Below are 57,509 nucleotides of genomic sequence, written 5' to 3' on the forward strand. Positions count from 1 at the left end.
CTCTATATCCCCAGCAAAATACTGATTTCTCTATTGTATCTAATCCAGTAAATTCGGACCCAAAAATCAACAGCCTGCTAGTAAACCCGAAAACCGGTTTTTATCCACCTTAGGGGGGAAGCGTGGGGTTACCACCGGAAGTAACCTGAATGCCTTGTTTTTTATAAAATTATTTCGGCGATAAAATCGTGATTTTATCGTGATAGGCCGGTGAACTTTGCTATTCATATTTAGAACTAATCTAATTGTTATGTAGAGGATAACCTAATGAAATTAACTGTGTGGAGTGGCCTGCTGGCATTAACGGCGATGTTTTCCGGTTGTGCCCAGTCGGTGACTGAACAGACTGAGCTGCCTGACGAGATGCTGCAGGGACTGTCGGTCGCGACTTTTGCCGGTGGCTGCTTCTGGTGCATCGAGGCGGGTTTTGAAGAGCTGCCAGGTGTCAAAGAGGCTGTTTCTGGCTACAGCGGCGGAAGGGATAAAAACCCGACCTACCGTAAAGTTGCAAGAGGAGGCACCGGGCATACTGAAGCTGTGCAGGTCTATTACGATCCCGAAGTCATCAGCTATTCGGGCTTGATTCAGGGACTGTGGAGGATGATGGATCCCACCGATTCCCGGGGCCAGTTCTATGATCGCGGCAGACAGTACCGCCCGGCCATCTTTTATCACAATCAAAAACAGAAAATGATTGCGGAACGTTCACGCGACGAATTGGCCGCCTCGGGACGCTACAAGAAACCGATTACGATTGAGATTGTTCCGTTCAAATCGTTCTACAAGGCGGAAAAGAAACACCAGAATTACTACAGGAAAAATCCTATCCGATATAATTTCTATACTTTCAACTCAGGCCGCTATCAGTTCGTTGACGAGGTTTGGGGTGAGGAGCGGTTTGTAGATTACACCCAATATCGCGACGAACCAGTTGAGGAGACCGCACCAGCCGGGAAGAATATCCGCTATAGCAAACCAACTGAAGCAATAATCAGGAGTATGCTCACCCCGCTGCAGTACCGCGTGACTCAGGAGAACGATACGGAACAACCGTTCAATAACGCTTACTGGGATGAGAAGCGGGAAGGCATCTACGTCGACGTAGTGACTGGTGAGCCTCTGTTTTCGTCCACCGACAAGTACAGGTCAGGGACCGGTTGGCCCAGTTTCACCAAGCCGATTCAGCCGGAAGTGGTGACGGAGAACGAGGAGCGTTCGCTGTTTGGTGTGCGTACCGAGATCCGCAGCCGTATCGGCGACTCTCATCTCGGCCATCTGTTTGACGATGGTCCGGAGCCGACGGGTCTGCGATATTGCATTAACTCGGCAGCATTGCGATTTGTGCCCAGGGCGCAGATGGAATCGCAAGGCTACTCAGAATACCTGAAGCTGTTTTTTGAAATGATGGCTGAGAGTTCTTGATTCCGGATCAACAACACCCACTCAAGCATGCTTGAAAAAGGAGTTTGAATTTTAAGGAATAAAAAAACGCATATCAGCCGATCATAAAGATCGGCGATATGCGATTATACAAAACTAGTTATTCTAGTTTTTTGTTGCACAACTTTTTTATTTTTCTCACATCTACCCATTACCAATAAGAGACTTTAACAGTGCTGCGTGTCTCTTTACTCTCACTTTCCGTGCTAAGCGCCAGCCGGTTAGTTATATATCATTGATATTATTATTGGTCGTTTCCCGTATTCCCCAATTATTGGCCGGACATGCCTCCCATACCGGACATGCCTCCCATTCCGGACATCCCGCTCATGCCGCCCATACCGGACATCCCGCTCATGCCGCCCATGCCTCCCATACCGGACATGCCTCCCATACCGGACATTCCGCTCATGCCGCCCATGCCGGACATTCCGCTCATGCCGCCCATGCCTGACATTCCAACAGGATAGAGATGAACACCTTTAGGTGTAACCTTATAGGTACCATACATCCCGCTCATACCACTCATGCCGGACATCCCGCTCATGCCGCCCATGCCGCCCATGCCGGACATCCCGCTCATACCGCCCATGCCGGACATTCCGCTCATGCCACCCATGCCGGACATTCCGCTCATGCCACCCATGCCGGACATTCCGCTCATGCCACCCATGCCGGACATCCCGCTCATGCCGCCCATGCCGGACATTCCGCTCATGCCTGACTGCTTATCAGCAAACACGACTGATGCGCTTGAAAGGGCCAAAGAGAGAGTGATGATTGAGGCTAGTTTCTTCATGATTCGATCTCCAAATATAGTAATTTTTAATTTTGTAAACTGTTGTTTTATAGTGCCTAATCGGCAAAAGCTGCGTGCAAAAAACACACCATTAAACGATTCGGTATCCGCGCCGGCAATCTGAAGTGATGATATGCCATTGATTTATAAATAATTTACACAAGAGATTTAGGGTGGAAGATGATTTGTGGCAGGCAACTGTAAAAGGCGTGATTTTTATAAATACTTGACAGATTGGCAGTCTTTACGCTGGATACTGACAATTTGTCATATCGAATGAGCAAGGATCAGAATTCCGCGTCCGGACATTTTTTTCAACATGTGCCTTTCAACATCATACAGCGAGGGGATCAACCTGATCCTCTATTCTATGCGGCATAGATGCACGTTACGGTCATACATCTGTTTTAGTGGCAAAACATGCGCTCTTCTTGGCAATGGCCCATTTCGAGGCAAAGTTATGCAGCAGCCAGGTTGATAGCTGGTTGCATGAGGCCATGGTGGCCCACCACAACATGCCTGCTACTCATTTGGTAGTTCTTGTTCCGACTGAAATCAAGTAAATGAAATCGCCCATTTCCCAGTTGGCGAAATGTTGTACGAGTCATGTACGGCCATCCTACGGTACCTAAAAACCGCCTCCAGTTTTTGATTTTGCCAATGGAGCGGCTGTTACCCGAGAATGATGTTTTGGAATGACAGTCTCTGGCTCGTAATCTTCTTCGTCCCTGTTTGTACAAAGCTTTATTAAGTTATCTAGCCATCTTTTCCAATAATATTGAAACCGTTTATCCCTTTGCCGCGTAAGTGATTGTGACGGGAGTATCTGAAACTTGTAGAGAAGAAGACTCCTGGTTGTAGTTCCTATATTTACAAACTTGTTTAACAACAGAGGAGGGTACTTGAATGAAATCCCTATCATTTGGTTGGATTAAAACGGCGTTGCCACTGGCTGTACTTTTTGCCGTACCGATGTGGGTTCAAGCTGAAATATTTACTGGTAAGATCAATGGCCATGAGTGCGCACACAAAGGCGAAACCTGTCCAGTTGATAGACTTGATCCGCATATCGCGCTCGAGTCCGATTTTGTCTTGATGGTAGGCGAGGGTGATTATCTCTTCATGCCTAACCTGTCAAGAGATATCAAAGTCAGATACGTTCTCGATAACGTTCAGGTCAAAGGTGAAAAACATCCGAGATTCAATTCCATCAAGGTTTCTGAATTCAGCGTGAAGAAGGGTGGTAAGTATGTCACGGTGTGGACGCAGAAACAGGCGGATTTCGAATACGAAGCGCTCTACAGAGATGGTTTGGCCTTTCCTGGACAGAAAGTCAATTGAACCATGGGTTAAGCCAATTTGAAATTGGTGCTGGGTTCAGTTCCCTGCTGAACCCAGGTTATGTATTTTGAGATGAATTTGTATGAAAAGCCCAATGCTGGTTGCACTCTATTTTATACTTGCCTCTACAGCCTCCTGGTCCGCGGGATTGGGCATTCGCACCTACTCGGAACCTAAATTTGCATCAGACTTTTCCCTGCCGGATTTGACAGGACAGATACACGAAGGGTCCGATTACAGAGATCGGGCTTATATCATCAGTTTTTGGGCGACCTGGTGTGTTCCATGCATCAAGGAGCTGCCCGATCTGCAGCGGGCGGCTGAGATCCTCGATGATGAGAATATCACCATTCTTACGGTCAACAGTGGTGAAAGCCGTGAGGTCATCGAACAGTTTTTAGTGCAACGTTCCGTTACACTTCCCGTACTCTTGGACCAGGACTCCAGTATGCTGCGGCAATGGCGGGTGTTGGCACTCCCTACCTCATATATCGTCAATGCGAAGGGGCAGGTTGTCGCACGGGTGGTGGGCGGTATTGACTGGGATGAGCTGTCGATACTGGCGCGTGTGCGATCCTTGGCGGCAGCCAGTCAAAACGATGATTCACATCGTGAATCAAACTGACAAATTGCCCCGAGCCATGATATGGGAACCCATAATCAATGGGGATAGTAGTGAATTTGATTCCTTACTATATTACTGCTTGGGTGGAAAGGCTGGCGCTGCCTGGTATTTGTAGTCACCCTGGTCCGTCATGTAGCCGCGCATATCAATGATGATATTGGTCTTATGACGTCTGCCTTCACGGGCACGAACCGCATCGAAAAAGGTTTTGCGCATTTTCCCGCCGCCTTCCGTATCCTGGTCGATGCTGAAGACGATATGCAGGGGTTCACCCGGTTTCCCCAGGGGGTGGGCGAGGGCATGCACGCGTTCGTTGTGAATGGTGTAGACCAGGATCTCCATCTTATTATGCAGGTATGGAATTCGAATGGAAAAGCCGGAACCCAAAGCGATATAGGCAATCAACAGGAAAAAGAGAGCGCCCAGCATATAACCGCCATAACGGCGACCCGCAGAGATGATTACCAGTACGCCCCAAATTACGATGAGAAAAAGAAACAGGTACTTGGCGGTCAGTGGATCGTTCAACATATGGTTACTTTTCCAGTCTTCTCAATGTGCCGTGGAAGATTTCGAACGGCTCAAAGGATTTACTCTCCTCTATCAGTTGCCGGTCCCGCATCTCGAATGAGATGACGCCTTTCTCCTGACCGGGATATTCCAAAGTCATCCTCTCCTCGTAGACGACATGCATAAGACGTCCTTCCCTATATCGAATGGAAATATTGACATCCACCGGTGTATTGCCCATACCATTGTCGCTGTAGTAAACAATGGAAAAACGATAGCGTCCGTCCGGGATGCCGCGAGAGAAGATGAACTCGTAGTTGAGTCCCGAGAAGTCCACATCGCGACCCAGGTCGTCACGTACCAGGTTGAATATCTCTCCATAGGGCGAGGCATAGCCGACGTTTTCATTTTTTTTGGGGGCGTTGGCCCAGAGGTCGATATCAGCGGGGCTGTCAGATGCCCAGGTGATCTCGGCAATCATGTCACCGGCGGCTTTCTCTATCTCGGTCCGGGTGCTCTCCTGCTGGACCTTGATAAGGGGGATCAGCAACACTACCAGAGTAAGCATCAGCAGTGCCAGCAGAATCAGCAGGTCACGAAAAACAATCGACATGCTGTCTTCGCGTGGTCGAGTCATGATTTACTCTTCCTCAGATACAGGCTCTTCCGATCTGGCGGGGCCGTAGAGCATATCCCGGATCTTGTTCATGGCTTCCATGATCATGGCAGCAGACAAGCCAATCATGGTAGTGTCGATGGCGAAAGAGACAGACTTCAGAAACTGGCCGATCTCAGCGGAGAGGGTGGCGGCATCCTGCAGGTCTCTGACATCGATACCGGCCAGGGCTATGGAAAAGCCCAGTACCGTACCGAGCATACCCAGACCGGTTGTCAACCAGGACCAGAAGTGCGCATCGGTCTTTCTCCCGCTATAGGCGAAGGCTTCCACCAGCAAGACAACAGACAGGATAATGCCAAAAAACCAGAGAGTTAAGGTGTTACCAAGAATACGGTCCAGATAGCCCAGGCTGTAGAGGGTGAAGATCAGAGCCCCGAACGTGAGGAGAATGGCAAGCTCGAACAGTCTTGCCCAGGGTGCTTCAGGTTGTTGTGCGTCCATCGTGGTTACTGCCTACAAATAATACAAGTATCGCACGTGGAACGTTATCTTATCGGGGCCTCGTGCAGCTTTCTATTTGTTTGTGCAGTCCTATCTTGCCATTTGGCTAGGTTACGAGAAATACCCCAAACTGGGCAGTTGATAGGATCTGGATGAGAATCAAAAAATGCCGGGTAAGGAGAATGTACACTGATCCATCAGCAAGATCATGGGTAATAGTTGGCTATACGATAGTCGGTTCGAGATATACCTGTGGTCGGTTACCTGCCGTTCATGGCCAAGCGGGATTCTCAATTGCTTATCGGGGACTAAAGCATGCTGATCGATAATATTATCGGGATATAGGCTTGTAACCGAGATTCAGAACTGATCCTTATGCGTGACGGCCCATACAGCGGCTTCAACGCGGGTTTTTAATCCAAGTTTCTTCAGCAGATGTTTGACGTGGACCTTGACAGTTGATTCTGCAATCGAAAGTGTACGTGCAATTACTTTGTTGCTTTCACCCTCGCTGATATGAATTAGAATTTCACATTCCCTATCTGTGAGATCAAGAGTGGAAGGTGCAGTGTCGCGTGCCCCTTCCGCCTGCATGGCGCGGGCCAGACATTCGGCAACATTGGGCGATAAAGCAACTCGACCTTCAGCGACCTCATGTAGTTTTTGCATGAGTTGTGTTGGTTTCATGTCTTTCAGCAAATAACCGTCAGCACCGGATCGAAGTGCTGCGACAACATCTTCTTCTGCGTTGGATACGGTGAGCATAACGACACGTGAGGTAGATGCACTACTCTTCAGTTGAGTCAAAACTTCCAGTCCATTCATCTCCGGCATATTCAGGTCGAGCAGCACAAGATCGGGTTTCAGCTTGTTTACCATGGCGATGCCTTCTGGACCGCTATCGGCCTCGCCGATGATTTCGATATCCGGACTCAGATCGGCCAGTTGTTGCAGTCCTTTTCTTAACAGTGGATGATCATCAATAACGACAATACGTTGGGCAACCGTTGCGTTCATATTTCTACCGCGTCCTGAGAAAGGTTGGGTTGATCGTTTTTAGGGAGAAATTGCAGACGCACCCGGGTTCCTTTTTCGGAACGGGGCTCAATCTGTATTTTCGCATTAAGAGAGCTTGCCCGTTCACGCATGATAGCAAGCCCGTAGTGGTGTGTTCGGTCTGCCTGGGGTGGTATACCGATGCCGTCGTCTTCAATATCGATAATGACTTTGCCATCTGCATTCTGCGACAGCCGGATCTCCGCTTTCGTGGCCTTAGCGTGGTAGGTGATGTTTGACAATGCTTCACGCACGATCTGTAAAATGTGAATCTCCTCATTGACACTGAGTGGATCGCCGCTGATCCGATTGTCCAGATTGATTGTAAGACTGCTGCGTTCGCGGAATCCTTCAACGGTTTCATTAAGCGCGGCGGTTAAGCCGTTTTCGTCCATCTTCAATCGGAAAGTCGTCAGCAATTCCCGCAGTTGTCGGTATGAGGCGTCAAGTCCCTCCTCAAGTTCGGCTATGACTTCAGCGACCTTTGCGGATACGTCGTCCGGTTTGATCAATATAGAGAGGCGTGCTACCTGGATTTTCAGATAGGAAAGCGATTGCGCCAACGAGTCATGCAGTTCACGAGCGATGACGCTGCGCTCATCAAGCAGTGCCAGTCGGCGACGCTGGTTGACGCGACGGGTGACGCCAATGGCGATACCGATGTGCCTTCCCAGCGTATTAAGCAGATGAGTCTGCCAGGACTCCATGGATTTCCCGATTTCATATTCGATGAGCAACACGCCATATTGTTGTTCCTGGTCGTTAACCGGGATCGATAGGATATTGGAATCCCCGATGATCAATTTGCGTTGTTTACCGTCATCGATACAGATTTCACAATTAGCCGTTTCACACATGGGCGGGATCGTGCCGCTGTTGGCCAGGCGATGGGCATGACGACTGTCATGATCGAGCAGGCAGAGAGTGATGCTCTTCACGTCGACCACTTTGGCGATATCGCTGAGCATCTTGCGATAGATCGGTTCGGAGATCGGGGCTTTGGTCAGTCCGCGGGATATGTCGTAGAGTAGTTCCAGCGAGTTGTTACGTTGAGTGAGTTCCTGCGTTTTCTCTTCAACACGCTGTTCCAAATCCTCATATATTCTTGAGAGCTGAATCGCCATTGTATTGAAAGCTTGGCCAAGACGTCCCAGTTCATCCGGTCCGGTGTGGCCGACACGTACACTGAGGTCGCCCTCGCCCGCCTTCTCCGCTGAACTCAACAGGTCGCGCAATGGGCTGACGATATCGGTCTGCATCAGATAGAGCGTGGCAGCTGCCACCATCAGTGTGAGCAGCAGGCTGATACTCTGCATCAAACCCAATAGGTGTATGCGTGACTCCGCAGTTTCTTCCAACTGATAAACCAGCTTGTCGATATCATTGACAAAGCTCTTGATTAGGGTGTGGAAGTTACGACTGGTTCTGTCGAGACTGGCGGCTGAAGTGCCGGTTTCGATCTCCTGAATGAACGCTTTGATCAGTGGGCTTACCGCCAGACTCCAGCGTGATTCCACCAGGGAGTAAATTCTTTGCAAAGATTGGTTGTTGACCCCGGTAACAGCGCCGGTGAGCAGGGGATCGTTGAAACGGCTTTCGAATTCGTCGCTCAAGTCCTCGATATCTTTGCTGGTTATGAAGTCACCGTTACGCCGTGCTTCCAGCGCAGTGGCAATACGATAGGACTGCATACGCAAACTACCGGCAATATTGACGGCGCTCGCTTCACCATAAGAGATACGCGCGATAAATACGGCGCTGGCCATACCGGCAACTGCCAATACGGTGATGACCCCCATGGCCAATCCGGCCCGTGCGAGTAGTGTATGATTGAAAAAACCGAACAGGGGTTTCACCTCGTAAATAGAGAGAACCGGAGAAAATATACAGGTTATTTAGGATTAATCCCTTTTCCCCATTGGGATCGGAATCCATACAACTGACTTTAGCATGCTACATTTGAATACCATGCTATTCAAAGTGTTATAGGTGGTATGGCCTCTACTACCAAAGTATTAGCTGTACTTTTTTCAGCGGAAACCACTTGATCTAAGTCAATAACCTCCAAGCTCAAAAGAATCTATTTTCACCCTCCACGGTAATTTTGGAGGAGGGTGAATAATGGCGTCACAGAGACAACAACAACTCTCTGTTTTAACGATGAGCACCCTGGCATTTACTGCCTGTTTTGCAGTCTGGGTGATGTTCTCCATCATCGGTATTCCGATCAAGGAGATGCTCTCGTTAAACGAGACCCAGTTCGGTGTATTGATTGCCACACCCATCCTTACCGGCTCGCTGGCACGTCTGCCCGTCGGCATGCTGACCGATAAGTATGGCGGACGCATCGTCTACTTCCTGTTGATGGTCAGCACCATTCTGCCGCTCTATCTGATTGGCGAAGCGAATCAATATTGGCAGTTTCTTGTGCTTGGGCTCTTTGTCGGTGTCGCGGGCGCCTCCTTCGCCGTGGGTATCGCTTACACCGCGCGTTGGTTCAGTAAAGAGAAGCAGGGATTTGCCATGGGGATCTTCGGTGCCGGTAACGCCGGTGCCGCGCTGACCAAGTTTGTCGCTCCCTCCATTGTTGTCGCTTACGGCTGGCAAACGGTGCCGAAGATCTATGCCATCGCCATGTTTGTCGTGGTGGTGGTTTTATGGATGTTTACCTTTTCGGATCCGAAACACAAAGTCGGTTCCCACGTTACGTTGAGGAATCAACTGCAGTTGCTCAAGGATCCCAATATCTGGAAGTACATGCAGTACTACTCGTTGGTGTTCGGTGGTTTTGTCGGACTGTCGTTGTGGATGACGAAGTACTACATCGCCGAGTATGGATTCGACATTACCACCGCCGCGCTCCTGGCCTCGATCTTTGTCTTGCCCTCCGGCGTGATCAGCGCCCTCGGCGGCTGGTTCTCCGATAAGTTCGGCGCCTACAAGGTGACCTGGTGGGTGATGTGGATCTCCGGGGTCTGCCTCTTCATCATGTCCTACCCGCAGACCGAGATGGTGGTGAAGACCATTAACGGCGATGTCAGCATCGGCGTGGGTCTCAATGTCTGGGTATTTACCGCGCTCTTGTTCGTGGTCGGCATCGCCTGGGGTTTCGGCAAGGCCTCGGTGTTCAAGTTTCTCTCCGACGAGTATCCGGACAATATCGGCGTCGCCTCCGGTATCGTCGGTCTCGCCGGCGGCATGGGCGGCTTCCTGCTTCCCATCATGTTCGGCGCCCTTATCGATTTCACCGGCATCAACAGCGTGGTCTTCATGCTGCTCTACGGCGCCACCTGCGTCTCACTGGTCTGGATGCACTACACCTTCGCCAAGGAGCGTCAGGAGGAGGAGAAAAAGGCTGCCCAGCAGCACGCCTACGACGCCTATGTCCGTGCCCATGAGAATCCCGGAGAGTACGCCGCCGCCCGTGCCGCCGTGGAGCAGGCCGATCTGCTCGAACAACTGATGGCCAAGTACGCCGAAGCGCGAAGAGTGGCGGAACTGGAAGCGGAGAAGATCCGCACCGGTCAGCTACGCGTTCAGCCCGCTGACGTTCTCGAATAAACCTAGCCGCAGACACATTTAGCTGGAGGAGCAAACAATGGCAGATATCACGACCTGGAACCCCGAGGACTCCCGATTCTGGGAATCCTCGGGTAAGAGACTCGCCAACCGTAATCTGTGGATATCCATCCCCAGTCTGCTGTGCGGTTTTGCGGTCTGGCTCTACTGGGGCATCATCACGGTGCAGATGCTCAACCTGGGCTTTCCCTTTGCCAAGGCGGAGCTCTTTACCCTTGCGGCCATCGCCGGCCTGACCGGCGCGACCCTGCGTATTCCGTCCAGCTTCTTTATCCGTATCGCGGGTGGCCGGAATACCATTTTCTTCACTACCGCACTGTTGATGCTTCCGGCAGCCGGAACCGGGTTTGCCCTGCAGGACCCGAACACCCCGCTGTGGGTGTTCCAGGTGCTGGCATTCCTGTCCGGTTTTGGTGGCGGTAACTTTGCCTCCTCCATGTCCAACATCAGCTTCTTCTTTCCGAAGCGGATGCAGGGCCTGGCGCTGGGTTTGAATGCGGGACTGGGTAATGCTGGCGTTACTACCATGCAGATCCTGATCCCATTGGTGATGACGTTTGGTATCTTCGGCGGCGAGCCGATGATTCTGCAGAACACCTCCGGCACCTTGATCGGCAAGATCCCGGCCGGTTCTGAAACCTACATCCACAACGCCGGTTTCGTCTGGCTGCTGTTGTTGATTCCGCTGGCCTTCGCCGGCTGGTTCGGCATGAACAATATCCGTACCGACGAGGTATCTCCGCATATAGGCTCCGCCAGCGGTGCCATGTCGAAGATCGCCGGCATGTTGATCATCGGTTTCATCACCGCGGCAGCCGGTCTCTACATCATCCTGCCGGCACCGACCGGCCTGGGTGCGCCGGGCTGGGCCAAGTGGCCGGTTATTGCCGGCATCCTGTTCGCCACGGTCATGCTGATGAAGATGATCCCGGGTGACATCAAGCCGAACCTGCAACGCCAGTTCAAGATCTTCGGCAACAAGCACACCTGGGTCATGAGCATCATCTACACCATGACCTTCGGCAGCTTCATCGGCTATTCCGCTGGTTTTGCCCTGGCTATCAAGGTGGTGTTCGGCTTCTCCCACGTCATGGGACCCGATGGCGTGATGAACCACGACATCGCCAATCCCAACGGTCCGTCCGCATTGATGTACGCCTGGATGGGGCCTTTCATCGGTGCCCTGATACGTCCGGTGGGCGGCTGGATCGCCGACAAGGTGGGTGGTGCAAAGGTAACCCAGTACGTGGCCATCGTAATGATTGCCTCGGCCCTTGGCGTCGCTTACTTCCTGCAACAGGCCTATTCGTCGGCCACCCCGGAAGAGTTTTTCCTGCCCTTCCTGATATTGTTTCTGGTGCTGTTTGCCGCGACCGGCATCGGCAACGGCTCCACTTTCCGAACCATCGCCATGGTGTTCCCCAAGGAACAGGCGGGTCCGGCCCTGGGTTGGACCTCGGCGGTGGCCGCCTACGGCGCCTTCATCATCCCCAAAGTGTTTGGTGAACAGATCAAGCTGGCGACCCCGGAGGTTGCGCTCTACGGCTTTGCCATCTTCTACTTCGTCTGCCTGCTGCTCAACTGGTGGTACTACCTGGGCCCCAAGGCGGAATTTAAAAATCCGTAATCGTTAGCGAATGTGGACGGGCCTGCGTACCCCCCAACCACAAGGTTGAGTCGGAGACTCCCAGGCCTTGGCAGGTCCGTTCCACCCTATTCTGACAGCGGGCGCCGGCAGTAGCGGCGCCCAGAGGAGACACGAATCATGAGTCACTTTCTCGATCGCTTGAAATATTTCAAGAAAGTCGAAGAGACCTTTTCCGGCGGTCACGGCATCGTCACCGCCGAGGACCGACAGTGGGAAGACACCTACCGCAACCGCTGGCGCCACGACAAGGTGGTGCGCTCCACCCATGGTGTCAACTGCACCGGTGGCTGCTCCTGGAAGATCTACGTGAAGAACGGTCTGGTCGCCTACGAGATGCAGCAGACCGACTATCCGGAGACGCGCCCGGATCTGCCCAACCATGAGCCTCGCGGCTGTCAGCGTGGCGCCTCTTTCTCCTGGTATCTCTACAGTCCGCACCGCATCAAATACCCGCTGATTCGCGGCCGACTGCTGGACCTTTATCGTGACGAGCGCAAGAGCGGCAAGGATCCGGTCGAGGCCTGGGCAAGCATCCAGGCCAATCCGGAGAAGCGCAAGAAATACACCTCGGTGCGCGGGCTCGGCGGTTTCGTGCGCAGCACCTGGGACGAGGTTGTGGAGATGATTGCGGCCGCCAACATCCACACCATACAAAAGTGGGGTCCGGACCGTATCTACGGCTTCTCGCCGATACCGGCCATGTCCATGATCTCCTACGCGGCAGGCTCGCGTTATCTGTCGCTGATCGGCGGCGCCTGCGGCTCGTTCTACGACTGGTATTGCGACCTGCCCGCCGCCTCGCCGCAGGTTTGGGGCGAACAGACCGACGTGCCGGAAGCGGCCGACTGGTACAACTCGAAATACATCATCATCTGTGGCGCCAACCTGCCGATGACCCGGACCCCGGACGCCCACTTTGCCATCGAATCGCGCTATAACGGCACCAAGATCGTCTCCATGGCGCCGGACTATGCCGAGTATGTGAAGTTTGCCGACCTCTGGATGCCAGTGCGACAGGGCACCGACTCCGCCGCCTTCATGGCCATGGGACATGTGGCGCTCAATGAGTTCCACATCAAAAAGAAGGACCCCTACTTCCAGGAGTACGCGCGCAAGTATACCGACCTGCCGATGCAGGTGATGCTGAACAAGGACGGCGACCGTTACGTCTCCGGGCGCTTCCTTCGCGCCTCTGATTTCGCCGGCAATATGGGCGAGGAGAACAACCCCGAATGGAAGACCGTGGTCTACGACGCCAAAGGCAAATCCTTCGTGGTGCCCAATGGCTCGGTGGGGTTCCGCTGGGGCGAGGAGGGTAAATGGAATCTTCTGGAGAAGAATGCCAAGGACCAATCTGCAATTGAGGCGGAACTCTCCTGCATCGACAGTCATGATGCGGTGGTTACCGTCGCTTTCCCGCACTTCACCCAGGGAGAGGACTCGGTTCAGCTACGCAACATCCCGGTGCGCAAGCTGAAATTGGCCGACGGCGAAGAGGCCTATGTCTGCTCGGTGTTCGATCTGTTGGTGGCCCAGTACGGCATCGATCGCGGTTTGGGCGACAACCTGGCCACCTCCTATGATGATGCCAATGTGCCCTATACCCCTGCCTGGGCGGAGAAGGTCACTGGCGTAAAACGTGCCGACCTGGAGCGTACCGGTCGCGAGTTTGCGGAGAATGCTTTCAAGACCCAAGGCAAGTCCATGGTCATCATGGGCGCGGCGATCAACCACTGGTACCACAATGACATGGGCTATCGCAGCATCATGAATCTGCTGCACATCTGCGGCTGCGTCGGTCAGACCGGTGGCGGCTGGGCGCATTATGTGGGGCAGGAGAAGCTGCGTCCGCAGGCCGGTTGGGCGCCTATCGCCTTCGGCCTAGACTGGCACCGCCCGCCGCGCCATATGAACTCCACAACCTATTGGTACTTCCACACCGACCAGTGGCGCTACGAAAAGGTGCAGGCCGACAACATCCGCGGCGCTACCGCCAGCGACAGGTACAAGGGCTACCAGATCGGCGACTATAACGTGGTCTCCCAGCGTCTTGGCTGGCTCCCTTCAGCGCCCCATTTCAACAAGAATCCGCTGGAGATCGTCGAGGAGGCTGAGGCCGCCGGTGCCACAGACGAGCAGGGTGTCTCCGACTATCTGGCGGAGTCTCTGAAGAGCGGTAATACCGCCTTCGCCATCGAAGATGTGGATGCGGAGGAGAACCATCCACGCAACCTCTTCGTCTGGCGCGCCAACCTGATCGGCTGCTCCGCCAAGGGCCACGAGTATTTCCTCAAACACCTGCTGGGCGCACAGAACGGCGTCATGCAGGAGGGTGTGGACGGCAAGCAGTGCAAGGAGATCAAGTGGCGCGACAAGTCGCCCGCCGGCAAGCTGGATCTGATGGTGGACATCAACTTCCGCCTCAACTCCACAGGTGCCTACTCCGACATCATCCTGCCCACCGCCACCTGGTATGAGAAGGCCGACCTCAACACCACCGATATGCACCCCTTCGTGCATCCGCTGGGCAAGGCGGTCGACCCGGCCTTCGAATCCAAGTCGGACTGGCAGATCTTCAAGACCATCGCCAAGAAGTTCTCGGAGCTGGCCGAGACCCATCTCGGTGTGCGGAAGGATGTGGTCTCCCTGCCCATGCAACACGACTCCCCCATGGCCATGGCCCAACCCTTCGGTGAGGTCAAGGACTGGAAGCGTGGCGAGTGCGAGCTGATCCCGGGCAAGACGGCCCCCCTGTTCAAGGTGGTGGAACGCGACTACCCCAGTACCTATAAGAAGTTCACCTCGGTGGGTCCGCTGATGAACAAGCTGGGCAACAACGTCAAGGGGCTGGACTGGAACACCGACATGGAGATCGAACAGCTGTGCGATCACAACGGTGTGATTACCGAGGAGGGTGTCTCAAAGGGGCGGCCGTCCCTGATGGAGGATGTACAGGTCTGCGACACGGTGCTGCAGATGGCGCCGGAGACCAACGGCGAGGTGGCGCACAAGTCCTGGTCGGCGCTGTCGAAGAAGACCGGCATCGACCACAGCCATCTCTACGAGGGTCGTCACGAGGAGAAGATCCGCTACAAGGATATCCTGGCGCAGCCGCGCAAGATCATCACCGCGCCCACCTGGTCCGGTATCGAGTCGGAAGAGGTGAGCTACACCGCGGGCTATACCAATATCCACGAGCACATCCCCTTCCGTACGCTCACCGGTCGCGCCTCCTTCTACCTCGACCACGAGTGGATGCGTGACTTCGGCGAAGGCCTCTGCTGCTTCCGGCCGCCTCAGGATCTCGGTGCACACACCAACCTGCCGCAGAACCTGGCGAATAAACTCAAGGGCAAGAAGACCCTGACCCTGAACTGGATCACCCCCCACTCCAAGTGGGGCATCCACTCCTCCTACCAGGACAACCTGCGCATGCTCACCCTGTTCCGCGGCGGTCCCTATTTCTGGGTCAACGAGGACCAGGCCAGGAGTATCGGTCTCAAGGACAACGACTGGGTGGAGGCGGTCAACGCCAACGGCGCCACCGTGGCCCGTGTGGTGGTCTCCCAGCGTGTGCCCGAGGGGATGGCGCTCATGTATCACGCCCAGGAGAAGAACGTGAACGTGCCCGGCTCCAATACCACCGGTAAGCGTGGCGGCATCCTCAACTCGGTGACCAAGGTGGTGATGAAGCCCACCAACATGATTGGCGGTTACGCTCAATTGAGCTACTCGTTCAACTACTACGGCACGGTGGGCAGTCAGCGCGACGAGTACGTCATCGTGCACAAGATCGAGGACCGCGACGTCGATTGGCTGGAACGCCCGCTCACCCCCGAGCGCGAAGCCCAGCTCAACCCGGAAGGCGTCAACAACTGAGCCTGCGTCCAATAAACGAATAGTGAGACGAAACCATGAATATACGCGCACAAATCGCGATGGTGCTGAACCTGGACAAATGTATCGGTTGCCATACCTGTTCGGTCACCTGCAAGAATATCTGGACCAACCGCAAGGGCATGGAGTACGCCTGGTTCAACAATGTCGAGTCCAAGCCCGGGGTCGGCTACCCCAAACAGTGGGAAAACCAGGGTAAGTGGCGCGGCGGCTGGGTGAAGCAGGACGGCAGGCTGGAGCTGCGCGCCGGTGGCCGCACCAGCAAGCTGCTCAACATCTTCGCCAACCCCGACATGCCGGAGATCGACGACTACTACGAGCCATTCGATTACGACTACCCCAAGCTGCAGAACAAGCCGCTCTCCGAGGCCTGCCCGACGGCGCGCCCGGTATCGCAGATCACCGGTCAGCAGATGGAGAAGATCCATTGGGGCCCCAACTGGGAGGACGATCTGGCGGGGGAGTTCGAGAACCGCTCCCAGGACAAGAATTTCGACGGCATCCAGAAGCAGATGTACAAGGATTTCGAAAAGACTTTCCATATGTACCTGCCCAGGCTTTGCAACCACTGCCTCAACCCGGCCTGTGTCGCCAGTTGTCCCTCCGGCGCTATCTATAAACGTGAGGAGGATGGGGCGGTACTGATCGACCAGGACCGCTGTCGCGGCTGGCGGATGTGCGTCAGTGCCTGTCCCTATAAAAAGATCTACTACAACTGGGAGTCAGGCAAGTCGGAGAAGTGCATCCTTTGCTATCCGCGGGTCGAGTCGGGCATGCCCACCGCTTGCGCCGAGTCCTGCGTCGGCCGTATCCGCTACATGGGGGTGGTGCTCTACGATGCCGACAAGATCAGCGATACCGCCGGTACGGATAACGAGGCGCGGCTCTATCGGCAGCAACTCGACATGTTCCTCGATCCCAACGATCCCGAAGTGATCCGCCAGGCGCTGGATGCCGGCATTCCCCAGCAGTGGATCGACGCCGCGCAGAAGTCGCCGGTCTACAAGATGGCGGTGGAGTGGGAGATCGCTTTTCCCATCCATCCCGAGTTCCGCACCCTGCCCATGATGTGGTACGTGCCGCCGCTGTCGCCGGTGCAGACCCAAATAGACCAGGACAACCTGCCCACCGAGGCGGACGGTGTCATTCCCAAGGCGGACGCCCTGCGTTTTCCCGCCCGCTATCTGGCCAACCTGCTGACGGCGGGCGACGAGGCGCCGATCATCAGCGCACTGCACCGCATGGTCGCCATGCGCAGTAATCAGCGCTCCAAAGCGATCGAGGGTCAGCCGAACCATGCGGTGCTGGAGGCCGTGGGTCTGACCGAGGAGCAGGCGGAGGAGATGTACCGGATGCTCGGTATTGCCGACTATGACGACCGCTTCGTCATCCCCACCGCCCATGAGGAGATGGTGCAGGAGGACCCCTACGCCTTCCAGGGGCAGAACGGCTTTGCCGCCGGCAACGTCAGTGCCCAGGGTGGTGGCGGTCAGGGGGTCACCCTGTTCCCGACTCCGCGTAAGCGTACCCATACCCCGCAGGGCATACAGCCCCGCAAGAGAGTTTGAGGAGGCATGTCGATGCAAATCTATAAGTTACTGGCGCGGTTGCTGGAGTACCCGGATACCGAACTGATGGTGCATATGCCTGAGATCATCAAACGGGTGAAGAGCGACCGGGATATCAGCACGCAGGAGCGTGACGATCTGATGCAGTTCATCTCCTGGATGCAGTTGCACGATATGACCGGCATGCAGGCGGACTACGTACAGACCTTTGACATGACGCCGGAGCACGCCCTGCATCTGACCCACCATCTTTTCGGTGACGATCGCGGCCGTGGCCCGGCACTGATCGATCTCATGGAGCACTACCGTGCAGAAGGGTTGGATATCGACCAGCAGGAGATACCCGACTACCTGCCACTGATCCTGGAGTACGCTTCGACCCTGGACGATATGCAGGCAAAGGTCTTTCTGGGCGATGCCCGCAAAGTGATTACCGTGCTGGCGGAAAATCTTGAGAAGGCGAATAGCCCCTATGCGAGGCTGCTGCGGATTATTGAACATCGCGGCCAGTTGGGCCAGGCAGCCTAAGGTGAACCAGGAGGAGAACTTGAATGAGCTTACATGATTTAGTATTCGGGGCTTACCCCTACATCGCCGGCGTGGTTTTCCTGCTCGGTAGTTGGATTCGTTTCGACCGCGAGCAGTACACCTGGAAGGCGGACTCCAGCCAGCTGTTGAGCAACAAAGGGATGCGCCTCGCCTCCAATCTGTTCCACGTCGGTATCCTCGGCATCTTTTTCGGCCACCTGGTGGGCATGCTGTTGCCTCATAGCTGGTTCCAGGCATTGGGCATCTCCGATGTCTCCCATCAGTACATCGCCATCTATGCAGGCGGCATCTTCGGCATCATGTGTCTGGTGGGGGCTGCCTTACTCTTTATTCGCCGCATCAACAACCCACGAGTGAAGGCGGTGAGCCGTACGCGTGATACCTTCGTGATCGGCTGGCTGCTGGTCACTGTCGTTCTCGGTCTGAGTACCATACTGGTCTCTTCCGGTCACGCCGCGCAGGGTGATGTCTCGGAAATGATCGCACTCACCGAGTATGTGAAAAGCATTGCCACCCTGAGCGTGGATCCCAGTCTGATCGCCAATGTATCGCCGATCTTCAAGACTCACATGCTCTTCGGTATGACGGTCTTCCTGATCTTTCCCTTCACCCGCCTGGTGCATGTCTGGAGCGTGCCGTTGACCTATCTGGGTCGCGCCTACCAGATCGTGCGTGTGAAACGGGTCAGTATGAACTGATGGAAACTTCGCTCAGGTCCTCTCTGCTTATGGAGAGAGGGCTTGAGTGGGAAATCGAAACAATATCTTGTTCAGTTGCATGAATGAGGAAGCAGTATGAGCACCAACCCTTACGCTACCCGAATCGAATACCTCGACGTCGACGGCAATCGGATAGCCACCGACCAGGAGGGCTATATCCAGGATATGGACGATTGGACAGAGGGGTATGTCTACGCACTTGCGAAAAAAGAGCGTTTGGAGATTACGCAGGATCACTGGGACGTTATCCGTTATATCCGGGAGTACTACCAGATGCATAGGGTGCAGGCCCAGGTACGGGACATGATCAAACACTTCAAACTGGTGTGGGGCCCGTCACGTGGCAACAATCGTTATCTGCATGACATTTTTCCTCGTGGTGGGCCGCAGAAGCAGGGCAACCGCCTGGCCGGTATCCGCAGGACCAAGGGAGAGCACTAATGAGAGTCGAGCGGGATAAGGTCGTCACCATCGAATATCGCATGATGGACGCCAAAAATGAGCTGGTCGACAGCAGCGACTACAGCGATCCACTCTCCTTCATCCAGGGACGCGAGACGGTTTTTCCCGCCATCGAAAAGCGGATTGAGGGTTGCCAGGTGGGAGACAGACGGGAGTTCGTGCTGGAAGCGGAAGAGGCCTATGGCCCGAGAAACGAAGCGTTAATTCGGGTGATCCCGCGTGACCGTTTTAATTATGATGGCAAGCTGGAAGCGGGTATGACCTTCAGCGCCGGTGCGCCGACAAACCGGAAACCGGTGACTGTGATCGAAGTCGATGAGGATCAAATCACGGTGGATGCCAACCATCCCCTGGCAGGTGAGTCACTAAAAGTCGATCTGATTGTGGTCGATGTGCGCGAAGCTATAGAGAAGGAGCTGGCCGATGGTATGGTGCAGGAGATGACGGATATCTACACTCGCGAGGCGGCAGCCGAAGAGAGAAACTCCACGGCATATTCCGTTTTGGTCAAAGGCCCCGTGTAATCCGGCCCTAGCTTGCCCTTGAAAAACAATTTCAGTTTCAATCGATGTGCGTCGACTACAAAGGTTGCTAGGCGTCGGCGGATGATTGGATCTGATGTCTTTTTTCAGTCAGGGTTATCTGTTGATTTTCAAATCGGGCAGATTGCTGCTGCCGATCACCTGCAATACGATGCCGACGCCCACAAAGAACACAATACTGGCCATCAGACTGGCCGTGACGGGGTCCTGGCTGCCCTCTCCGAAATAGAAGGCAGCCGCCCCGCAGAGGATACCGATGAAATAGCTGATGAATGCAATGGCCATCAGGATTTTCTGTAAAGGTGTGCGCTGTTTCAACTGGTTATCCCGTCTGAGGTAAGAGGTTAGTCTAAGAGCAATTCTAACTGAATAATGGGTCCTTTACCCTCCCTGGCTCTGTCAACACGCTAAGCGTGTGTAGGTTCAGCTTCATTGGTATGTTGATAGGCCCTAGGTCAGATAGCGATATCCAGATCGGTAGTGTCCTTGAGGATACGAATTCGACGCTTTGAATTTACGATATATCCCGCCTTTTCGAGTTTACCCAGCATCCGGCTGATCGATTCCGGTGTGGCGCCCAGGTAGCGAGCGATATCGGTTTTTGTCATGGTCAGTTTGATTTCGTTTGTCTGATTGCCCTGCCGAACCCGGACACGATACTGAAGATCGGTCAGGAACCCCATCAGCCTCTGCGCCAACAGATGGTGGTGTGTGGATAGGGCTTCATGCTCTTTGTGTGCGATCACCCGGCCCAGTTCGGTTATCAACTGGTTCTGAAGGTCGGGATAGTCCTTCGCCAGGATCGCCCATTTGTCGAAGGTCAGCTCACATACCCAGGTTTTTTCGATGGCCAGGGCATCCGTGGCAAATCTCCGTTGGTGGATGCCGTCCGCGCCGAACAGTTCCCCCGCCATGTAGAAACCGCTGATATGCAGGTCTCCGTCGAAAGTGACCGTCTCTGTCTTGACGGTACCGGCATGGACCACATAGAGGGCATTACAGGATTCTCCCGCGCGGTAGATATACTCGCCGGGAAAATAGGGGCCGATATTGGTGGTGGTGGTCTGTCCCGCTTGGTCTATTTGGTCACAATTGAGCCCGACATTGACGAAAAAACGCCGGAAGAGACAGTGGGCGCAGCGATGGTGTTCCTTTACTACACGTAGTTTGGGACTCATGGTTAGCCTGTGAGCGGAATGCAATGAAGCGGGTTGAAATCGGCTTTCATCGGGTATAGGGCTTGGATCGGCCTCATCTGGTTGCCGGGATAGTATACGCGATCATAAGTGTGGAATGTAGAGATATCATTGACAATTATAAATGGCTCAGGAACCTCTTTCATGTAAAGAGTTGTCTTTTTTAGGTGGTCACCGGATTGCATCTGCAGGTTGATTTTTTTGTACAGGCAGAGGGTGGTGATATTGGAGTTGTTACTGATTTCACTTTTGCCATGGCGGGGCTTTGTCCCACTGAAATAGGGTGGAAATCCATAACGGAGGGTCGGGTTGGGACAATTTTACACTGACCGCATTGTTGAGCTATTCTGGCGGCCATTCAAGCAGGCAGCACCGACTTGCGGTTGGCGTCGAAATCTCTCTATCGGCTGGTGGATGAAAGACCGTAAATCAGTAACATCCATTTCAGCCTTATCAGGATAAGCATCATGATAATCAGATCGATACTGCTCCTTATAGTTTTGATAATGCCGCCCACATCAGCTATTGCCGGATTTGAAGAGGGCGAGGCGGCGAATCGCAAGGGTGACCGGGATGCCGCCTTTGCCGAGTATCAGGCAGCGGCGTTGGCCGGTGACAGTCGCGCCTATGGGAAGCTTGGCAGTATGTATCTCTATGGTCTCGGCACCAAGAGGGATTACAGTATGGCCTATGTCTGGTTTGGTTTGAGCAAGGAGTCCGGCGATAAATACGGAGAAGGTTTCCAGCAGACAGCTGCATCTGTGATGTCGGCCGAGGAGGTTCGGCAGGCAGAGATGCTGCTGAATGACTATCGTAAGAAGCTCGCAGGTCCGTAAGAACAGGCCAATTAGCTGATACCAGCCCGCTATTAAAAAAACCATTATCCGCACGCTGACCGGTGCATTCTGCAGAATGCCGGGCCAGCGTAAAATTACTCTGATTTATCCCAACCAAGAGAACTTGATATAGGGTAAGGCGTATTCGGGATTATTTTGATAAAGAGAGAATAGAGCTGTACGAATTGGGAAATAGGGTTGCCTGTTCGCCTGATCTGATGGACGAATAAAAGACGTAAGCTATCAACAAGACAGCTTGGATAGATAATTGCTTAAAGTCACGTCAAGTGGAGAAGTGATTATGAAAGATTTGGTTTGGAACAAAACACTGAGCGTCGAGGTCGATGAGATCGATGAAGATCATCGCAGACTGGTGGATCTTTTCAATATCCTCAATCATGCTGTAGCGGATGGGGATCCAGCGGACTATCAAGAGGCGGTATTGGAAGAACTGATATGTTGCACCGTCTGGCACTTCAGGCATGAAGAGCGTTTGATGCTGAAGTATGCCTATGAAGAATTTGAAGAGCACAAGACGGAACATCGTAATTTAATTGAAAGCGCCAAAGAGCTGCAGCAGAAATTTCTGCAGACAGATAGACGGATCGCGAACAAGGACTTCGAATTTCTGGAGCATTGGCTGACCGAGCATATCCTGGTTGCAGATATGAAGTTGGGCGCTTATCTTGCCGAAGTGATGTAATCGTCGTTTACCAGAGGTTTTTTTGCGACAAAAAGGGTCAGAGGGGAATGACGCTTACTGATACCAAGAACCACCGTCATTCCGGCACAGGCTCTGCGCCGGGATGGCGAAAATCCTGAAATTCATCTTGAGTAATTACCATTCGGGTCGGAGAGCAATTGTCTCTGATTTAATAAACAATTCCTGCTGACTCCGGTTGCATTTTTTGAATGGTAATATTCACCTAACAAAATATTTCTTGCTGTATATAGTGGTTGCATCGGATTTCCGAAAATGCGAACCGGGTGGTGAGTAGTGAATTGTGCCGAGTGATTCATGGCAACCGGCCATTTGGATATGTTTTTGCCGATACATGGACAATAAACTGGTTCGTGCTGTCTGTAAGCTGAACCAGACACCAGCATAAGGAGATATAGAATATGACTTATATTAACCGAGCCGTTTTTTTTACCGGTGCGCTGGCAACATTGATTGTTATATCAAGCGAGACGGCCCTGGCAGCCTGTAACGCAACGGTGAATGGTCGCCCGATGACTCAGCAGGAGTGCGCCTTATCCATGCAGGTCTACGGCTATGTCATTCCGGGAGACTATTTGATGGACGGCTATGGTAACTGGGTCAATGCCAATAATCCCATGCACCGGGGGAACACCTACAGGGATGCACAGAACTCACGCAGCGGTTCCTGGGGTGGCGGATCCTACGTCAGCCCCAGTACTGTGTATGACGCAAGCGGTGGTTGTGAAGGGGGCGACTGCGTGAATATTATCGATTGAATTCACCTCTTTGCTTATCACAGTTGATTACATCTCTATAAGCCTGCTGATTAGGGCCTGTTAACACTAATCCAATACACCCTGCTGGGGCTGTTTTTGTGTCCAGCAAGGCAGAATGAGCGAGGTGTAGTTATGCTACATGAGCGAATGATAACGCCGCTGGGCGCAAAAACAGCCCCAGCCCTTCGGGTTGCGCCCCGAAGGAAGTGCCCTTGGGGTGCGCCTTGATTGGCGCTTTTTCAGGCACAACAGGGCGTATTGGATTAGTGTTAACAGGCCCTAGGGAAGCATCCCTGCCCTGGAACGGTTAAATGGGAGCGGAATCGAGTTGAGTGACTGTCTGTCTGGTCGTTATCGGGATGGTGTCTATTTGAGTAATGGGGTAAAAGCCCGATTCTGGTCAACCGTAGTGAAAGCGTGTTATTTAGGCCGGTTATTTGTCTACCATTCAATCTATGCCGACGCTCTCGTTTACCTCCAATCTCACACGCCACACCCCCTGTCCGGACGCGGCCTTCGAGGCGGCGACGGTGGCCCAGCTCTTCGACCTTTATTTCAGCCAGTGGCCGGATGTGCGGGGTTATGTGCTGGATGATCAGGGGGCGGTGCGCAACCATGTCATCGTGATGGTGGATGGCCGGGGTCTGCATGACCGGCGACGATTGAGCGACGCACTGGAATCGGAAAGTGAGGTCTTCGTCATTCAGGCACTCTCGGGAGGCTAGACCATGGCTGATCGTTTACTGGTGGGAACGCATAAAGGGCTGTTTCGGATAAAACGGGTAGACGAGGGACGCTGGGAGATCGAGCGGAGCTGGTTTTTAGGCGATCCGGTTTCCACGGTTTTGGCGGTGCCGGGTACCGGTCACATCCATGCCGCCCTGGACTTGGGACATTTCGGTGTCAAAATGCAGCATTCCCGGGATGGCGGCGACAACTGGAACGAGGCGCCGGTCCCCGCCTATCCCGACAAGCCGGACGGTCTGGAGGACAAGGATCCTTTCCGCGGCCTTGAGATCCCCTGGAGCACCCAGAAGATCTGGTCTTTGGCGGCCGGTATGCCCGGGGAGCTCTGGTGCGGCGTCATCCCCGGCGGTCTCTTCCGTTCCACCGACGGTGGCGAGAGCTGGGCACTGATGCGGGCCCTGTGGGACGACCCCAGACGCAGGCAGTGGATGGGCGGCGGCTACGACTTCGCCGGCATCCACTCGATCTTGGTCGATCCCCGCGATCCGGCCCATGTCACGGTCGGTGTATCGGTTGGCGGGGTCTGGACCACAATCGACAGCGGGGCCCACTGGGAACTGATCGGCGAGGGTCTGCGCAGCGCCTATATGCCGCCCGACCAGGCAGCCGATCCACTCACCCAGGATCCCCATCGCATCGTGCACTGTCCCGCCTCACCGGACCGCCTCTGGATGCAGCACCATAACGGTATCTTCGTCAGTGACGACGGAGGCAGGCACTGGCGGGAGCTGCACGATGTGTTGCCCTCCGGTTTCGGCTTCGCCGTTGCGGCACACCCCGCCGATCCCGATACCGCCTGGTTCGTTCCCGCGCAAAAGGATGAGCAGCGCATTCCCGTCGATGGGCGGCTGGTGGTCACCCGCACCCGCAACGGTGGCGAACGGTTCGAGATCCTCGCTACCGGCCTGCCGCAGGCCCACGCCTACGACCTGGTCTACCGGCATGCTTTGGCTGTCGACGAGCAGGGTGAACGGCTCGCCTTCGGCAGCACCACCGGCTCACTCTGGGTCAGCGAGGATCAGGGCGACGCCTGGCAGGCCATCAGTCACCATCTGCCGCCAGTCTTGTGTGTTCAGTTCCAGCAGAGCACATCCGATTAGTGTTAACAGGCCCTAGAAAGTTTGCTGGTACTATAATCGCCCCATGTTGTTCAACTATATCGAACCCGTCTTCCGTCCGCCCAGCGAGGCGGAGTCATTGATCCTGCAGGTCACCAATGGCTGTTCCTGGAACAGATGTACCTTCTGTGAGATGTATACGGAACCGCAGAAGCGATTCAAACCCAACCCCATCGAAGTCATCCGTGAAGAGCTGGCGCAATTTGTCGCCATGAATATTCCGGTGCGGCGTGTGTTTCTCGCCGACGGCGATGCGATGACGCTCTCATATCGCCGATTGCATCAGATCATGCAGGCGATTAACGAATATCTGCCAGACATCCAGCGGGTATCGGCTTATTGCCTGCCGCGCAACATCAAGAACAAGTCAGTCGATGAATTACAGGCACTGCGTCAGATGGGCCTGGAGCTGGTCTATGTCGGTTGCGAAACCGGCGATGACCTGGTGCTGGAGCGGGTCGAAAAAGGCGAGACCTGGCAAACCTCACTGGATGCCCTGTTGAAGCTGCAGCAGGCGGGAATCAGACGTTCGGTGATGATTCTGAACGGCCTGGGCGGAATACGTTACAGCGAACAACATGCGCTTAATTCAGCTTCGCTGATGAACGAATCACAACCCGAATATCTCGCCACGCTGGTGGTCAGCTTCCCAAAGGGGCAGCAGCGCCTGGTGCAGGGTTACGCCGGGGAGTTCGAAGCGTTGAATCTGCGTCAGTTGCTCGAGGAGATGGAGATACTGCTATCCGCACTCGAACTCGAAAAAACCATATTCCGCAGCGATCATGCATCGAATTATCTGATACTCAAAGGCGTGCTGAACAAGGACAGGGAGCGGTTATTGAACCAGGTCCGAAGCGCCATCGCACACCCCGAGTCGTCGAAGTTTCGGAAGGAGTGGCAAAGAGGTTTGTAAAACTTTAACCCCAGCGCAGAAATAGGTCCTATCCCTTGAAAATTGCCTGTAACAAATGCATGCAACCTGAAAGGCATGGGGTCACTTGACTGCCAGGGCCTCAACAGATGCAATCATGTAGTCGACTGCCTGGCGAACCTGTTCATCCTTGAGGCGGTCATTGCCGCCCCTGGGTGGCATGCGATACTTACCGTCGTCCCCCTTGATGCCGCTCAACGCACTCCGATAGAGGGCAGGCGCGCCTTTTTCGATCCGTGGTGCCCATGCGGGTCTATCTGTCACAGCCGGCGCGCCTGAGACACCCAGGAGGTGGCAGTTGCGACAGGTTCCCATCCAGACACTGCGTCCCTTTGCGAGGCGTTCTTCCGCGAAGCGCGGCATATCCGGTATTGCCCCGGATTCCGGCGGCTGCTCGCCACAGCCGGCGAGCAGATAGAGACAGATTGTGGTAACCCAGACACGTGACATTGTTGCTCTTGATTTAAACAGGGACATATCAGCAGTAGTATAGCCTGCCCCTTTGGAGTAACGAATAAACCACGTCTATTTACTGCATTGCCCCTTAGTCGCCATCCCCAGTTCCATGATCTCCCTTTTGCCTGTCTCTTTGTCTACCTGTTCCAGGTTGGCGCCGCCGACAAACACGCCTAATTTGATATATTGCTCGATAAAATAATTCTCACCGCTCACGGTGTTGAGAACAAGCTCGTTGGGCGAAAATTCAGACTCCGTTGAAATCGTATGCGATGTGTTGCCTGAGACCTCTTCATAGAAAAAAATCCCTGGAGCAGTCTCGCCAATACACTTCCCGTCGATCCAGACATCTTTTTTAAGAGAGCCTCCGCCTATTGATTTTTTTCGGAAGACATAGATACCCGCTTGCCCATCTGATGGCTTGTTGAAGGCCTTGGCGAGATTTGAAGCTTCCTCATTCGACATCTGTACTGACGCACAGCCGGTAAATAGCAAAGACAATAGTGTAATTAGAGTCATCCCTTTCAACATCAAGCTTCTCCTGTAGTTATGAAATGGTTTGCGATCAGTCTGTTATTTTACGGTAATCCACCACCACCTGATTTCGGCCTTGCTGCTTGGCTTTATAGAGGCATAGATCAGCCCGTTTCATAATGCCCTCCTGGGTGTCGCCTTCAATACCAAACGAAATTCCGAAGCTGGCAGTGACCTGGCCCGCCTCTCCAAAATCGTGCTGCTCGATCGTTGTTCTTAGGCGCTCGGCATTCTTTATTGCCTGATCAAGACCGACATCCGGCATTACGATGATGAACTCTTCACCGCCCCAGCGTCCAATGAAATCCTGCACCCGAGTGCAGTGTTTAAGGATCATGGAGAACTCGCGTAATACATGGTCGCCAGTAAGGTGACCATATCTGTCATTGATGGACTTAAAGTGATCAATATCTGCAATAATAATGACTAGTTGGCTGTTGTTCTCGCTAGAGTCCGTTAATTGCCTGCGCAGGAATTCATCGCTGTGGGTGCGGTTGCTAAGTTGAGTCAACTTGTCGGTAATCGATATTTTTTGGATCTTGGAATAATCGTGTTCCAGGGTATCCGAGAGTTTGTTGAACCAGTGAATCAAATACCCCAATTCATCATTATGTGGGTGCTGAAGGCGACGGCTGAAGTCTGGATTCCCTTCAGCCAGTGCCTTCATTCTATCGATGACCTGGGTAAAACTTCTTTTGGTGGAAAGTGACAGTTGTGTGGTGACGGAAACCATTATCAACAGCAGCAGAATGGCAATTCCCGTGCCCCATGCGAGTAATTGGTTAAGTTTGTGGTTTGAATGTTCGATCGCCTGAGTTAGCCGTATCTTGATCTGTTCCTTTTGATGTTTCAGGTGGCTTGTGGTGAGGTTGCTATATTGCTCCACTGTATGGATCAATTTTTCATGTGTTGAAAATTCACGGTCGTTTTTGAGTAAAACCAGAGAAAGTGTCAGCGCATTGGTGTAATATTGATTAAAGTCATGCCTTAATTGACTGATTAATGCCGATTCCAAAATCTCAGGTGATGCTGCAAGACGGTCAATGTTGGTGTTTATCTGGATTTTGAATTCGTTTGTATTTGTGACCCAATCCCGCTCCCCGGCAAGAACTGCATCCTTGAACTGCACAACAATCTGTTTGAACAAACGCAAGTTCTCGTTGGAAAGATCAAGCAATGTCAGGTACTTCTCGCTTAAACCTTCAATTTCTTTATTATTGTCAGTATACTCTTGCAGTCCAAAAAGAATCAGCCCGGTATAAATCGTAAGACTGAGAAACGGCGTCATCAGCATTTTCTGAAAAATCGTCATCGTATCATTCTTGTTCCTGATATCTTGATCGCACAACTACGCTTCGATACCTGAAAATGTTTCGGAAAACAAATCGTTCAGTATAGTGGGATATAAAAGCTACATAAAGATTGCGCTGTATTTTCTGTTGTCGGTTTTAATTAGCACAAATCTTAGTGCGAATGAAAATCGCTGGCAGGAACTACTCACCATTAATGGTTTTTATACACTGGATCTGACCTATGCCGACGACGCAATCCCCATAATCTCAAATGGCAATATACCACGAGTACTTGATGCGGAGGAGTCCACTTTTAAAAACTCGGTTTTTGGACTCCAGGTCGAATTGGAAATATTCTCTGGACTGAGTGCCTTTTTGCAAGGCTCCGTGTTCTATGACGAGCAAAATGAAAGCGACGAGTCACTGGATTGGGCTTACCTAAGATACGATCCGGGCAATAACTACGATATACGCATAGGCAAATTTTTAGTTCCCTTTCTGCAGGGAACAGAGCTTAAGAGTGTTGGCTATTCACGCCTCTGGGCTCGCCCTCTGGTGCCTGGTTCCGGTGCGGGTGGTTTCATCGAGACCCGGGGTTTAGAGCTTATAAAGCGCATCCCATTGGAAGATTCGTTTCTCAGTCTGCAATTCAGCCTGGGAGAGCCCGAGCATCAACGATGGACAGTAGACGGTCAACGACTGGGCCTGGTTGCGGTAAAGTATGAAAGGAGTGATTTCTGGCTGAGAGCTGCCCTGTTACGCGCAGACTATGAAGTGTTCACCCCGCTGGGTCAGGTTATTGACGATAAAGCCAGGGTGAACATGTTCAGCATAGAAACCGAAATACGGTTTTATGATTTTGTCGTCAATGCCGGGTTAAGCGATTCTGACGCAGATTTCAGCCCAGATGATAAGTTGTCTTATTTATCTGTCGCTTATCCTATCGGGCGGTTTACCCCTTATATTCTCGCGGCACGTACAAGCCGACAATTTGAGGCCTTCACACCCCCGCCGCCACCGGTCTCAGCGCCCCCTCCCCCTGGCGGCAGGCCACCGTCCCAACGGGTAGGCGACAATGACCATGAGACCTTAGCCATCGGGTTCCGCTATGATCTTGGAGGGACCCATGCAATTAAGGCCCAAATTGAACGCATTGATATTGTCGATGAATCCGATCCGCGACGTGGTCGTGTAGATAGTGAGGCAAATGTCTTCACCATTTTGCTGGAAGGGATCTTCTGATGAAACGGTTGATCCTTCTCCTCCTGCTATGCCATGTATCGCTGCTCCACGCCGAGATTGCGGTCGTGGTGCCTGCAGATTCTCCGATCGACTCTCTCAGCAAACAAGAGGTCTCCAACTTGTTTCTATCCAAGACGAATCGCTTAGCCGATGGTAAAAAAGCGATATTGATCGAAGTCCGAGACAATCGATTGCGTGATACGTTCTACCGTCTCATCTCAAATAAAACGCCGACCCAGCTCAAATCCTACTGGACCACACTGATTTTCACCGGCAAGGGTAAACCGCCGAGATCCTTTCCCGGTAAACAGGAAATGATCGAGTACATGAAGCGCCACGCAACTACAATATCGTATTTGGAGAGTAGCGAAATCACCCCGGAGATGAAAATAGTCCTGCGATTCCCTATGCCAGACTGAAGTCATGTCCGGGACGAGTCACTCCAATGGATGCTCCCTGACTGTTACCAGGTCACGATAAGCGTGCCAAGTGCCATGGGCAGCCAGGGGGAATCCGATAATAAAACCGAGAAATGCCGTCATGAAACAGGCATAAATAATAGTGACCAGCATTCCTCCCCATAGCAGCATGGACACCAGGTTGTAGCGAACCGCGGCCAGGCTGGTACGCATGGCGGATATGAAACTGACAGGACGATCCATCAGCATTGGGATGGAAACCGCGCTGAAGGCAAACACCACAATGGCCAGCATTCCACCGACAAAGGTGCCTACGGTGAGTATCTGTAGGCCCTCCCAGGAACCTAGTACCACCGCTATGTATCCCTGCCAATCGGAAGGGATCTGACCGTCATAAAATGAGAAGAATATCAGTCTTGCCAACATATACCAGACAATGAAGCTGACCAGCAATACCAACCCCATACTGAATAACTGAAGGCTGTTTCGTGACCAGGCGAAGCTCGCCACTTTCAGACTGGAATTCTCATTCTGCTCCAGCTGCTGGCTGATTGAGTATGGACCTATACCGATAAATGGCGCGATCAGCAGAAAACCCGCCAGTAACGGTAGCAGCAGGTAAAAGTTACCGGTGACGATGACTCCAACGGAAATCACAATGCTCAGCAGGGTTAAACTGGTGCCGAAGAACAGGCTCTGCCCCGGCGCCTGTTGAATATCTTTCCAAGCCGCGGCGAGCCACTGCCAAACCTGCTCCGTGGGTATCTCATTTATCCCGATATTTTCCTTTGCGTTGATTCTGAGTGTGTAAACTTGTTTCATGGTCAAATCAATAGAGTTTGTTACCGGTAGGAGACCACCAGAGAATAGCAGAAATAGTCGATCGTTGAATACTTACATTTAACCATTCAACGGAGATCTCAGATGTTATTATGCGTTTAACTATGGCCTATTATTTGCCTCGAAAGCAGCTAGTTCTCTGGCCCCGTTTTTTTTGCAAGCAGTTGAGTCAGATAGTGTAGAGAAGGGCTCCGACTCCAATTATCTATGTTTAACTTTGCCAGTATCGGCATACTCCGATCAGCCTGACATGGCAAATGATACCAGGTATATCGAGATAACTGTGAGGGGCAGCAGTGGCACTGCCCCTTTGGTCGCTTTCCCCCAAAAATCCCATTATCATAATTCACCACCACCGATCGGTTGAGTTCAATGGGTCGAGAATTCGGTATGCACCGGTGGCGGTGAACGCAGGGTCTGTAACACGATACAGCTGTATTCTGCTGCGTTGCACAAGCGCTCGACAAGCTCTACAGGCGTGCCTTCTTTGGCCCGCTGATCCACATGGCAACGCAGGGCCTGGAATCCAACCGGAACATCGCGATTGACCAGCATAGTGCCGCGCACGTCCACTTCGGCATCGACAGACACTTCGAGGTGATCGAGTTCCACCCCCAGTAGGTTGGCGATCATGCGTACCGTACTGTCAAGACAGGCCGCCAATGCTGCACACAAGATATCACCTGGCGTGGGCGCATCATGGGGACCGCCTATCGCACGGTGTACACCCACCGGTATGGTGGTACCGATACCCGGCATTGGCTCGACTGTTGTATGAAACGGATCTTGTGCGTCGGCATGCCTGGTTCGGGCATGGTCGATCACCTTGGCGGCACCTGGTTCGGTGGTGTACTTTTGACGTAACGGCTTCTGGGATTCGCGGACTTGTTTCGAATTCATGGCTTATTCTCCTGGTGGTTGGTCGGGCCGCCGGTCAGCAACCTCGTCGAGATCGCTGCCGGTAGCGACCGACAGTCTTGAATAACTGGCCGATGAAACTCTCGGGTGTACAGTTGGCCAGACCGATGACACCGCCGGTTTTACACACCCGTTGCAGCTCGCTTGCGGCTTGTGCCTGGTTCGGCGAGAACATGACACCGAAGGTCGAGGTGACATAGTCAAAACTCGCATCTTCGAACGGCAGCTCTTCGGCATCGGCCTCGCGGTATTCGATTTATACAGAGGTCTAGAGTTGATTACCGATAATTACCTGCCGCTTTAGGGGGTGATCGGCCAGGTGGGTGTATTTAATTTCCATAATTTTTACCCAATAATGTATCAATAAAATGCAATATCAAAACTCAGCACATAACGATAGGCTACTCTGATCATGAAAAACAATGTGTTTTCTCTCTCTTTGATAGTCGCTACATCGTTAATGTTTGCCGCCTGCGGCGATGATATCGATCCGCCTCATCAAAACCCGTCGCAACAACAGGACACCCAACCACTACAAGCCATTTCGCTGCCACTGAAAAATCCGAGCTTCGAGCAATCTGATCAACACCTTAATGGCTGGGGGTTTTCACAGCATGCGGGAGAACAGGCGTACGCGGTATCCGTCGACACAACTGACAGTACCGATGGCAAAAACAGTTACCGTATCGAACGCAAGCTGGTTCAGGCCTGGGGGATGATCAATCAATGGTTACCGCTTGATAATGCCACGGGAAAATCCATCAAACTGACCGCTATGATCAAAAGCGAAAACCTGGGTCCGGATGGATTCGACCTCAATCTGGTGTTTCGAAAAGCCAACCGAAAAGTCATTGGTAAGATCGGTACAGAGGCAATCACAGGCACCAATAATTGGCAACGGATTGTAGCAACAGGCGTTATCCCTGCCGATACGGCTCATTTGCAGATTACAGCAGTGTTGAATGACGCCGGTACTGCTTGGCTGGATGATGTTCGGGTCAGCATCACCGATGAGAATTGATACGCAGCTTGCGTTTATGGTTGCTCACCGGAGTTATAGGGGGCAAGCCTGTAGATTCAATAAATAATCAGAAAAAATACCGAAACTAAAGGTGGTCAGAGCGTAAAGGGGTAAGAGAGGAATGGCACTTACTTAAGCCAAAAACCACCGTCATCCCGGCGCAGGCCGGGATCCAGAATGCTTGATCGTGACGATATTCCTGGATTCCGTTACCTGATCAAGTCCGGTACAGGCTCAGCGCCGGAATGACGAAAATCCTGATATTCGTCTTAGGGCCTGTTAACACTAATCCAATACGCCCTGCTGGGGCTGTTTTTGTGCCCAGCAAGGCAGAATGAGCGTAATGTAGTTATTCTACATGAGCGAATGATAACGCCGCTGGGGGCGAAAACAGCCCCAGCCCTTCGGGTTGCGCCCCGAAGGAAGTGCCCTTGGGGTGCGCCTTGATTGGCGCTTTTTCAGACACAACAGGGCGCATTGGATTAGTGTTAACAGGCCCTAAGTAAGCGCCATTCGGGTCAGAGAGCATTTGTCTCAAATATAAGATGCAGTTTATTGATCATTGTCACTGGAACACTGCCAGCCCCTTGATTCTAATGTCTTAATGAACTCAATCGCTTTTCGCTCACAATAATCATCGTCATTTTCAGCATTCCATAATGTACGCGGCATTACGTTTTCATCCGGCTTGGTATAATAGACTTTGCAGGGTAATGTGGCGGGTTCATTTGGATGGAAGATAAGGACATTTCTTGTCAGTTCCGCATAGTGACAAGTCCATGAATTCGCAAAGCTATCGGATGGCGCTATAAGAATAGTCAGTAGGAGCACCCATGAGTTGTAAGCCAGATACTTCATGGCATCGCTCCAGTTACATGCAAACATAGATCATCTTCCGGGGTTATTAGTGCCTGAGCCTATTTGTGAATTCCAGTGAAGGTTGTCGTCCAACGGAGCGACAGAATTTTGCTGGTCTCTTCGATTATTCATTTTTTATACGGGCAGCATTGCCGTGGTAGAAAAATCAACCGTAGGCTTCGCAGGCCTCGAACAGTCGCTCCATTGTATTGCGGTCTTTGCTGAAACCACAAGAGACTTTCCGGCGATTCTCGAAATAGCGTCCCGTTGTCTCGATCCCGGCGCCGCCAATAGCCAGCCAGACGGGGGTATCCGCTCCTTCCTCAGGACTCTGGTGACCGCCGAAGCCGAGATTGTTGCTTAGGGTCGAGTTTACGTCGCCGGGATGGCAGGCGTTGACACAAACTCGTTGGTCAGCCAGACGTTCAGCAAAGGCGGCGCTCAGGATACGATCGGCCTGCTTGGACTGACGGTAGGCGGTGTCGTTGTTGTAGTGACGTTGGCGAAACTCCAGGTCGTCCAGGTCCAGCCCGCCTGCCCAGTAGCTTGCCACATTCACCACCTGCGCCCCATCAGCTGCGAGCAGGTACGGGGTGAAGGCTCGGATCATGCGAAAATAACCCAACACGTTGGTGGCGAACTGCAGTTCCACCCCCTCCGGGGATTCCTCCCGCCGACGGGGTGTAATGGCTGCGTTGTTGACAAGGATATGCAGTGGTCCGTTCCAACGTGCAGCAAGATCGCGTATCGCATCGCCCCGGGAAAGATCCGCCAACTCAAAACGCACATGGGCATTGCCCGTTTCGCGCCGGATACGCTGCACGGCGCGTTCCGCCTTGTCCTGGTTACGGGTAATCAGCACCACCTCCCGCTCACCATCGGCAGCCAATCCTTTAGCAATGGCCTCGCCAATGGCGCCGGTGGCGCCTGTTACGAGGGCGCAGGTTCGATACGACATCGGATCCTCACTTGTTTGGAATCAAAGGCTCTTGGGTCGAATATAGCAGTATTTACTGACCTGAACGTAAGCAAACTCACTACAGTAGATCAGCATCCAGGACGGTTGAGCAACATTATGGAATTATGCGGGTGTCCCCAAATATCTTCAAATATCTTCTTGCCCCGGAGAGGAAAATAGTTCTGCGATTCCCTATATCGGACTGAAGTCATACGGATTATTGATCATTGTCACTGGAGCACTGCCAGCCCCTCGCTTCTAATGTCTTAATGAAATCAATAGCTTTACGCTCACAATATGTATCATCATTTTCAGCATTCCATAATGTACGCGGCATTACGTTTTCGTCTGGCTTTGTATAATAGACTTTGCAGGGCAATCTGGCGGGTTCATTTGGATAGAAGATAACCACGTTTCTTGTTAATTCCGCATAGTGACAGGTCCATGAACTCGCAAAGCTCTCAGATGGCATCACAAGAAGAGTGAGAAGAAGCACACATGATTTGTAAATCAGATTATTCATATTCCCACCAACGATGGTAAAAACAGAGAAAGGAGGAAGGTTGAGAGCTTGCGCATATCAAGTCCTTTTGTTTGTGTTTGCCGGTTTGAACTTGTGGTTCTAAGTTATTGTAGCGCGTGGGTGGTTCGATTTCATGCGGTAATGAGCTGTACAAGGTGTTTGACCAAAAGGTGGACAATTTACGGGTGTCCACTATTATTTTTTTACGTCTGCTACGTTCGTAAAGCGGAAGTTAAAGGCTGGATTATCCAACTTCAGATGTCGGCCATAAGCGGACGTTAACAATTAAATATTGCTCAGGACGTAATTCGCAGCATCAAGCCTTTTGTTCATTTGGTTGATTAACTTTTTATATAGTTCCATATTCATTGCGATGTATGAAGACATACCATTCATGCTAAGGTTTTGATACGCAGTGTAGTTATTGCTATATAACATCAATTGATCTTTTGCGCTCTCAGCTTCGAATTCAGCCATTCGGCGTTTCTCTTCTCGCCCCACAGGAAGAGTCATAAATATTCTTTCATCATAGCGCCACGGATTTTCTAAAACTTCATACTCCCACATCGTTAGGTAGTCTGTGTCCCTATACACCTTTACAATAGCATCGGAGTACTTAGGGTTGGCCACAACAAACAACGAAAGCTCTTCCATAGACTGAATATCTTTATTCGTAATCCGACGGGCCTCTGACAATATAAAGTTGGTAATTTCAGTTAGCCGCTGTATTGGATTTGGAGCACTCGCAAAGTCCAATTCTTCCTGACTAGCCTCCCTCACCATACCATTTATTTCAGTGAATGCTGGAGAACGATTTATATCTTCTGGAGTACAATACAAACTATTCTCTACTATATGTACTCCGGCATATTCGAAGGATTCCGCTACAAGCCTAGAGCAGAACTGCTTGTTTTCTGGTTTAGATTGATTTCCAGTTTTAGTCCTGATTGCATCTCTAACAGAATATGCTTTTCCAACTTGTGATCGAGCGTACATAACTGCGCTCTTAACACATTTTTTATCGTTGGGGCGGAGAATTTTTACATTGTTCGGCTTCTCAAAAATAAGCCGTTGAATATTGGCAGAATGAACCCCTTGTGAATCCGAGTGTATGTAGCTTCCGTGCCCGATACAAAGAATTGCATGGGAGTACTCGCTATTTGTAAAGTTTCGAACTGCCTTGCTTACGAGCCCACGTTGAGCGGTCAAGAAAACATCACCTTCCTTTAATTTTTGAATGTCTAAGATTAACATGAAACAAACCTTAATGATGGAGTATGGACACACATGTAATCGTTACTAATTTTTGACAACTTAACCTCTATTTTTGTTAGCCTGCTCCAAGCTTTCACGAAAAATTTCGTTTTTTGTGTTTTCTTTCAGTATCTCAACAAGCTTATGCCAATATTTGTCTGATACGGAGTTTGAAATACTTGAGCATATTTCGAGTGCCAACATCCCTTCAAAATTTTGCCATTTTTCACTCATGATGATTTGAGTTCTGGCAGAATTAAGATCCAAATCCATATTTCCACAAATATCAACCACTATAACCATAGGGAATGGCCAATCTAGCTTTACTTGGTTTTTTTGCATTCTCCAAAATTCAGGAAACAACGATGTAGGAACTTCAATTCCGTGCAAGGATAGTCGCGATTTAGATTTGCAGAGATCGTTTTGTGAATCAGATTGGTCAATCGACCCATTTTCGTCAATCGTAATTGATGTCGTAGATTCACATATTTCATTACTGCTCATCCTCAAGCTCTTTTCCAAAGGAAAACTTTCGCCCTCTATATCTATAGATCGAGAAGTCATTTCAATGCTGGAAACTGGAACATTATTGCTCTCCAGAATTGCAACAACGACTGAACCTTTGAACCCTTTTGTTTCATCTTCAAGTTCGATCTTAAACTCCCTAATATTGACATGCTTATCCCATGAGTAATTTTTTAGAGAGTCCGCTTTTATTTCTTCAAATGAGTTCTCATCTCTTACTTTCTCATGAGATTTTGTTTCGACTCTGATTTTGAAGGGTGGATTTGGAATGACATTCTCAACGGATTGAATGAAGTCGTCTTCACTAAGATCATCCCATGGATTGACATTTTTTCTAAGAAACAATTTTGTTGATGTTCCGGGTTTTTTTCTTTCGCCAGGCTTTACCCAAAATATGCTGTCCTGCCCTTCGATAGTCAAATTGATAGGTTCGCTAGAATCATGTGGACCATAAACTCTTCTCGTATCTACTACCAACGTATCCGCGACCATGAAGCAAGATAAAATCCCTATTCCGAACCTTGAAGTTGGATTAAATTCAGCCTTTGATTGGGATTTTAAATCAAAGAAATCTGGTGACTTATAAAACGATGATCCTACCTTGGAATAGTATGTATCAATGATGTACTGATCCATACCAGTACCATTATCTATGATCTCAAGTACGTCGCCCTCATTTTCGGTAGAATATTTTATATGTACCTCCGGTTCGTATAAATTTCCCCAGCTTTTTTCCATAGCGCTTCGTAGTAAGCAGGCATCAATAGAATTTTGCAACAACTCACGAAGAGCCACCTCTGGATCACCATACAATTTTGTACCCATCAGCAGGTCTATAACCTGATTTTTACTTAAGTTGAACTGTGCCTTCTGATAAAGGTATAGCGGCTCTCCACTAATGGTCTTCTTTGTTTCTATTTTTGACCTATCAACATTGAAGGGTATTTCTATCAAGTGTTCTTTCCCTTGGGCTCTATCATAATCATTAATTGATGAAATAATATTGTTACAAGCACTTAGTTCGGCATCAATAACATCACAAAAGTCATGGATAGATGCTTCGATTGCAGGATGTTCACATTTAGCATGAAACTGAATTTTTTCCTTGCTGATAGACCATGATTCGATGGCTCTATGCTTATTCCATTCCTTTATTGATATCGGATGCCGTACAAAAAGATGTGAGAACAGTACAGATGGCGTTCTCTTCGCGTCAAAATCGAGAATATCAGCGAGTCTTAAGATTACAGCTACCAACTGAAAGTTCGCATGAATGCCGTCAGCACAAAGATAATTCCGATCTAATTGCAAGAGAGAAAGAGCATCATCATTATGACTAGAACAAATTTCGGCAAATTCGACTGTTAAATCTACATCTCGGTATTTGATTTTCCCTAGCCAATCACTCTCTATGATATCGCGAGCACGACTGGCATGAGTAACTCGAATGTAATCAGAGACGATGTAGTATTTTAATAAACCGGCATCGCTATTTTTTCCTTGGGAAATATATGATTCCAGTTGCGCATTCAGATCAGGTTTTGATAAATAGAATCTGCAAAATTTGTTGTATTCGATTTCGTCCTCGGCAGATAGAGATGGAGATGTATCCCAGACCTTCTTCCATGCACAGACGTCCTTTTCATCAGCGGCCATTCCAATGTCATGAAAAAATGCGCTTAGCACCAACAACATTAGCTCTGGAATTGAAAGCTCTTCGATCTTTTTAGGAGAAAGCAGTTTCTCCATCAACATCAAAACACGGAACAGATGATCGCCGTCGTGGAGAGTAAATTCTCCCATATGCATAAGAATTGTCTTAGTATTTTGATACGCAAAAAACGTAGCATCATCCACGAGAGATAGAACATGGTTTCCAGCCGGGTCACTATCACATTTATTTTTCAGAACACGGTAAATAGAACTCTTAGGCAACCTATCTTGTGTTTCCGCTTTCCAATCATCATAGTTCATAACAGAATCTTCATATGCTTCTTTCATTTACTGGCAACAATATGTTGAATCGCGGATTCTAAGCCGTCAATTTCTACTTTTTCACCCATATCTACGGTATAGAAGCTGTACTTTGGGCCACTATTTGGGTTCCAATCTTCAAACTGAATAACCTTCATTTTCGACCCATTTGGAGGTAGTAGAAAATCAAGAAGTCGATTTGTTAAGTCCTCGTGATGACTTGTCACAATCACCTGTCGTTTTGAGTCCTCATCATCAGTATATGCAAGTTTTCGTAGTAAAATAGCTGCAGGTATTAACTGGTTCATATCAAGAGAAGTTGTGAAGTCATCAAAGCCAATAACTCTATGACCGAGCTTATTTGAAAGCGCCAAATTCAGGTTAATGGTCCAACATATCGCTAACTGTGATTTTTGCCCGGTCGACAAATCATCGAACTTAATATTAGACTTCGTCTTGAAACCCCATGAAGGTTTCTTCTGTGTCCCGAAATTCTTTATTTCTATAGGTAAAAAATCTTTTGGGAAATGAAAGTTAGCCAATAAAGAATTCATATTTTCAATAAGCAGCTTCAATTCGTTTTTAGGAATTTCTCCTATTAATGAAAGCAGCTGACTTCTTGCTCCAGCCTCCTGCTTGCAAATTGCTGTAGCTCCCTGAATAATTGCTTCAGCTGCATCTATATTCTCAGAGTTAAGCATCTGGGATTCGTCATTCATTTTTTCGAGTTCAAGCTGCGCCCAATTTTCAAAAATTGTCCCCAGATTGTTAAGCAAAGAGGCCTCATCAATAGTTGAGGAGCTGCTTTGTTTAGGATGAACTATATTACTTAAGAAACCTACCAATTCCCCCACTGAAAACTCGTTTTTACTTAAAAGGGGTTCTAATTCACTTGAGTGCCTATCAATTTCCAAGGCTACAGTTTGCGCACGCTTCAAATAATTGATTTTAGAAGCTAGTTCCTGACCTCTATTTTCTATAACCTTTATTTGCTCAGATAGCTCACGAAATCTCTTTTCTGAGAAGTCGCGAAACGTACTAATATTTTTTCCTAGCTTACCTTTTAATTCTATCAAAGTAGCTTCGTCGGGATGTTTTTCCCATGCGCGCAACCAGATATCAATATTGTCTTTAAACGCATTAAGCCAATTTTTTAGAGATGCCCCTTCTCCTGAAGTATCCTCTAATTTACCTGATAAATTGTGATATTCACTTCTTAGATTTTCTTGCTCTAATTCCAGTTTACCAATCGCTTCAGAATAAACATGCCCTTTAGTCGTAATATAGAGGTAATTTGAAAGGTCCACTGAAGCGCCAGGATCTGACCGGCTTATTTTAAGCATCTCTGGCAATTGATTCACAGATGAAAGAAAACCTTTATCGATCGAAATGGAAACATCTTCTGAGTTTGAAGAGCGATACTCCTTCAGGTTTTCACCAATATTTCTAAGCTGTTGAGGTAGCTTTGCCCCTACTGGTTCAGACAGATTGCTAATCTCGGTAACCGCCTTTGAGAGATTTCTAATTTGCGATTCCCATTTGCTCTGTAAGTTGCCGTTTTTGAGTGTTAAAGTGCTATCTTTTAGCATCTTCTTGATACGGGTTTCATTTGGGAGTTGATCGACCAAAACATTAACTTGGTTGGCTAAGCGCTTTCTCTCTTCCCCGTAATTTTTACTATATTTTAATTGTTGAATTTTACGCTGCCAGATTTCTAACTGAGACTGTATTTTCTTGAGTTCCTGCCTGATCTCGTCCGCTTGATTGTTTTCCGGTTCTAGAAGCTGAATTACATCGCTGCAAGCTAGTTCTTTAATATTTTCTTGGTAAAAAAATGATGATACGGATTCGATAGATTTGTGATCTATGCTTCCCTTTCCCTGTAACTTGTATTGTTTATCATTAATACAAACCCCCCCGTCCGTCTCATCTAAAGTAAGGTAATTTCCCGCACTTTCTTCAGTGTGGTTTAAAGACCAGTCTAAAGCTTCGAGCAGAGAAGTTTTACCAACACCATTTTTTCCTGTGATTAAAATAAGGTCTGCATCTAAATCAAATTCATGAATTTTTCGAAAACCTTTGAAATTTTCAAGCTTAATTGTTTTTATAAATTCAGAAGTATCCGACATCATTTACCCCCTCTAAAACTTGCTCCCCCAAAAGGCTGTTAATGTCACTAATAAGTTCAGATCGCCACGCGATTCCAAATTCATCTGATTTGTCGCTTTCTACAGATATCATAAGATTATCCGCATATCGGCTGAATAGCGTAGCATCTGCTCCTTTCGGTGGTTTAGCGCTATGGACAGCTTCCTTTAATAATCGGGTGAACTCCACTGAGGTTACTCTGCGCGGAGAATAGTCAACGCTCTTCAATGGACCAAGCCAGCGTTCCTTCGCTTCTTCTATATCCGTTTTTACACTCTGAACTATAAAGCGCCCTCTATGCCAGTCCTGATCACCTGTGAGATGGCTCCAAGATTCTGATGTTTCTTGCAACTCGATCAGAGCGACCAAAGGTGAAAATAATTGGTAGTCATGCAGTAGATCTACCAAACGATCCATCAACTTTGCCATAATTATTCTTATAGCTCCCCAGTCCCTTTCATCAGTCTCTGAATCTACTGGTTTCCAAACAACCAAATTACAAGCCGTGTGGCAATGCACGGAAATTGGCACAATTAATTTGCTAGTTTCAGTTGGGACTGATAATTCGACATCCAATAATTTGTTCATATTAGTTGTCCTTTTCAGGCTTTAAATAAGGCCGCCGTTTTATGCTGGGCTGATTTGCATAGTAGTAATTTGTAGGGGAGTCGATCGCGTCCAGTATTGTATCAGCCACGCTTTCCATATTTCCTTCATAAGGAGTCTGATAAAATATGTGTTTCCACCCGAGAGTAACAATGGTCTTAGGCGTGATAGTTTTTTTGCATTTATTAATGGCTCTATCTCTTCTGAGATCCGGTCGAATATGTGCACCTGCCTGCCCCAAAGTGATAGTAAGATAGTTATTTCCGCTTGGAACGCCAACATTATTCCCACCCCTTGCAACTGCTGGATCAGCATTAAGATAAAGTACTTTGTTAGTAGAAGACCCTTTTTCAGTTGTTTTAAAAATAAGCGCTACCCCTTTACCATTAGTTACATCAATAGCATCTGCAAGAACACCCTTTAAAAGATACAAGAGCAGCAGAAGCTCTGACATCAGCGCCTTGTTTTCTTCTACTGGGTCATAAAGTCCGGTCTCTTTGGCATTCAATACTGAAAGACAACCAACTAGAGCGCTAAAATGCTTCCCATCAACAGCATCATTCCCACAGATGGAAGTAAAAGAATTTAACCAGTCCGGGGCTTTAGTGAAATGTTTCTGATCATCACCTTCAGCTTTATCTATTGATGAAATAACTTGATGCATAATTGTGGATGCAAATGGCACTATAGCTGTAAAGCTGGCGTTTGTTGACAATTGGCTTAATCTAAGCGCTTTTAGAATCACAGATCTTATGACACGCTCATAAATATCCTCCCAGAGGTCATTTGCTGAGAGATTATTGCCTGTCTCAGGGTGACGGATAATGAGTTGATCACCATCCTGAGGGTCTTGTTTATGATGAAGAGCGTATGTTTTTACAATTTGTTGTTGGTGAAAACTAGGCTGAGACTCAAATATGGCTACTATTGGTGCTGCAGGCGTTTCCAGAACAGGCTTGAAGTTGTCTCCAAGTTCATCTGTATATTCGTCTAAAACGGTCTGTACTGTGTGATGAACCTGTGGCTCGTTGCTTCCAAAGCCGGTAAAAATAAGGGATTTACTACGCAGCCGATCGCGAAATATATCAGAAGCCCATTGCCGATTTCTCCACTTCTGTAGTTGGCGTTCGGTTAACAAAATAGATTCACATTTTTGGGGATCACTTCCATCTCCTAGCTTTTCCGAACAACCATTTACCTTATAAACTCTCAGGCGATTAATGACTCCATTCTTGGCACCTTTTTTTCTATAATCATCTAAGCTTGAAATCTTATCAAAATGTTCCCCACCAGATATTTCTTCATACGCTTTTTCAAAATTACAGTCATAGTTAGTTGTAAGAACTTCACTAAGCAACCCTTCTCGTGCAAGCTTTGCAATAGCGATGTGTGCTTTTGTTGGCTGCAGGTCTTTATATTTGGCAATCTGTAGTAATTTTACTAAATCTTGGTATGCATCATTACTTTCACGAAACTCCCAAAGATAAAGTTCAGATAATTCCCCAAGTTTATAGTCTTTGGCAGCTTCCCTGACATCACAAAAGAAACATTTGGATTTGATTAAGTTATTTTCATCAACTAATGGATCTAGTGCTTTCAGCTCATCTACATAATCATTGTTACAGATTGAACCATGTAGGTTTTTATCATATCGGTTATAACGTTTACTTAGTAACTTACGTTTAAGCTTATCCACCATCCAGTCAACTGTATGAAATCTTTCGCCGCCATCAGAGTGTGTGCTTGATACTGATATACCTGCTCCAGCAACAGGTACGCAGCACTTGTTTAATATTTTATCTACTACATATTCAAAAGCATCCATTAAACCTGCTTCCATTCATTTGGGTCTTCAGGGATTCCTAGATCGGAAGTATCAACTAATTCTGATGTCTCAGGATGAAGGACCGAAAAAGTAGCATCATTTGCTAGGTCTTCGACTGCATGGACTATGCTGACATAGCTACCCAAATCTTCATCATCAAAAACTGGATGAAATCTCCCATCCAATGATTGGGCGATAAAGAAAATTCCTATTTTGGTTTTCCATTTTAGTAGCAGCTTCATTTTCTACTCTGATTTCTTTTACAACGTCCGCTTTGGGTCGTAACCTGAAGTCTGATAATTCAGTCCTTAACGTCCGCATTGGTCGCAAAGCAGCAGCTATGTCCTTTCAGTTAGCATGTTTGCACGAAGAATGAAGTGCAATACACCAACGAGACTTATACGGTCAGAGAATGGCAATTAAGGCAGGAGATCTAAAAGTAGCTGAATGCAGTGAGTTATGCCTTCCATGGCAAATCCAAAAATATCTATAAGATTATCGAACAAATCTAAGAATGGTCATTATGAGTCTAGTTTTAACCTGTAAACATCCAATTTATGGTGAATCCCTGCGTTACAACTTTTCAGCTCAGTCCCACTTCAATGCCCCACCCGTCTGATACTCTGTAACCCGCGTCTCAAAAAAGTTCTTCTCCTTCCGCAAATGCGCCTGCTCATCCAACCAGGGTAGGGTGGCCTCAGCCCCGGGAAATGGCTCATCAATCCCAAGCTGCCGGGCACGCCGATTGGCGATAAACCGGAACTGCCCCACATGGTCCTCCTGGGAGTAACCGAGAATAGGATCACGCAGGATGTAACTCGCATAGCCGATCTCGGCCGCTTCCGATTCGTCCCACATCTCGCGAAGTACCTGTTTGTCCAGGGTGATGTTCTCTTCCTGGATGATCTGCTTGACCACCCGGATACCAAATGAAGCGTGCAGCACTTCGTCGCGCATGATGTATTGCAGCTGTTCGGCGGTGCCTTTCATCAGGCCGCGGCGCTGCAGGGCGAAGATGGGGCTGAAGCCGTTGTAGAACCAGCAGCCTTCGAAGATGGCGGCGAAGAAGATGTAGGCCATGACGAAGTTCTGTAGCTCGTCCGGGTCGCGCAGGTCGATGTCGGCGCGCAGGATGGAGGCGAGGCGGCGGTTGGTGATCTGGATCTTTTTGTTGATCTCCGGCACCACCCGGTAGCGGTTGTAGATCTCGCCCTGGTCGAGGCCGATGGTCTCGATACAGTGTTGGTAGGTCCAGGTGTGGAGCGACTCCTCGTAGACCTGGCGCGCCTGGTAGATCTGCAGTTCGGGTGCCGACATCTTCTCCATCACCGCCAGGCCGATATTGCGCATCGCCAGGATGTCGGAGGTGGTGAGGTAGGAGAGCACGTTCTCGTAGACGTGGCGCTCCTCCAGGGTCAGCTTGTGCTGGTAGTCGTGGACGTCCTGGGCCATGTTGATGTCCAGTGGGGTCCAGTGGTTCTTGTTGGCGTTGAGGAAGTACTCCCAGGCCCAGGGATACTTGAAGGGCGCCAGCTGGTTGATGTCGGTCATGCCGTTGATGACCCGCTTGTCGTCCGGGTTAACCGGTTCCATGGAGGCCATCGCCTCGGCCTGCTCTTCCGCCTGCATGGCGCGGGCCGCCTCTTCCACCACATGGGGATGGGCCGGTTGGGTCTCGGTGTTCGCAGGGGCCGGCGTCGATTCGATGGGCGCCGGCTTCGCGAGTGGATCGTCCCAGTTCAGCATCTTCAATTCCTCATTAATCATTGTTTGTTTCAAGGAAGTTAGTACTTCACAAGTCCAAGTTCTTGTAATCGGATTGCCATTGATAGACCAGAAACTTTGAATTGCTCAGCAAGAGATTTGATATGCCTTCCTGCATAGGATGTAGCATTAGCGATGGCAAGCTCACATGCTAGCGAGTTAGTAGCGGCATCTAACAAAGAATAGTGATCATCAGGGCAAAGCCAGAATGCAACATTGTCATCAATAACAATTGGGTGTTTTGTTTGAAAAGTCTTCTCAAATTGTTCAATTACAAGTCTACGAGGCATCAGAAAACAGGCAGAAAAATAGTCAGCTTGTTTTTCTTTCCAAGGTTTTTTGTATGTACTCGAAGAAAGACCGTCTATAGGTCTATCTCTATGCATGATTTCATCTTCATGTAACGTCCAATGTGCAATCTCATGTCCGCCAGTGAAACGTTGAGTGTAAATTGGAAAACGAGTTGAAATAGCTATTTTTTTCGCATGTCTATCTATGAGGCCCGCTACATTTGAATTTCTTTGTGTATTAAGCAAAGGGAGTTCAGGCCAAGTTTGAAAGTCAATGCCAAGAACATGTGCAGCAACTTTTGGATCGACCATATACAGAGGGTGAACATTTTTTCCTGGCCAAAGGACATGTTTGTTATCCCAAATTTCAATTAGGATCTCTCTAGCTTGAATTTCAATTCGATCTTTCCAGTTCATAAAATATTACTTCACAATATAAGGTTTCACTGGCACGCCTCGCAGTCCGGATCGAGGATGGAGCAGGCCTGGGGCGCTTCGCCGCCGGCGCCGATCAAGTCGACACCACTACCGCTGTCCTCCTGCTTGATCGAGGTCTTCTCCGCACCGGTGGCGCCCATGGAGCGCAGGTAGTAGGTGGTCTTGAGGCCGCGCACCCAGGCCAGCTTGTAGAGGTTGTCCAGCTTCTTGCCGGAGGGCTCGGCCATGTAGAGGTTGAGGGATTGCCCCTGGTCGATCCATTTCTGGCGCCGGGAACCGGCCTCCACCAGCCAGCGGGCGTCGATTTCGAAGGCGGTCGCGTAGACCGCCTTGAGTTCCGCCGGAATACGGTCGATGGGCTGCAGGGAGCCGTCGTAGTATTTCAGGTCGTTGATCATCACCTCGTCCCACAGATCCAGCTTCTTCAGGTCGTGCACCATGTAGGGGTTGACCACGGTGAACTCACCGGAGAGGTTCGATTTGACGAACAGGTTCTGGTAGGTCGGCTCGATGGACTGGCTGACGCCGCAGATGTTGGAGATGGTCGCGGTGGGGGCGATCGCCATGGTGTTGGAGTTGCGCATCCCCTGGATGCGGATCTTCTCCCGCAGGGTGTCCCAGTCGAGGCTCTGGCTCTCGTCCACCTGCAGGTAGTCGCCCCGTTCCGCCTTCAGCAGCTTGAGGGAGTCGATGGGCAGGACGCCCTGGCTCCACAGCGAGCCTTCGTAGGTGGAGTAGCGGCCGCGCTCGGCAGCCAGGTCGGAGGAGGCCTGGATGGCGTAGTAGCTTACCGCCTCCATGGAGCGGTCGGCGAACGTCAGGGCCTCTTCCGAGGTGTAGGCCAGACGCTGTTTGTAGAGGGCGTCCTGGAAGCCCATGATGCCGAGGCCCACCGGGCGGTGGCGCAGATTGGAGTTACGCGCTTGGGGCACGCTGTAGTAGTTGTAGTCGATGACGTTGTCGAGCATGCGCATCGCGGTGCTCACCGTCTTCTCCAGCTTCTTCAGGTCGAGACCGTTCTCATCCACATGGGCGGTGAGATTGACCGAGCCCAGGTTGCAGACCGCGATCTCCTGGTCGTTGGTATGCAGGGTGATCTCGGTGCAGAGATTGGAGCTGTGCACCATGCCCATGTGCTGGTTGCTGTAACGCAGGTTGCAGGGATCCTTGAAGGTGATCCAGGGATGGCCGGTCTCGAACAGCAGGCCGAGCATCTTGCGCCACAGGTCCATCGCCTTGACGGTTTTGCTCACATCGAGCAGCCCCTTGGCCGCCTTCTCCTCATAGGCGAGATAGGCCTTTTCGAAGGCCTTGCCGGTGAGCTCGTGCAGATCCGGGGTGTCGTTGGGCGAGAAGAGGGTCCAGTCGGCCTCTTCGGCGACCCGCCGCATGAAGAGGTCGGGGATCCAGTTGGCGGTGTTCATGTCGTGGGTGCGGCGGCGTTCGTCACCGGTGTTCTTGCGCAGTTCCAGGAACTCCTCGATATCGATATGCCAGGTCTCCAGGTAGGCGCAGACGGCGCCTTTGCGCTTGCCGCCCTGGTTGACCGCCACAGCGGTGTCGTTGGCCACCTTGAGGAAGGGCACCACGCCCTGGGACTTGCCGTTGGTCCCTTTGATGTGGGCGCCGAGGCCGCGCACCCGGGTCCAGTCGTTGCCCAGGCCGCCGGCGAACTTGGAGAGTAGGGCGTTGTCCTTGATGCTGCTGTAGATGCCGTCCAGGTCGTCGGGCACGGTGGTCAGATAGCAGCTGGAGAGCTGCGGGCGCAGGGTGCCTGAGTTGAACAGGGTCGGCGTGGAGCTCATGAAGTCGAAGGAGGAGAGCAGGTCATAGAACTCGATGGCCCGTGTCTCGCGGTCGATCTCGTTGATCGCCAGCCCCATGGCGACGCGCATGAAGAAGGCCTGGGGCAGCTCGAAGCGAATGCCGTCCTCGCTATGGATGAAATAGCGGTCGTAGAGGGTCTGCAATCCGAGATAGGTGAACTGCAGGTCCCGTTCGGGCTTGATGGAGGCGATCAGCCGGTCCAGGTCGTACTGGCCGAGACGGCCGTCGAGCAGTTCCAGCTCCTGGGCCTGCAGGATATAGCGTTTGAAATAGCTGCAGTAGCTGTCGGCCATCTCCGCCTGGGTGTTGACCGGGGTGTCGAGACCGAGAAAGCCGAGGGCCTCCCGGCGCAGGATATCGAGCAGCAGGCGGGCGGCGACCTGGGAGTAGTTGGGCTCCTGATCGATCAGGGTGCGGGCGCTCATCACCAGGGTCTGGGAGACATCGCTCTCTTTCACCCCGTCGAACAGGTTGCGGCAGGCCTCCTGCAGGATACGGCCGGCATCCACCTCGTCCAGACCGTTGCAGGCCTCGTTGACCAGGGCCTGCATGCGTTCGATGTCGAGGGGGCGGCTGGAGCCGTCGGCCAGGGTGACATTGACGATATGCGCTTGAGGAATGCCTTCGACCTCGGCGCGCTTGGCCTCCTCTTCCAGGCGTTTTTGGGTCTGGCGTTCTCGATAGAGGACATAGGCGCGGGCGGCCTTGTGTTCGCCGGAGCGCATCAGCGACAGCTCCACCTGGTCCTGGATATCCTCGATGTGCACGGTGGCGTTGTCGGGCAGGCGGCGGGTCAGCGCGCCGACCACCTGGTCGGTGAGGGCCTGGACGGTATCGTGGACACGGCTGGAGGCGGCCGCACTGCCGCCCTCGACGGCGAGGAAGGCCTTGGTCATGGCAACGCTGATCTTGCTGGGGTCGAAGTGAGTAACCTTGCCGTTCCGGCGGATGACCTGGATGCCGCTGGTGGTGTTGGCGCGCGCGTGTGTTTGAGGCTCCTGCATCATGGTCGGCTGGGTGACTGAAACGGAAGCGTCGCTATTGGCTGCTTGTGTGGCCATCTCTTCTCCTGAATGTGTTCGCATCGTAGCCATTACTGCGCCGGGTCTACGGATCTGACTGCCCTGGCTGTCGATTGTCTATAGGTGGTTAAACTATTGTCTTTGCCGTGCGGACAGGGTGGCCGGTTTGCGCGGGTCGTTGCATGCCCTGTCTGCGTCAGGCCTCTTGCTGTGGGGGCATCTAACCCCGAGGCCGGTTTTTCTCTCTATGGCCGATTATTTCTCCGGCCTTATCCTCTGGTCGCTGATGTGGAATCAAAAGCCAGATTATTAAAACAGTAAACACAATATATATCCTATTTGGCTGATGTCAACCACAAGATATTGTGTATGAAGCTGTGGAAAAGGGTGCTCTCTCTGTGCGTGAATTGTGGATAAGTTATGGATTGTTATGACCTTTTCCCAAAAAATCATCGGCTTATTGTGTTGGGCGATGATTGTCCTCCATGACATGCCGGTCGGGACAAAACGGCATAATTTATCCGGGTGTAAACAGTCCTTGACACATTGGGAATTATATTCCTTCAAATGATGGATCCGCTCAATTCCGATGAGTAAGAAACCGATCCGCATTGCCGGTCCGGACCGGGAGAGGAAAGGGGTTGGCAACCAGATCCAGAATGCGTATCGTTAACGGCCTGTAAAACAACGATATTTAACTAGTGGTCATTGGGTTTGTGTCAACAGGCCCTAAAACAATCGAACTGACGAGGAGTTTTGTAAATGCTGGTAAGCGAAATCATGACAAGAACACCAAAAACGGTGACTCCGGATACCAAACTTCTGGAGGTGGTCTCTCTGATGTGCCTGTTTCGTTACAGCGGCCTTCCAGTGGTAGAGGACGGTAAGTTATTGGGCATCATTGCGGAGAAAGATGTATTGCATCGCATGTTTCCCACCCTCGAGGAGGTCATGGATGGAATGTCGGCGCCCGACTACGACAGCATGATGCTGCAATATAAGGATGTGGTGAATCTACAGGTGTCTGATCTCATGACGCCGAATGTCATTACGGTCGGCCCGGATATGCACATACTGCGGGCCGCCACGATCATGGCGCGTCATAAGTTCCGCCGTATCCCGGTTGCCGATGGCGGACAGTTGGTGGGAATGCTCAGCCTGGGCGATATTCACAAGGCGATCTTCCAGGCCAATCTGGCTGAGAGTATCAGTTGATACCGGGAAGGGTGATCCGCTAAGAAAACCAGCCGCGAATGAATGCTAATCACCGCGAATAAACGCAAATTTTTTGGCCTAGGGCCTGTTATCGCAAGAATGGACGTGTAACTGTTTCACAATACCATCGGCGAAAATTTGCGGTGATTAGCGGCCATTTGCGGCCGATCAGAACTCGCCGGTGGCGCCGGCAACCATCACATCGAGCATTGCCTGATTGACGCGAATCGCGATCTCCGTGAGCTCGGGCGGCAGCAATTCACTGTTGATCAGCATATCTAGATTCAACATCATCAGCCAGAGCTGGCCGTCCTTATCTTCCACCATGGCGATACGACAGGGCATGTAGGCGGCGTAGATTGGATCGTGAATGATCATCTTCCGCGCATCCTCCGGGTTACAGAACTGGAAGATGTCGAGATAGGGGGTCTTAAGGCCGCGCGCCTCCAGCTCTTTGGATACCTGCTGTCTGGCGACATATTTCAGGTTGATCTCCACTGCGCGGGACATCAGCGCCTGTACCGCGTCATCTCTGGTGACGCCGTCCTTGACGCTCATCTGCACCACTGTCTGTTTGATGTCGGTGATATTGATTTCAGGTTGATCGCCAGCCAGGGCAGAGGCAGTCAAGAATAGGCTCAGCAGCAAAGCGAGTCCCAGTGCTTGTATCGATTTCATAGCATTCTCCCGAATGTTTCGGTTCATTGATTTATTGTGAAATTGTCCGTTTACTTCTTATTGTTGGGCGCCATCGATGAAATATAGGCAAGCAATGCCTCTATATCCTGGTCCGACAATTCGTCGAAGGTTTCATCTTCAGGGTCGTCATCATGTACCCGCTTGTCCCACTGGAACATCTTCATCTGCCGAAAGAGGTAACGCGGGTACTGCAGCGCCAATGCCGGGATCCCCTTGCGTGATTTTCCCATACCGTTCTTGCGGTGGCAGCTTTTGCAGTCGCCATTATAGAGCTCTTCGCCCCGTGCCACATTACCGGGCCAGAGCGGGATGTTGTTTAAGATGGGATTGATCTTCTCAAGATTGATACTTTCATAGTAGGCAGCGATGTCATCCACATCCTCTTCGCTGATCGAATGCAGGGACGAGGTGACGACCATGCGGGGATTGATCCTCTCTCCCTTGATGTAGGCTTCGATCTGTTTGATCATATAACCGGCTGGCGTGCCGGCAAGTCTGGGTGAGGCCGGCCCTGGCGTTCCCTGTCCGTAGTGACCATGGCACAGGGCGCAGCTGCGTGCCTGTTTCTTGCCATTATCAAGATCGACTGCATGCGCAAACATGGGGATGGATAACAGGAGGGTTATCAGTAGCCTGTTCATAGTTAAGCGGCTCCTTACTTATTAGGATGGTCGTTAAAAAACAAGGTATGTATTGGTATATAAACCCAACCGCGAGCCGCAGAAGCCGTGTGCCTCAGTCCGTTATGGATTGAGGCAGTGAATAAATCATTGCTCTTTTGGCACCCCTAGCTGGAGATCTTTTTCAGGATTATTATTCCGGTTTTATATGGGCCGGTGATCGATTAACACGATCATTATGATCGCTTCTGATTCTCACAAAACTGCATGTCGCTTTCAATTATTCTTATTCTTTATCAACCATAAAATAATCAATGGAATTAGGTTGATCTGTGCTTTATTTATTGTGTCCTGGCAATACCCTGGCTATATTACATCTTACATAGAATAAATACTGAAGCAGTGAAAACCAGCTTACCAGTGGCAACCCTTATTACAGGTATAGTTTGATTTGCAGTCTCGATTGAGTGATTTATTTCTGATCGCACTGCACGATGACGATAAATTGCATTATGGAGTTTCAATGAGAAAGTCTATTTGGGTAACTTCCTTATTGTGCGTATTGGCTACGGGGCAGGTGGTCGCACAACCAACCGATGATGCTATGCGTGAGTATGAGCAGGCAATGGAACTGACCCCGAACCTGGAGAACGGAAAAAAGGTATATCGAATCTGCTCCGTTTGTCACACTCCGGAGGGATGGGGCCTCGAGAGTGGCGCCTATCCTCAGGTGGCCGGCCAGTTGCCGACTGTACTGATCAAGCAGCTGGCTGATATTCGTGCCCGTAACAGAGACAATCCCACCATGCTGCCGTTCACTTCCCCAAACCTGCTTGGCGGGGCCCAGGATATCGCGGATGTGGCGGCCTATATTTCACAATTGCCGATGTCGCCGTACAACGGTGTGGGACATGGGAATGACCTTGAATGGGGTGAAAAACTCTATAAGGACAACTGTACCGAGTGTCACGGTGAGTTGGGGGAGGGTGATCTGGAGGATCACATCCCCGCCATATACGGACAGCACTATCGCTATTTGCTACGTCAGTTCGAGTGGATAAAGATAGAACGCCGTCGTAACGCCGACAAAAAGATGGTTAAGCAGATTCACAACTTTACCCATCGTGATATTCGAGCCGTTCTCGATTATGTTTCGCGCATCAGACCGCCAAAGGAGAAGATTGCGAAAGAGGGGTGGCGAAATCCGGATTTTCCCAACTTTGCCAGGCCGGCGCACTTGCACTCCGGCGCCGGTTACGCCATCGATAAACGGCCGGGCAGGCCCATGCGGCCTGAATAGGTCCGTTACGGAGCACGGCAGGGCATAAAAAAAGCGGGGTTAAACCCCGCTTTTTTATTATGCCGATCCTTGGCATGCAGTCGGCTTACATGAAGATATCATTGGTGATATTGGTAAACCAGCTGTGGGCGTATGCGACTTCGCGCGCACGCATCTCCGGTGTTGCGTCGGTCGGCGTCAGACCACCGGATACCTTGGTGATCTTGGAGCCGTCCTCGGCCAGCTGATAGACAGCCGCAACGGAGATACCCCAATCCTTGCCAACGATGGAGTAGCAGGTGTTGACATAGGCCGGTGTGCCGGGCTCCTGACCGTTCAACAGGGCTGCCACGCTTGCGGCGCAGACCTTCGCTTCGGAATTAGCGGCATAACCGGATTTCGGCATACCTTTGGCAATCGAGGCGTCACCGATCACATGGATGTCCTTGTGAATGGTGGATTCGAAGGTATGCAGGTTGATGGGGCACCAGCCGCTGTCGTTGGTCAGGCCGGCCGCAAAGGCGATCTTACCCGCCTTCTGGTTCGGGATGACGTTCAGAACATCGGCTTTTATCGTGTCATCGAAACCGGTAACGACAGATTTAGAGCCGGCGTCAACCTTGACCACGGCATTGTCGTTCGAGCCCTGGGCACTGCCGCGCCACTCGATCATGGAGTTGTCGGTCTCATAGCCGTAGAGTGCCTTCCAGCCCTGGGTGAAGAGCCCCATTTTGGAGAACTTAGGCTTCGGATCGAGGATGATGATCTTCGACTTCGGCTTATGCTGCTTCAGATAGTGGGCTATCTGAGAAGCGCGTTCGTAGGGTCCCGGAGGACAACGGAAGGGGTTGCCGGGAGGCGCGATAACGACAGTGCCGCCATCCTTCATGGCTTCCAGTTGCTTGCGCAGGGTAACGGTCTGGGAGCCGGCTTTCCAGGCGTGAGGAATCTCCTCAGCCACCTTGGCATCGTATCCATCGATGGTTTCCCACTTGAAGTCGATACCTGGAGCAACGATACAGCGATCGTAAGGAAAGCTCTTTCCGCCGGCTGTCTTGACGGTCTTGGCGCTGGCATCGATGGCGGTGACCACATCGTGGACAATGTTGACGCCGTGTTTGCCAAGTCCTTCATAGCCGAATTTGATGGTGTCGATACTACGGTCGCCGCCTAATACCTCGTTGGACAAGTAGCAGGTGTAGTAGTTTTTGTTGGCTTCGATCAGGGTGACTTCGATGGTTGGATCGGCCATACGCAGATATTTGGCGGCAGTGGCACCACCGGTACCGCCGCCGACAACAACCACTTTCTTGGAAGCGCCCAAGGCGATATAGGGGGTACCCATCATGCCGATGGCTGTAGCCGCACCCGCGCCTTTAACAAATCCTCTTCGAGTAATCTTCATATCTCTCATTCCCCCTTATTGCGTGCCCTGGGCGTAGTAGTTGAAGAGCGCCTCGAAGCCGGCATCGCCCTCTTTCTTGATCATCTGATTGACCTTCTTCTTCATCTTCTTCGTCATCTCACGATCGCCCGCCTTGTAGTCGGCCATGGTGTATTGAAGATAAGGTATCAGCTGACCCATCAGAATACCGGAGTCATCCTCTGCCGATGTGCCGCCTTCGGCATGACACTTCTCGCAGTACTTATCGTGCAGCTTGGCGCCTTTCTTGGCCAGCTTCGGATCGGAATCCTGCTTGGCGGGGACAAAGGGCTGTTTAGCGAAGAATTCACCCATGGCCTTAATCTCATCATCGGAATAGCCCTTGGCGATACGTCCCATGATGGTGTTTTTAACCGAACCATCTTTGAAACCCAGCATCACTTCTTCGAAATAGACGGCAGAGATACCGCCGATGCTCGGGGTTGCCGGGCCCGCGCTTGCGCCGTTGGTTCCATGGCAACCGGCACAGGTAACGGCCAGCATGTTGGCACTGGCGCCCGTCATCGTCTTGGGCTTGTCAGCAGCGAAGGCCACAGATGAAGCACTGATTGCCAGTGCGCCGATCAGGGCTCTCTTTAGTTTTGTGTACGCCATGTTACCTCCTTTGGTATTAAAAACAGGCTTACATTATTTTAGATCAGGGTGCAAAGTGCGCCCTGTCGTATGAACCGGAGCAGCGATTGGAACTGTTCCTGTTGCAGTAGACTCAGATGGGTATCCTCCACGCCTCGAGAGAGGCAAATATTGGGAAATACTTCCCCCACCTGGGCAATGCCCTTTTTATTTTAGAAGGCCCGCAACCTCGACATGCTTTTTCTTTTTAGCGATGTCCAGGGCAGTATGGCCCTCATTGTCTTTATTCATTTTGTTTGCGCCGTGTTTAAGCAGCAGCTTAACCATCGGCTCCGAACCTTTACGGGCGGCTTCCATCAGCGGTGTGATGCCGTCCGTATCCGCCAGATTGACATCGGCGCCGGCCTCGAGCAGCAAGCGTGTGGCCTCGAGCCTATCCTGTCCCACAGACCAGATCAGGGCGGTAGCGCCGTCACTGTCTTTGGCGTCGAGATTGGCATAGTGGTCGATAAGCACCGTAACCGCACTGTTGTTGCCGCTGTCGGCAGCAAGTATCAATGCCGTGGAGCCATTCTTATCCCGGCTTTCAATCTCTGCGCCATGCTTCAGGAGCATGGCGGCGGTGTCGGCATGTCCTTTCTCCGCCGCCATCATCAACGCGTTGTGACCATGCTTGTCCGAGGCCTTGGGATCGGCGCCCTTGAACAGCAGCTGTTCGACCATGTCCGTGATGCCGTAGCGCGATGCGATCATCAGCGAATCCCAGCCGGCGCGTGTGCGATCATGCAGATTGGCGCCCCGTTCCAGCAGCATGGCCGTCAGGGCGGGATGGCCGTTCTCGGCGGCGAATGTCAAAGCCGAACAGCCGGCTACAGTCCGCGCGTTCACATCCGCACCGCGGTTCAGCAGCACCACCACGCTCTCGAAATTGTCGTTCTCGACAGCCATCATCAGCGCGGTTTTACCGAATTTGTTTGCCGTGTCGACCGGGATTCCTCTGTCCAGCAGGGCGGATATGGTGTCGACATCACCGATGCTGGCGGCCAAGCGTAGATCTTTCTCGTCCTGTTTGTCGCCGCCATACAGGGGCGACATTAAAAGAAGCACTATGGTCGCAAGGAGCAGTCTGGTGTATTTCATTGCTTTCCTGTCAAGAGACTTAACTTCATATTTCATTGAGCAAAGCCAGTGAATTATATCAAACCCGCTTCAAGAGCGGTTAGGACTCATCGTCCTCATCCGGTTCGTCCGGCTCCTCGTGCGCGACGCCTTTATGACAATCGATACAGGCCTTGCCCTCATCCATTGCCTTCGGGTGGCGTTTGCGGGCACTGCGATCCTGCTCACTCAGGTCCATATTGGCAAACTCATGGCAGGAGCGGCACTCACGGGAGTCGGAAGCGCGCATCTTCTCCCAGACCCTGGTCGCCATATCCCAGCGGAGGGCCTCATACTTTTCTTTGGTGTCGATGGTGCCCATGATCTCGTGATAGACATCCTTTGCGGCCATCACCTTTGCGATCATCTTGGGGATGAAGGGCTTGGGTACATGGCAGTCCGCACAAGTGGCCTGCACGCCGGAAGCATTCTTGTAGTGAACAGTCTCCTTGAACTCTTCCAGGTTGATCTTCATGGAGTGACAGGAGGTACAGAAATCCATTTCATTGGTGAATGCGAGGCCCATACTGAACAGACCGGAAAAGATGATACCACCAACGAATATTATGCCCGCCAGGATGATAGAGATTTTACCCGCGGACCTGTAGCCAGCATGCTGTCTGAACATACTCCACCCTCGAAATTCTGCAAGGAAAACGTTCTGTATTCCTTGTGTCGTTTGTAGCTATCCCGTCTACTTCCTGTAAGACCGGGTTATTTTTCTTGACTGGGGGATGTTACGTCAAGTCGAATGTCAATGCAAAAAATACTCTGTAAACAACTGCATGTGAAATTATTAGTAGGAACTAATCTAGCTCAGTTAGAGCTGTTGGACCGGGCGTTCTTGCGGCAAATGCCGATAAGTCTGCCACTTATGATTGATCTCTCCCAGTGCCATGAGTTCCCCCCGGAGGCGGTTTCGGTAGCCGGAATTGTCGATGGCGGGAAAAAGCGTGGTCCTTATCTCATGGGGCACGCCGCTGGCGGCCAACAGGCGGGCGGAGCGCCAGGCCGACTCTCCGGAATGGCGCGCGCCGGTCAGTGCGGGATAATCTTCCGCCAGGGCCTTGATATCCAACCCCACCCAATCGATCAGCGGCAGCAGCTGTTCGAAGCGTTCGGGATAGATACCCGCCGTATGGAGGCCGACCCGATAACCCATCGATTTAATATCCCTGACGGCCTGTCCGATCGATCGCTGCAGCGTCGGTTCACCGCCGCTGAACACGACCCCATCCAGCAAACCGATGCGGACAGAGAGAAATTCGAGAATCTCTTTCCAGGATGGCTGATTGTCGTTTCGTCGCGGCAGTAGCTCCGGGTTGTGACAATAGTGGCAACGCATAGGGCATCCCTGACAGAAAACCACGGCCGCCAGATGCCCCGGAAAGTCGATGGTGGTCATGGGGGTCAACCCCCCCACCCGAAGCGCTTCGTCCGGCATGATCAGCTGTCGATGTCTACCGATTCTTCGTCCAGGGGGAAATGGGGCTGGGCCTGGACGAAGTAGCGGCGCTCCGCCTGCTCCGACTGTTTGCCGGGATTGAATGCGGAGATGGGGCGGTGGTAGCCCATCACCCGTGTCCAGATCTCGCAACGGGTGCGTTCCTCGTCTTTCAGTTCAA

Annotated in this window: 55 protein-coding genes (2 of these 55 only partly in view); 22 read left to right on the forward strand and 33 right to left on the reverse strand. The window is 51.2% G+C overall.

From position 1 onward, the window contains the following. The first annotated feature begins 267 nt into the window (after positions 1-267). Positions 268-1,422 carry a peptide-methionine (R)-S-oxide reductase MsrB gene (gene msrB / locus CODIS_RS21765; protein ID WP_069126644.1) on the forward strand — a complete coding sequence of 385 codons (1,155 nt, stop codon included), beginning with the start codon at positions 268-270 and terminating at the stop codon, positions 1,420-1,422. A 289-nt stretch (positions 1,423-1,711) separates the two neighbouring features. Here msrB and CODIS_RS14560 read toward each other — a convergent pair whose 3' ends face one another. Then, entirely contained in the window at positions 1,712-2,239 is a 528-nt protein-coding gene (locus CODIS_RS14560; protein ID WP_201259035.1) for a hypothetical protein, read from the reverse strand. A gap of 906 nt (positions 2,240-3,145) precedes the next feature. Between CODIS_RS14560 and CODIS_RS14565 the strand changes: the two genes are divergently transcribed. Then, complete coding sequence (locus CODIS_RS14565; RefSeq protein WP_069126647.1) at positions 3,146-3,580, forward strand: hypothetical protein; 435 nt, start codon at positions 3,146-3,148, stop codon at positions 3,578-3,580. Between the two features lie 82 nt (positions 3,581-3,662). Further along, positions 3,663-4,205: a TlpA family protein disulfide reductase gene (locus CODIS_RS14570; RefSeq protein ID WP_083220790.1), complete on the forward strand. Its 543-nt coding sequence runs from the start codon at positions 3,663-3,665 to the stop codon at positions 4,203-4,205. Positions 4,206-4,277: 72 nt separating this feature from the next. Here CODIS_RS14570 and CODIS_RS14575 read toward each other — a convergent pair whose 3' ends face one another. The 5 genes from CODIS_RS14575 to CODIS_RS14595 form a co-directional block, all read right to left on the reverse strand. Next, a complete protein-coding gene (locus CODIS_RS14575) occupies positions 4,278-4,736 on the reverse strand; it encodes a hypothetical protein (RefSeq protein ID WP_069126654.1) in 459 nt (152 codons plus the stop codon). Positions 4,737-4,740: 4 nt separating this feature from the next. After that, positions 4,741-5,352 carry a hypothetical protein gene (locus CODIS_RS14580; protein WP_154723143.1) on the reverse strand — a complete coding sequence of 204 codons (612 nt, stop codon included), beginning with the start codon at positions 5,350-5,352 and terminating at the stop codon, positions 4,741-4,743. A 3-nt stretch (positions 5,353-5,355) separates the two neighbouring features. Continuing rightward, on the reverse strand, positions 5,356-5,835 hold the full coding sequence (locus CODIS_RS14585; RefSeq protein ID WP_069126660.1) for a hypothetical protein: 480 nt from the start codon (positions 5,833-5,835) through the stop codon (positions 5,356-5,358). A 360-nt stretch (positions 5,836-6,195) separates the two neighbouring features. Further along, on the reverse strand, positions 6,196-6,852 hold the full coding sequence (gene narL / locus CODIS_RS14590; protein ID WP_069126663.1) for a two-component system response regulator NarL: 657 nt from the start codon (positions 6,850-6,852) through the stop codon (positions 6,196-6,198). Then, positions 6,849-8,747 carry an ATP-binding protein gene (locus CODIS_RS14595; RefSeq protein WP_235615238.1) on the reverse strand — a complete coding sequence of 633 codons (1,899 nt, stop codon included), beginning with the start codon at positions 8,745-8,747 and terminating at the stop codon, positions 6,849-6,851. The genes narL and CODIS_RS14595 overlap by 4 nt, the downstream gene beginning before the upstream one ends. Positions 8,748-9,012: 265 nt before the next feature. Here CODIS_RS14595 and CODIS_RS14600 point away from each other — a divergent pair, with 265 nt between their 5' ends. The 8 genes from CODIS_RS14600 (at position 9,013) to CODIS_RS14635 (ending at position 19,837) form a co-directional block, all read left to right on the forward strand. Beyond that, positions 9,013-10,452, forward strand: a complete 1,440-nt coding sequence (locus CODIS_RS14600; protein ID WP_083220791.1) for an MFS transporter — start codon at positions 9,013-9,015, stop codon at positions 10,450-10,452. Between the two features lie 37 nt (positions 10,453-10,489). After that, positions 10,490-12,097 (forward strand): MFS transporter, encoded by a 1,608-nt coding sequence (locus CODIS_RS14605; RefSeq protein ID WP_069126666.1) that lies wholly within the window; start codon positions 10,490-10,492, stop codon positions 12,095-12,097. 138 nt (positions 12,098-12,235) lie between these two features. Beyond that, positions 12,236-15,997, forward strand: a complete 3,762-nt coding sequence (locus tag CODIS_RS14610) for a nitrate reductase subunit alpha (protein WP_069126669.1) — start codon at positions 12,236-12,238, stop codon at positions 15,995-15,997. A 35-nt stretch (positions 15,998-16,032) separates the two neighbouring features. Then, positions 16,033-17,583, forward strand: coding sequence for a nitrate reductase subunit beta (gene narH, locus CODIS_RS14615; RefSeq protein ID WP_069126672.1), 1,551 nt, complete (start codon positions 16,033-16,035; stop codon positions 17,581-17,583). A 12-nt stretch (positions 17,584-17,595) separates the two neighbouring features. Further along, entirely contained in the window at positions 17,596-18,111 is a 516-nt protein-coding gene (gene narJ, locus CODIS_RS14620) for a nitrate reductase molybdenum cofactor assembly chaperone (RefSeq protein WP_069126679.1), read from the forward strand. Between the two features lie 23 nt (positions 18,112-18,134). Beyond that, the gene (gene narI, locus CODIS_RS14625; protein ID WP_069126682.1) at positions 18,135-18,830 is read left to right on the forward strand and encodes a respiratory nitrate reductase subunit gamma; all 696 of its coding nucleotides are present in this window, start codon (positions 18,135-18,137) and stop codon (positions 18,828-18,830) included. A 96-nt stretch (positions 18,831-18,926) separates the two neighbouring features. Further along, on the forward strand, positions 18,927-19,292 hold the full coding sequence (locus tag CODIS_RS14630; RefSeq protein ID WP_069126685.1) for a TusE/DsrC/DsvC family sulfur relay protein: 366 nt from the start codon (positions 18,927-18,929) through the stop codon (positions 19,290-19,292). Next, on the forward strand, positions 19,292-19,837 hold the full coding sequence (locus CODIS_RS14635) for an FKBP-type peptidyl-prolyl cis-trans isomerase (RefSeq protein ID WP_069126687.1): 546 nt from the start codon (positions 19,292-19,294) through the stop codon (positions 19,835-19,837). The genes CODIS_RS14630 and CODIS_RS14635 overlap by 1 nt, the downstream gene beginning before the upstream one ends. A 114-nt stretch (positions 19,838-19,951) precedes the next feature. Here the strand turns inward: CODIS_RS14635 and CODIS_RS14640 are convergent, their stop codons facing one another. Then, positions 19,952-20,173 carry a hypothetical protein gene (locus tag CODIS_RS14640; RefSeq protein WP_069126690.1) on the reverse strand — a complete coding sequence of 74 codons (222 nt, stop codon included), beginning with the start codon at positions 20,171-20,173 and terminating at the stop codon, positions 19,952-19,954. 137 nt (positions 20,174-20,310) lie between these two features. Further along, positions 20,311-21,033, reverse strand: coding sequence for a Crp/Fnr family transcriptional regulator (locus CODIS_RS14645; protein WP_069126693.1), 723 nt, complete (start codon positions 21,031-21,033; stop codon positions 20,311-20,313). Positions 21,034-21,557: 524 nt separating this feature from the next. Between CODIS_RS14645 and CODIS_RS14655 the strand changes: the two genes are divergently transcribed. The 6 genes from CODIS_RS14655 (at position 21,558) to CODIS_RS14680 (ending at position 26,144) form a co-directional block, all read left to right on the forward strand. Next, positions 21,558-21,887 carry a sel1 repeat family protein gene (locus CODIS_RS14655; RefSeq protein ID WP_154723144.1) on the forward strand — a complete coding sequence of 110 codons (330 nt, stop codon included), beginning with the start codon at positions 21,558-21,560 and terminating at the stop codon, positions 21,885-21,887. Positions 21,888-22,188: 301 nt separating this feature from the next. Next, complete coding sequence (locus CODIS_RS14660) at positions 22,189-22,590, forward strand: bacteriohemerythrin (protein ID WP_069126697.1); 402 nt, start codon at positions 22,189-22,191, stop codon at positions 22,588-22,590. A gap of 419 nt (positions 22,591-23,009) precedes the next feature. Continuing rightward, positions 23,010-23,366: a ligand-gated ion channel gene (locus CODIS_RS14665; protein WP_069126698.1), complete on the forward strand. Its 357-nt coding sequence runs from the start codon at positions 23,010-23,012 to the stop codon at positions 23,364-23,366. Positions 23,367-23,821: 455 nt separating this feature from the next. Then, entirely contained in the window at positions 23,822-24,091 is a 270-nt protein-coding gene (locus tag CODIS_RS14670; RefSeq protein ID WP_069126699.1) for a MoaD/ThiS family protein, read from the forward strand. A 3-nt stretch (positions 24,092-24,094) separates the two neighbouring features. Then, positions 24,095-25,213 (forward strand): WD40/YVTN/BNR-like repeat-containing protein, encoded by a 1,119-nt coding sequence (locus CODIS_RS14675; protein WP_069126700.1) that lies wholly within the window; start codon positions 24,095-24,097, stop codon positions 25,211-25,213. 43 nt (positions 25,214-25,256) lie between these two features. Next, complete coding sequence (locus CODIS_RS14680; protein WP_069126701.1) at positions 25,257-26,144, forward strand: radical SAM protein; 888 nt, start codon at positions 25,257-25,259, stop codon at positions 26,142-26,144. Between the two features lie 81 nt (positions 26,145-26,225). Here the strand turns inward: CODIS_RS14680 and CODIS_RS14685 are convergent, their stop codons facing one another. The 3 genes from CODIS_RS14685 to CODIS_RS14695 form a co-directional block, all read right to left on the reverse strand. Then, entirely contained in the window at positions 26,226-26,612 is a 387-nt protein-coding gene (locus CODIS_RS14685) for a c-type cytochrome (protein ID WP_069126702.1), read from the reverse strand. Between the two features lie 75 nt (positions 26,613-26,687). Beyond that, a complete protein-coding gene (locus CODIS_RS14690; protein WP_069126703.1) occupies positions 26,688-27,149 on the reverse strand; it encodes a DUF2846 domain-containing protein in 462 nt (153 codons plus the stop codon). A gap of 34 nt (positions 27,150-27,183) precedes the next feature. Continuing rightward, positions 27,184-28,464 carry a diguanylate cyclase gene (locus tag CODIS_RS14695; RefSeq protein WP_154723145.1) on the reverse strand — a complete coding sequence of 427 codons (1,281 nt, stop codon included), beginning with the start codon at positions 28,462-28,464 and terminating at the stop codon, positions 27,184-27,186. An 85-nt stretch (positions 28,465-28,549) separates the two neighbouring features. Here CODIS_RS14695 and CODIS_RS14700 point away from each other — a divergent pair, with 85 nt between their 5' ends. Together CODIS_RS14700 and CODIS_RS14705 are read left to right on the forward strand one after the other, a co-directional pair. Continuing rightward, positions 28,550-29,686 (forward strand): hypothetical protein, encoded by a 1,137-nt coding sequence (locus tag CODIS_RS14700; protein ID WP_069126705.1) that lies wholly within the window; start codon positions 28,550-28,552, stop codon positions 29,684-29,686. Continuing rightward, positions 29,686-30,105, forward strand: a complete 420-nt coding sequence (locus tag CODIS_RS14705) for a hypothetical protein (RefSeq protein WP_069126706.1) — start codon at positions 29,686-29,688, stop codon at positions 30,103-30,105. The genes CODIS_RS14700 and CODIS_RS14705 overlap by 1 nt, the downstream gene beginning before the upstream one ends. An 18-nt stretch (positions 30,106-30,123) precedes the next feature. On the opposite strand, the gene CODIS_RS14710 is transcribed toward CODIS_RS14705, so the two are convergent. The 3 genes from CODIS_RS14710 to CODIS_RS20565 all read right to left on the reverse strand — a co-directional run bounded on the left by CODIS_RS14710 (position 30,124) and on the right by CODIS_RS20565 (position 32,119). Next, entirely contained in the window at positions 30,124-30,927 is an 804-nt protein-coding gene (locus tag CODIS_RS14710) for a DUF2189 domain-containing protein (protein ID WP_083220794.1), read from the reverse strand. 387 nt (positions 30,928-31,314) lie between these two features. Continuing rightward, positions 31,315-31,845: an OsmC family protein gene (locus CODIS_RS14715; protein ID WP_069126707.1), complete on the reverse strand. Its 531-nt coding sequence runs from the start codon at positions 31,843-31,845 to the stop codon at positions 31,315-31,317. A gap of 34 nt (positions 31,846-31,879) precedes the next feature. Continuing rightward, on the reverse strand, positions 31,880-32,119 hold the full coding sequence (locus CODIS_RS20565; protein WP_083220795.1) for a class I SAM-dependent methyltransferase: 240 nt from the start codon (positions 32,117-32,119) through the stop codon (positions 31,880-31,882). Between the two features lie 156 nt (positions 32,120-32,275). Between CODIS_RS20565 and CODIS_RS14720 the strand changes: the two genes are divergently transcribed. Then, a complete protein-coding gene (locus CODIS_RS14720) occupies positions 32,276-32,884 on the forward strand; it encodes a hypothetical protein (RefSeq protein ID WP_154723146.1) in 609 nt (202 codons plus the stop codon). A gap of 1,024 nt (positions 32,885-33,908) precedes the next feature. On the opposite strand, the gene CODIS_RS14725 is transcribed toward CODIS_RS14720, so the two are convergent. The 10 genes from CODIS_RS14725 to CODIS_RS14770 form a co-directional block, all read right to left on the reverse strand. Beyond that, positions 33,909-34,700, reverse strand: a complete 792-nt coding sequence (locus CODIS_RS14725) for an SDR family NAD(P)-dependent oxidoreductase (protein WP_069126709.1) — start codon at positions 34,698-34,700, stop codon at positions 33,909-33,911. 808 nt (positions 34,701-35,508) lie between these two features. Further along, the gene (locus tag CODIS_RS14730) at positions 35,509-36,477 is read right to left on the reverse strand and encodes a YiiX/YebB-like N1pC/P60 family cysteine hydrolase (protein ID WP_069126710.1); all 969 of its coding nucleotides are present in this window, start codon (positions 36,475-36,477) and stop codon (positions 35,509-35,511) included. A 60-nt stretch (positions 36,478-36,537) separates the two neighbouring features. Beyond that, entirely contained in the window at positions 36,538-39,003 is a 2,466-nt protein-coding gene (locus CODIS_RS14735; protein WP_069126711.1) for an HD domain-containing protein, read from the reverse strand. Continuing rightward, complete coding sequence (locus CODIS_RS14740; protein ID WP_235615239.1) at positions 39,000-41,108, reverse strand: AAA family ATPase; 2,109 nt, start codon at positions 41,106-41,108, stop codon at positions 39,000-39,002. The genes CODIS_RS14735 and CODIS_RS14740 overlap by 4 nt, the downstream gene beginning before the upstream one ends. Beyond that, entirely contained in the window at positions 41,089-41,712 is a 624-nt protein-coding gene (locus CODIS_RS14745) for a hypothetical protein (RefSeq protein ID WP_069126712.1), read from the reverse strand. The genes CODIS_RS14740 and CODIS_RS14745 overlap by 20 nt, the downstream gene beginning before the upstream one ends. 1 nt (position 41,713) lies before the next feature. Then, a complete protein-coding gene (locus CODIS_RS14750) occupies positions 41,714-43,570 on the reverse strand; it encodes an SIR2 family NAD-dependent protein deacylase (RefSeq protein WP_235615240.1) in 1,857 nt (618 codons plus the stop codon). After that, positions 43,555-43,797 carry a hypothetical protein gene (locus CODIS_RS14755; protein ID WP_069126714.1) on the reverse strand — a complete coding sequence of 81 codons (243 nt, stop codon included), beginning with the start codon at positions 43,795-43,797 and terminating at the stop codon, positions 43,555-43,557. The genes CODIS_RS14750 and CODIS_RS14755 overlap by 16 nt, the downstream gene beginning before the upstream one ends. Before the next feature lie 346 nt (positions 43,798-44,143). Then, positions 44,144-45,322 (reverse strand): ribonucleotide-diphosphate reductase subunit beta, encoded by a 1,179-nt coding sequence (locus CODIS_RS14760; protein WP_305782118.1) that lies wholly within the window; start codon positions 45,320-45,322, stop codon positions 44,144-44,146. Positions 45,323-45,339: 17 nt separating this feature from the next. Beyond that, positions 45,340-46,026, reverse strand: coding sequence for an ImmA/IrrE family metallo-endopeptidase (locus CODIS_RS14765; protein ID WP_069126715.1), 687 nt, complete (start codon positions 46,024-46,026; stop codon positions 45,340-45,342). 26 nt (positions 46,027-46,052) lie between these two features. Continuing rightward, positions 46,053-48,968, reverse strand: coding sequence for a ribonucleoside-diphosphate reductase subunit alpha (locus CODIS_RS14770; protein ID WP_320410407.1), 2,916 nt, complete (start codon positions 48,966-48,968; stop codon positions 46,053-46,055). Between the two features lie 690 nt (positions 48,969-49,658). Here CODIS_RS14770 and CODIS_RS14775 point away from each other — a divergent pair. After that, positions 49,659-50,111 carry a CBS domain-containing protein gene (locus CODIS_RS14775; RefSeq protein WP_069126716.1) on the forward strand — a complete coding sequence of 151 codons (453 nt, stop codon included), beginning with the start codon at positions 49,659-49,661 and terminating at the stop codon, positions 50,109-50,111. Between the two features lie 168 nt (positions 50,112-50,279). Here the strand turns inward: CODIS_RS14775 and CODIS_RS14780 are convergent, their stop codons facing one another. Further along, a complete protein-coding gene (locus CODIS_RS14780) occupies positions 50,280-50,789 on the reverse strand; it encodes a DUF302 domain-containing protein (RefSeq protein ID WP_069126717.1) in 510 nt (169 codons plus the stop codon). Positions 50,790-50,839: 50 nt separating this feature from the next. Further along, on the reverse strand, positions 50,840-51,451 hold the full coding sequence (locus CODIS_RS14785) for a c-type cytochrome (RefSeq protein WP_069126718.1): 612 nt from the start codon (positions 51,449-51,451) through the stop codon (positions 50,840-50,842). Positions 51,452-51,953: 502 nt separating this feature from the next. Here CODIS_RS14785 and CODIS_RS14790 point away from each other — a divergent pair. Further along, positions 51,954-52,730: a c-type cytochrome gene (locus CODIS_RS14790; RefSeq protein WP_083220798.1), complete on the forward strand. Its 777-nt coding sequence runs from the start codon at positions 51,954-51,956 to the stop codon at positions 52,728-52,730. An 85-nt stretch (positions 52,731-52,815) separates the two neighbouring features. On the opposite strand, the gene CODIS_RS14795 is transcribed toward CODIS_RS14790, so the two are convergent. Further along, complete coding sequence (locus CODIS_RS14795; protein WP_069126720.1) at positions 52,816-54,114, reverse strand: NAD(P)/FAD-dependent oxidoreductase; 1,299 nt, start codon at positions 54,112-54,114, stop codon at positions 52,816-52,818. Between the two features lie 15 nt (positions 54,115-54,129). Then, positions 54,130-54,747: a c-type cytochrome gene (locus CODIS_RS14800; protein WP_069126721.1), complete on the reverse strand. Its 618-nt coding sequence runs from the start codon at positions 54,745-54,747 to the stop codon at positions 54,130-54,132. A 186-nt stretch (positions 54,748-54,933) separates the two neighbouring features. Then, on the reverse strand, positions 54,934-55,866 hold the full coding sequence (locus CODIS_RS14805) for an ankyrin repeat domain-containing protein (RefSeq protein ID WP_069126722.1): 933 nt from the start codon (positions 55,864-55,866) through the stop codon (positions 54,934-54,936). Between the two features lie 79 nt (positions 55,867-55,945). Continuing rightward, the gene (locus tag CODIS_RS14810; RefSeq protein WP_069126723.1) at positions 55,946-56,512 is read right to left on the reverse strand and encodes a NapC/NirT family cytochrome c; all 567 of its coding nucleotides are present in this window, start codon (positions 56,510-56,512) and stop codon (positions 55,946-55,948) included. Positions 56,513-56,704: 192 nt separating this feature from the next. Further along, positions 56,705-57,328: an anaerobic ribonucleoside-triphosphate reductase activating protein gene (locus tag CODIS_RS14815; protein ID WP_069126724.1), complete on the reverse strand. Its 624-nt coding sequence runs from the start codon at positions 57,326-57,328 to the stop codon at positions 56,705-56,707. Between the two features lie 2 nt (positions 57,329-57,330). Then, positions 57,331-57,509, reverse strand: the 3' portion of a protein-coding gene (gene nrdD / locus CODIS_RS14820; RefSeq protein WP_069126725.1) for an anaerobic ribonucleoside-triphosphate reductase. 13 nt of this gene lie beyond the right edge of the window; the window shows 179 of its 192 coding nt (coding positions 14-192); the start codon falls outside the window, past its right edge — the gene reads right to left on this strand; it ends in the stop codon at positions 57,331-57,333. Continuing rightward, positions 57,506-57,509, reverse strand: the 3' portion of a protein-coding gene (locus CODIS_RS14825; protein WP_069126726.1) for a ribonucleoside triphosphate reductase. Its footprint extends 2,042 nt past the window's final position; only the last 4 of its 2,046 coding nucleotides appear in the window; the start codon falls outside the window, past its right edge; its stop codon occupies positions 57,506-57,508. Before CODIS_RS14825 ends, nrdD begins: the two co-directional genes overlap by 17 nt.

The sequence above is a fragment of the Candidatus Thiodiazotropha endolucinida genome, assembly GCF_001715975.1.
In the GTDB taxonomy this organism is placed as follows: domain Bacteria; phylum Pseudomonadota; class Gammaproteobacteria; order Chromatiales; family Chromatiaceae; genus Thiodiazotropha; species Thiodiazotropha endolucinida.

What these genes read in the sequence shown, in the direction of transcription:
- CODIS_RS14760 (WP_305782118.1), bottom strand. Translation starts at nt 45,322, where the DNA reads ATGATTAATGAGGAATTGAAGATGCTGAACTGGGACGATCCACTCGCG.
- CODIS_RS14800 (WP_069126721.1), bottom strand. Translation starts at nt 54,747, where the DNA reads ATGGCGTACACAAAACTAAAGAGAGCCCTGATCGGCGCACTGGCAATC.
- CODIS_RS14770 (WP_320410407.1), bottom strand. Translation starts at nt 48,968, where the DNA reads ATGGCTACGATGCGAACACATTCAGGAGAAGAGATGGCCACACAAGCA.
- CODIS_RS14780 (WP_069126717.1), bottom strand. Translation starts at nt 50,789, where the DNA reads ATGAAATCGATACAAGCACTGGGACTCGCTTTGCTGCTGAGCCTATTC.
- CODIS_RS14815 (WP_069126724.1), bottom strand. Translation starts at nt 57,328, where the DNA reads ATGCCGGACGAAGCGCTTCGGGTGGGGGGGTTGACCCCCATGACCACC.
- CODIS_RS14560 (WP_201259035.1), bottom strand. Translation starts at nt 2,239, where the DNA reads ATGAAGAAACTAGCCTCAATCATCACTCTCTCTTTGGCCCTTTCAAGC.
- CODIS_RS14795 (WP_069126720.1), bottom strand. Translation starts at nt 54,114, where the DNA reads ATGAAGATTACTCGAAGAGGATTTGTTAAAGGCGCGGGTGCGGCTACA.
- CODIS_RS14570 (WP_083220790.1), top strand. Translation starts at nt 3,663, where the DNA reads ATGAAAAGCCCAATGCTGGTTGCACTCTATTTTATACTTGCCTCTACA.
- CODIS_RS14600 (WP_083220791.1), top strand. Translation starts at nt 9,013, where the DNA reads ATGGCGTCACAGAGACAACAACAACTCTCTGTTTTAACGATGAGCACC.
- CODIS_RS14755 (WP_069126714.1), bottom strand. Translation starts at nt 43,797, where the DNA reads ATGAAGCTGCTACTAAAATGGAAAACCAAAATAGGAATTTTCTTTATC.
- CODIS_RS14690 (WP_069126703.1), bottom strand. Translation starts at nt 27,149, where the DNA reads ATGTTGAAAGGGATGACTCTAATTACACTATTGTCTTTGCTATTTACC.
- msrB (WP_069126644.1), top strand. Translation starts at nt 268, where the DNA reads ATGAAATTAACTGTGTGGAGTGGCCTGCTGGCATTAACGGCGATGTTT.
- CODIS_RS14735 (WP_069126711.1), bottom strand. Translation starts at nt 39,003, where the DNA reads ATGAAAGAAGCATATGAAGATTCTGTTATGAACTATGATGATTGGAAA.
- narL (WP_069126663.1), bottom strand. Translation starts at nt 6,852, where the DNA reads ATGAACGCAACGGTTGCCCAACGTATTGTCGTTATTGATGATCATCCA.
- CODIS_RS14715 (WP_069126707.1), bottom strand. Translation starts at nt 31,845, where the DNA reads ATGAATTCGAAACAAGTCCGCGAATCCCAGAAGCCGTTACGTCAAAAG.
- CODIS_RS14680 (WP_069126701.1), top strand. Translation starts at nt 25,257, where the DNA reads ATGTTGTTCAACTATATCGAACCCGTCTTCCGTCCGCCCAGCGAGGCG.
- CODIS_RS14775 (WP_069126716.1), top strand. Translation starts at nt 49,659, where the DNA reads ATGCTGGTAAGCGAAATCATGACAAGAACACCAAAAACGGTGACTCCG.
- narI (WP_069126682.1), top strand. Translation starts at nt 18,135, where the DNA reads ATGAGCTTACATGATTTAGTATTCGGGGCTTACCCCTACATCGCCGGC.
- CODIS_RS14685 (WP_069126702.1), bottom strand. Translation starts at nt 26,612, where the DNA reads ATGTCACGTGTCTGGGTTACCACAATCTGTCTCTATCTGCTCGCCGGC.
- CODIS_RS14665 (WP_069126698.1), top strand. Translation starts at nt 23,010, where the DNA reads ATGACTTATATTAACCGAGCCGTTTTTTTTACCGGTGCGCTGGCAACA.
- CODIS_RS14630 (WP_069126685.1), top strand. Translation starts at nt 18,927, where the DNA reads ATGAGCACCAACCCTTACGCTACCCGAATCGAATACCTCGACGTCGAC.
- CODIS_RS14585 (WP_069126660.1), bottom strand. Translation starts at nt 5,835, where the DNA reads ATGGACGCACAACAACCTGAAGCACCCTGGGCAAGACTGTTCGAGCTT.
- CODIS_RS14810 (WP_069126723.1), bottom strand. Translation starts at nt 56,512, where the DNA reads ATGTTCAGACAGCATGCTGGCTACAGGTCCGCGGGTAAAATCTCTATC.
- CODIS_RS14610 (WP_069126669.1), top strand. Translation starts at nt 12,236, where the DNA reads ATGAGTCACTTTCTCGATCGCTTGAAATATTTCAAGAAAGTCGAAGAG.
- narJ (WP_069126679.1), top strand. Translation starts at nt 17,596, where the DNA reads ATGCAAATCTATAAGTTACTGGCGCGGTTGCTGGAGTACCCGGATACC.
- CODIS_RS14710 (WP_083220794.1), bottom strand. Translation starts at nt 30,927, where the DNA reads ATGAAACAAGTTTACACACTCAGAATCAACGCAAAGGAAAATATCGGG.
- CODIS_RS14670 (WP_069126699.1), top strand. Translation starts at nt 23,822, where the DNA reads ATGCCGACGCTCTCGTTTACCTCCAATCTCACACGCCACACCCCCTGT.
- CODIS_RS14635 (WP_069126687.1), top strand. Translation starts at nt 19,292, where the DNA reads ATGAGAGTCGAGCGGGATAAGGTCGTCACCATCGAATATCGCATGATG.
- CODIS_RS14785 (WP_069126718.1), bottom strand. Translation starts at nt 51,451, where the DNA reads ATGAACAGGCTACTGATAACCCTCCTGTTATCCATCCCCATGTTTGCG.
- CODIS_RS14605 (WP_069126666.1), top strand. Translation starts at nt 10,490, where the DNA reads ATGGCAGATATCACGACCTGGAACCCCGAGGACTCCCGATTCTGGGAA.
- CODIS_RS14575 (WP_069126654.1), bottom strand. Translation starts at nt 4,736, where the DNA reads ATGTTGAACGATCCACTGACCGCCAAGTACCTGTTTCTTTTTCTCATC.
- CODIS_RS14725 (WP_069126709.1), bottom strand. Translation starts at nt 34,700, where the DNA reads ATGTCGTATCGAACCTGCGCCCTCGTAACAGGCGCCACCGGCGCCATT.
- CODIS_RS14565 (WP_069126647.1), top strand. Translation starts at nt 3,146, where the DNA reads ATGAAATCCCTATCATTTGGTTGGATTAAAACGGCGTTGCCACTGGCT.
- CODIS_RS14765 (WP_069126715.1), bottom strand. Translation starts at nt 46,026, where the DNA reads ATGAACTGGAAAGATCGAATTGAAATTCAAGCTAGAGAGATCCTAATT.
- CODIS_RS14660 (WP_069126697.1), top strand. Translation starts at nt 22,189, where the DNA reads ATGAAAGATTTGGTTTGGAACAAAACACTGAGCGTCGAGGTCGATGAG.
- CODIS_RS14720 (WP_154723146.1), top strand. Translation starts at nt 32,276, where the DNA reads ATGAAAAACAATGTGTTTTCTCTCTCTTTGATAGTCGCTACATCGTTA.
- CODIS_RS14675 (WP_069126700.1), top strand. Translation starts at nt 24,095, where the DNA reads ATGGCTGATCGTTTACTGGTGGGAACGCATAAAGGGCTGTTTCGGATA.
- CODIS_RS14745 (WP_069126712.1), bottom strand. Translation starts at nt 41,712, where the DNA reads ATGAACAAATTATTGGATGTCGAATTATCAGTCCCAACTGAAACTAGC.
- CODIS_RS14655 (WP_154723144.1), top strand. Translation starts at nt 21,558, where the DNA reads ATGCCGCCCACATCAGCTATTGCCGGATTTGAAGAGGGCGAGGCGGCG.
- CODIS_RS14730 (WP_069126710.1), bottom strand. Translation starts at nt 36,477, where the DNA reads ATGTTAATCTTAGACATTCAAAAATTAAAGGAAGGTGATGTTTTCTTG.
- CODIS_RS14695 (WP_154723145.1), bottom strand. Translation starts at nt 28,464, where the DNA reads ATGACGATTTTTCAGAAAATGCTGATGACGCCGTTTCTCAGTCTTACG.
- CODIS_RS14705 (WP_069126706.1), top strand. Translation starts at nt 29,686, where the DNA reads ATGAAACGGTTGATCCTTCTCCTCCTGCTATGCCATGTATCGCTGCTC.
- CODIS_RS14805 (WP_069126722.1), bottom strand. Translation starts at nt 55,866, where the DNA reads ATGAAATACACCAGACTGCTCCTTGCGACCATAGTGCTTCTTTTAATG.
- narH (WP_069126672.1), top strand. Translation starts at nt 16,033, where the DNA reads ATGAATATACGCGCACAAATCGCGATGGTGCTGAACCTGGACAAATGT.
- CODIS_RS14580 (WP_154723143.1), bottom strand. Translation starts at nt 5,352, where the DNA reads ATGACTCGACCACGCGAAGACAGCATGTCGATTGTTTTTCGTGACCTG.
- CODIS_RS14790 (WP_083220798.1), top strand. Translation starts at nt 51,954, where the DNA reads ATGAGAAAGTCTATTTGGGTAACTTCCTTATTGTGCGTATTGGCTACG.
- CODIS_RS14750 (WP_235615240.1), bottom strand. Translation starts at nt 43,570, where the DNA reads ATGGAAGCAGGTTTAATGGATGCTTTTGAATATGTAGTAGATAAAATA.
- CODIS_RS14740 (WP_235615239.1), bottom strand. Translation starts at nt 41,108, where the DNA reads ATGATGTCGGATACTTCTGAATTTATAAAAACAATTAAGCTTGAAAAT.
- CODIS_RS14645 (WP_069126693.1), bottom strand. Translation starts at nt 21,033, where the DNA reads ATGAGTCCCAAACTACGTGTAGTAAAGGAACACCATCGCTGCGCCCAC.